We start from the raw sequence: 56856 nt of genomic DNA, 5'->3' as shown, positions 1-56856 counted from the left end.
CTGCAACAAGAATGGCCTGCCGCCCGTGAGCAGCAGGTCGTCAAGGTGATCGACCCGCTGAACTGAGTCGCACCACCGCTTCGAGCCCGGCCCCCTCTTAGGCCGGGCTTTTTCATTCAGGGCCCTATCGCGGGGCAAGCGCGCGCCTACAGGTACAGCGCCGTTCGCGAGAGGGCCCTTACAAACCCAGAACATCCAGCAGCAGTAACGCTCGCTCGCCTAATGCGGGTAATTACTGCGATAACGGCATGTGCGGCCCAGTACCACACTCGAACTTGAAACAACCCGCTCACCGTACTCAAGTGCGCCCCACGCGCTCTGCCATGCAGCATTCGAGCAGGCCCGCAAACGGCGCTGCAACGCCCGCTAGTACCACCGAAATAAGCCCGTGGGCTGTGAAAAGTTCCCGGTTTACTTATAAAAAGTTTGTAGTTTACCCAGTAGCCAGTGATGACTACACTCAGTTCAGCGAACAGCTTCACCCACCCGCGTGGCCGGCGTTTATTGTTCTTGTATGTTCGTCACGTCTTGCCACGGCTGACTTACAGGAGTGATGAAAGTGTCCAGACTTGCAGAGTTTCGTGCTGCCGAAAAAGCACTTCAGGAACAGTTGGCGCAACTGGAGGCAATGAAAAAGGACGCCAGCCTTAAACGCGAGATCGAGTTCGAGCGCAAATTGCTCGACCTGATGAAGCACTACGACAAAGGCCTGCGCGAGATTGTCGCCCTGCTCGACCCGAAGTCCGCCAAGGCAGGCAAGGGCCCTGCCGGCGTGGCGAAGCAACAGCGACGGCCACGGGTGGTGAAGGTCTACGAGAACCCGCACACCGGCGAGTTGATCGAGACCAAGGGCGGCAACCACCGAGGCCTGAAGGGGTGGAAAGAGCAATACGGCGCAGCGACCGTGGAAAGTTGGGTACGCTCATGAAATATGAACACACACTTCACAGTTTTTTCACATCGCCAGGCGCAGTATCGAACCAGCTAAAGGACTAGCGACCCCATCACGCGCCCGCACACGCGGGCCTCTCTTCCAAGCGCCCTGCCTTCGAGCAGGGCGCTTTCATTTGCGCAATCGCTTCACTGCCGTATCATGGCCCACCTGTCTTCACCGTCGGCGCCGTCTGGCCCGGCCTTGTCTCAGGAGTTCCCATGAGCCTGCACGATCTGCAAACCCTTCCCGGTGTCACCGCACAGCCGGAGGCCGCCACGGCCAACTTCGTCTTCAACCACACCATGCTGCGGGTCAAGGACATCGAGAAATCGCTGGACTTCTACACCCGTGTGCTGGGCTTCAGCCTGGTGGAGAAGCGTGATTTCCCGGAAGCCGCCTTCAGCCTGTATTTCCTCGCCCTGGTCGACAAGAACGACATCCCAGCCGATGACGCTGCGCGCAACCAGTGGATGAAGTCGATCCCCGGCGTGCTGGAACTGACCCACAACCACGGCACCGAAACGCAGGAAGGCGCGGTCTACCACGATGGCAACACCGACCCGCGCGGCTTCGGTCATATCTGCATCTCGGTGCCGGACGTGGTGGCCGCCTGCGAGCGTTTCGAGGCGCTGCAGGTACCGTTCCAGAAGCGCCTGTCCGACGGCCGTATGAGGAGCCTGGCGTTCATCAAGGACCCGGATGGCTACTGGGTCGAGATCATCCAGCCGACCGAGCTGCGCGGCTGACCCCTCGCGGGCACGCCTGTCGGGCCGGGAACTCCCGGCCCCTCGCTGTGGTATATGAAGGTAAGTGCTTCCAAGCCACCACAGCGAGGTAAGGACGATGCAAACCCTTCACTGTGAACACCGTCGCCACATCATCACCGCCAGCGTGATGCCCCACCCGGGCTCTCCCCTGCCCTTTGCCGCCGGTTGCCTGATCACCGACCCCGAGGCACACACCAGCCGACGCCTGTCGTTGCCGGTTCGGATGGCGTTCTTCTCTGACCTGGAAAATGCCCAGCATGCCGCATTGGCCCATGGCCGGTGGCTGGTCGACCAGCAGTTGGATGGCGACCGCAAGCTGTTCTGAGGGTGCCTGACTAGCCCTCATCGCGGGGCAAGCCCGCTCCTGCGGGAACGGGTTTGCCACGCAATGACCCCATCACCCCTCGCGGGCGAACGCTACCGCAGCGTCCACCTGCTCGGCCGTTGGGCGTACGCCGGTGTACAGCACGAACTGCTCCAGCGCCTGCAAGGCAATCACCTCCAACCCGGTGATCACCGGCTTGCCCAGCGCCTCGGCACGGCGAATCAGCGGTGTGCGCGCGGGCATGGCGACCACGTCGAACACCCGCTCGGCGGCGGCGATGGCCGTTTCCGAGAAGGCCAACTCATCCGCCTCTGGCCCGCCAGCCATGCCGATTGGCGTCACGTTGACCAACATCGGCGGGCAGATATCCCCCAACTTCGCCTGCCAACGATAACCACACACATCCGCCAATTGCCGCCCGGCCTGCTCATTGCGCGCGACGATAATGCCTTCGGCAAACCCGGCGTCACGCAGCGCGCTGGCCACCGCCTTGGCCATCCCGCCACTGCCACGCAACGCGAACGCGGTGCCGGGGTCGACCCGGTGCTCGGCGAGTAGCTGGCGCACCGCCAGGTAGTCGGTGTTGTAGGCCTTGAGGTGACCGTCGGTGTTGACCAGGGTGTTCACCGAATCGATGGCCGCGGCGGACGCATCGACTTCGTCCACCAGCGCCAAGCAGGCCTCCTTGTACGGCATCGACACGCCACAGCCACGAACCCCCAGCGCACGGATACCGGCCACGGCCGCCGGCAGGTCACGGGTGGTCATGGCCTTGTAGTAGTAGTCCAGGCCCAGCTGTCGGTAGAGGTGGTTGTGAAAGCGCACCCCGAACGTGCCGGGGCGCCCTGCCAGGGAAATGCACAGCACGGTGTCCCGGCTCGGTGCAATGCTCATCGCCTGCTCCTTGATCGTTGACTGAATCGATTTACCCAGCGTACCAGAGACCGTCAGTCGACCCTTACACAACCTTTACCTTGCCCCTGTGCTGACTTGCAGGTTTTCGTGGTCATAGTGGTAAGCCCCAGTGTGGGGTCTTGCCTTGCGAGGATTCTTTCATGAACCGTCTCATCCCCGGAATCGCCCTGCTGGTCGGCGCCCTGGCCGTCAGCGGGCAGGCAGCCGCGCATGGCGGTGGTTGGGGCCCAGGCCCTGTGCTCGGCGCAGCGGTGGTTGGCGCCGTGGTCGGGGCGGCAGTCTCCGGTGGCCATGACCGCACCGTGTACGTCGAACGCCAGCCGGCCTACTACCCGCCACCCCCGGTTTACGTGCAAGCGCCACCGCCACCGGTCTACTACCAGCCCTACGTGGTCGAGCGCTACGTGCCGGCACCGCCCCCGGTGTACCGCCGCTACTATGGGCCGCCCCCGGTGTACTACGGGCCGCCGCGATGGTGACGACAGCTACTGTTGAAAAAACTAATGAGCACTATCGAGCAAGTTGATTTCAAAGTCCGTGAGCGGCTGCGTAAGGTGGGGCCATGTTTCACAGGAGGTCCAACATGGCCACTACCGTTCAGATCATGTCCGTCATCGGCAGCGCCGTCCCTGCTACCTTGCGCGACCAGGGCATCCTGGCCTGTTGGTACCTGATGCGTAATGGCGAAACCGTGAGCGGCCCGTTGCCCTCCCGCGCCACGGCCCAAGCCCTGGCTGAGCGCCTGCAAGGCATGAGCCTGTTGGCCTGACACCCCCGAATCTGTGTTGTGCGTTTGCTCCTAAAGCTCCCCCTTGCGCCCACCTTCCGGTGGGCATTTTTTTGCCTGGACCGACGTGCTCGCAACGCAAGCCCGGCGCTTCAGCTCATGCACCGTGCGGTACGCTCGTCATTCGTCGGGAAAGCGCCAAAGAACCGTTCCAGCATGAAGGTTTTTTCATTTCACCAACCGCTGCCAACGAGCAATCGACAGCACATCGACCATACTCCACAATGCAGCGGTTTTCTGGGGGAAACCCTTGCACAGCCAACGACATACCAACTATTAGTGAGCCTCAACGTGAAAACTCCCCTGTCCATCCTCAGCCTGCTGCTGGCGCTCACAGGAACTGCCATTCTCCCGTCGACCGCTGCTGCACAACCCCCGGCCTCGGCGCAACGCGACCCGTCCAAGCTGCACCTGGCTTCCGGCAGCGCCTTGTTGATCGACCTGAACACCAACCAGGAACTGTATGCCTACCACGCCGACCGCGTGCGCCCGATCGCTTCGGTGACCAAGCTGATGACCGCCATGGTGGTGCTCGACGCCAAGCTGCCGATGGACGAGATGCTCACCATGACCATCGCCAACAACCCGGAGATGAAGGGCGTGTATTCGCGCGTGCGCCTGGGCAGTGAGCTCAACCGCCGCGAGACCCTGCTGATCACCCTGATGTCTTCGGAGAACCGCGCCGCCAACACCCTGGCCAACCACTATCCGGGCGGCTATGGCGCGTTCATCAAGGCGATGAACGCCAAGGCGCGCAGCCTGGGCATGAGCCACACGCGCTACGTCGAGCCCACCGGGCTGTCGACGCAGAACGTCTCCACCGCCCAGGACCTGGCCAAGCTGCTGATGGCTTCGCGCAAGTACCCGCAATTGAGCGAACTGTCGACCACTGCCGAAAAGACCGTGGCCTTCCGCAAGCCCAACTACACCCTGGGTTTTCGTAACACCGACCACCTGGTCAACAAGAGCAACTGGGACATCAAGCTGACCAAGACCGGCTTCACCAATGAGGCTGGCCACTGCCTGGTGCTGCTGACCAAGATGGACAACCGCCCGGTGGCGATGGTGATCCTCGACGCCTTCGGCAAGTACACCCACTTCGCCGATGCCAGCCGCATGCGCCAGTGGCTGGAAACCGGCAGCGCCAAACCGGCGCCCGCGGTGGCCATGCAATACAAGGTCGAACGCCAGAAAGGCGCGCGCGTCGCCTCGGAGTGACGGTGGCGCGCGGGGTGCGCGCAACCGAGTGATGAACCCAGGCCTCAGGCCTGGGTGCTGATCACACCACCGGCGCTGCTGCCGCCGGTCTTGCTCAGGGCCTGGAGCAATTGCGCGGTGGCGGCCTGGATCTGGCCGTTGAGGGTCGCGATGACGGCGTTCTTGGTGCTGATCGCTGCCAGCTTGGCGGACTCGTCCATTTTGCTCGCCGCCAGTTGGGCCAGTTGCTTCTGCTGCTCGGCCAACTGCTCCTGCATCTTCTTGATCATGTCGCGCAGTTGCTTGATGTGCGCAGGCTCGCTACTGCCCTGGTCTTCAGCCTTGTCGCTCTTGTTGGCTTGCAGGCCTGCGAAATCGACCTGGTTGTCCTTGTCTTCGTTCTCGACCTGCTCAGCCTTCGCGGCCTCGTTGGCCTGATCCGCGATCTTCAACGCGGCATTGCGCGAGGCTGATTGCGCGATGTTGACGCCTGTGATTCCTACCATGTTCGTCTACCTGACTGTCCCTGGACCTGTGGTGCCCCTTGTATCGGCCGCAAAGCCCCGATCTTGAGCGCCAACCACAGCCCTCGCCGCCCCTGTGCCAGCGGGCGCACGCAGCCACTGTCGGTAAACTTCCCACCCCCTCGTTCGTACTCCAGATACCCGAGCCCCGCAACGAGATGGCAATGACCAAGACCCGCCCCCGCAAAGCCCTGTACATCGGCCTGCCCCTAGCCCTGGCGCTCGCCGTGGGCGCCGGCGCCGCGGCCTACCTGCACTGGGACAAGGCCCCCGGGTACCCGCCACGGATCGTCGAACAGGCCAACCGCTTGCACGAGCACATGCTGTCGTTCGACAGCCACATCACCGTGCCGCTGACCTTCGGCAACGAGGGCAACGAAGTCGACCGCGACGGCTTCGGCCAGTTCGACCTGGCCAAGGTCGGCCGTGGGCGCCTGTCGGGCGCGGCCCTGACCATCTTCGGCTGGCCGGAAATCTGGAATGGCCCCAACGCCCCGCACCGCCCAACGCCCGGCTTCGTCGACGCCGCCCGGCACGAACAGGAGGCGCGCTACCAGATCATCCAGGGCATGCTGCGCGACTTCCCCAACCAGGTCGGCATCGCCTACACCCCCGATGATTTCCGCCGCCTGCACGCCGAAGGCAAGTTCGCCATCTTCATCAGCATGCTCAACGCCTACCCGCTGGGCCACGATCTGTCGCAGCTCGACCGCTGGACGGCGCGCGGCATGCGCATGTTCGGTTTCAGCTATACCGGCAACAACGACTGGGCCGACTCCTCGCGCCCGCTGCCATTCTTCAACGACACCGCCGACGCCCTCGACGGCCTGTCGCCACTGGGTGAACAGGCCGTAGCGCGGCTCAACGACCTGGGCGTGATCATCGACGTCTCGCAGATGTCCACCCTGGCGCTGGAAGACGTCGCGCGCCTGAGCCGCACGCCGATGGTCGCCTCGCACTCGGCGCCGCGCGCCTTCGTCGACATCCCGCGCAACCTCAGCGACAAGGAAATGAAGCTGATCAAGGACAGCGGCGGCGTCATCCAGGTGGTCGGCTTCGGCCAGTACCTCAAGCCGCTGAGCAAGCCGACCCTGGACAAGCTCGACGCGCTGCGCGCGCAGTTCGGCCTGCAACCGTTGAACGGCAACCTGACCAACGCGCTGATGCCGGGCGATGCGATCATCGCCGCCTGGCCCGAGGCGCGCTTCGGCGAGTACGCCGGGCAGCTGTACGCGATCCTCGAGCAGGAGCCCAAGCCTGGGGTCAAGGACCTGGCCGATGCCATCGACTACACCGTGCGCAAGGTCGGCATCGACCACGTGGGCATCAGCTCGGACTTCAACGACGGCGGCGGGCTGGACGGCTGGAAGGATGTCGGCGAGATCCGCAACGTCACCGCCGAGTTGCTCAGCCGAGGGTACAGCGAGACCGATATCGCCAAACTCTGGGCGGGGAACTTCCTGCGGGTGTGGGAGCAGGTGCAGAAATCGGCCAAGCCGGTGGCCGCCCTCGACCATTGAAGCCATGCGTTCGACGCGGTCCTTGTAGCAGTGGGCTGGCCCCGCGATGGGGCCGCTGCTGATCCACTGCTGCCACAGCAACACCCCATTGCTGCCCCACCACCACCCCGCCCGCCAACCCACCGAAAACCAGGCCCCGCCCCGCTGGCACAGCTCTTGCGATACCCCTCGCACTCTTCGCCGCCCCAAGGCCAACCATGCGTGCCCTGCTCTCCTCCGTACCCTGGCTGATTTCACCCCTGGCCCTGCTGGCCCTGTGGGCGGCGGTCGCCGCCGCCGGCCTGTTTCCCGCCAACCTGCTGGTGCCGCCGGTCGAGGTCTGGCGTAGCTTCACCGACCTGTTGGCCAGCGGCGAACTCCAGGAGCACCTCGCCGGCAGCCTCACCCGCCTGGCCCTGGGCTTCGCCGCCGGCGCCCTGGGCGGCCTGCTGTTCGGCACCGCCATGGCCCTGTCGAAAACCGTCGAGGCCTATTGCGCGCCGCTGTTCCATACCCTGCGGCAGATCCCCAGCATCGCCCTGATCCCGATGTTCGTGCTGCTGTTCGGCATCGACGAGACCTTCAAGATCGTCATCGTCGCCAAGACCGCGTTCTTTCCCGTGGCCCTGGCCACCGGCGAAGGCATCCGCGCAATCCCGCGCAGCCACTTCGAGGTCGCCGCCGTGTACCGCCTCGGCTGGCCGACCGTAGCCGCGCGCATCGCCCTGCCCGCCGCAGTGCCGGCGATCGTCACCGGCGTGCGCGTGGCATTGACCCGCGCCTGGGTGGTGCTGGTGGCCAGCGAGCTGCTGGCCGCCGACAGCGGCCTGGGGCAGATGATCGAAATGGGTCGGCAGATGCTGCGCATCGACGTGGTGATGGTCGGCGTGGTGGTCACCGGGGTGATCGGCTTCGCCCTGGACTTTTCCCTGCGCCGCGTGGAGCGGCGCCTGTCCGCCTGGCAGCGGCGTTGAGGAGGTGGCGATGAACCTGAGCAAAACCCGTGGCCTGCTGCTGCCGCTGCTGCTGGTCGGCGCCTGGGAATACGCCTCGCGCCAGGATGCCGCTGGCGCCTACGCCTTCGTGCCGCTGTCGACCATCGGCGCGACGCTGCTGGAACTGCTGGGCAACGGCGAACTGCTGGTCAACCTGCTGGCGAGCCTGGCGCGCACCAGCACGGGCCTGGCCCTGGGCATCCTCGGCGGCATCTCCCTGGGCGCGGCGATGGCCTTGTCGCCAGTGATCAACCGCTTGGCGGCGCCGCTGTTCCATGCGCTGCGCCAAGTGCCGATGCTCGGCTGGATCCCGCTGATCGCCCTGTGGTTCGGCAATGGCGAACCGGCCAAGCTGCTGATCGTCAGCCTCGCCGCGCTCTACCCGATGGTGCTCAACACCTTCGAGGGCCTGCGCCAGGTCGAGCGGCGCCATCGCGAGGTCGGCCAGGTGCTGATGCTCGGGCGCTGGCAGCGACTGCGCCTGGTGCTGCTGCCTGCGGCACTGCCGAGCATCGCCACCGGCGTGTTGCAGGCGCTGGCCTTCGCCTGGGTCACGGCGGTGGGCAGCGAGCTGTTCCTGGCCTCCGGCGCGGGCCTGGGCAACCTGATGATGAATGCCGAGGCCGGCGCGCGCATGGAGGTGATCGTCATCTGCGTGCTGTGCATCGGCCTGTGCGGCTACCTGATGACCTGGCTGTGCACCCTCTTCTGCCGCCGCCTGCTGCGCTGGCGCACCTCCTCCTGAAAGGCCCGACCATGAATGCCATTGCCCACACCACCCCGTCCGCCGTGCACACCGGCGCCTTGCAGATCCGCGGCCTGAGCAAGGCCTACCGGCTCAAGGGCCAGACCCTGCAAGTGCTGCAAGGCATCGACCTGGATATCCGCCCCGGCGAGTTCGTCAGCATCCTCGGCGCCAGTGGCTGCGGCAAGTCGACCCTGCTGCGCCTGATCGTCGGCCTGGATGCCGACTACCAGGGGCAGATCCTGCTCGATGGCCAGCCGGTGCGCGGCCCTGGCCTGGAGCGTGGCATCGTGTTCCAGGACCATCGCCTATTTCCCTGGATGACCCTGGAGCAGAACATCGCCCTGGCCTTGAAGAACCACCCGTTGCCGGCCGGCGAAAAGCAGCGCCTGGTCGACGAGCACATCGCGCTGGTGGGGTTGCGCGGTTTCGAGCAGGCCTACCCGCACCAGCTCTCTGGCGGCATGGCCCAGCGCGCGGCGATCGCCCGGGCGCTGGTGAACAAACCCAAGGTGTTGCTGCTGGACGAACCGCTGGGAGCGCTCGACGCACTGACCCGCGTGCGCCTGCAACAGGAGTTGCAGCGCATCCGCGCGCGGGAGCGGTGCACGGTGGTGATGGTGACCCATGACATCGAGGAAGCACTGTACCTGGGCGACCGGGTGATCGTGATGGATGCGCACCCAGGGCGGGTGCGCGAGGACCTGGCGATTGGGCTGGCGCACCCGCGGGATCGGGGTAGCCCGGTGTTGCAGCAGTGCAAGCAGCGGCTGCTGGAGCAGTTGGTGGGGCATTGAGCTGGAGGTTGTCAGTGCCTGCCCTATCGCGGGTTTGCCCCGCGATAGGGCAGGCTCAGGCACGCACCACTCAACCAGGCTGACGCAGGTCCACCCCCATCGCCTGGGCGAACACCTTCACCAACGGACTACGCGGTGTGTTATGCCGCAAGATCAGGCAAAACGACGTCTCCAACCCCACCGCATCCGCGCGGATGCCGCGCAGTCGACCTGCCTGCACCAGCGGCGCCGCATACTGGCACGGCAGGAAGCCGATGAAATTACCAGTCAGCAACAGAATCGCCACGGCCTCGACCTGGGTCGCAGACGTGCTGTTGTTTTCCGGGTCGAAGAACTTCCACTTGGCCGTGTGCATGGCATATCGGTGTTGCACGAAGTTGTAGTCGCGCAACCGCTCAAGTTGAATATCCGATTCGGCCACCGCAAACAGTTCATGGCCCGCACCGCAATATAACGCCGAACGTTCCTGGTACAGCTCGAAGTAATCGAACTCTTCCCGACGCTGGTACACCGGCACGATCCCGGCAATGAAACGCCCCTCGACCACACCCCGCTCGACTTCATCCAGTTGAGCCACGCTCAGGCGCACCCGAACCTTTGGATGGTCAGTGGAAATGCGCTGAATTGCGCCGATCAACGGCGAATCCTGATCCCCAATGGTATTGTCGATGGTGCCAATACCCAGCTCCCCGACCAGTTCGTTCTGCGCGCAACTGATGCGGTCGCGGAAGTTGTCCACGGAATTGAACAGTTCAATCGACGCCTGGTAAACCAGTTGCCCTTCCTCGGTCAGGCTGAAGCCTTCCCGCCCTCGGCTGCACAGGCGCATGCCAATACGAATTTCCAAATCGGAAATCTGTTTACTGATCGCGGCCAACCCAACATTCAATTCGTTCTGTGCCGCGCTGAAGCCTCCTGCCTCGACCACTGCCTTGAATACCTTGAGCAATTTGAAGTCCTGGCCACTCAATGCCAGGGGCGCACGAATTCTTGTCTTTTCAGGCAGGTTTCCCGCAGTGGAAAGTGAGGTTTCCATTGTAAGTATTTACCTCGCACTCGGCGTTCGACAGGCTGGAGCCCACAACAAGAAATCAGCCGGCCTTTTCATCATGTGCATATGCAACGGCACTTTGCAAGACACCGCGAAGTCTCCCAATCAGCGACAAATACCTGATTTTATTCATATTTTCTCCTGCCAAAGCGATTAGCGAAGCCCCTTCGCCCACCACGCCTTGCCCTGAGCGGCTGAATACCCGTTATTCGAGGAACCACGACAATGACCCAACCGACCGACCGCCTGTGGGGCGCGCGTTTCGCCTCCGGCCCCAGTGCCGCCCTGGCCGCCCTGTCGCGCTCACCGGAACGCTATTTCCAGATGGCCCCCTACGACCTCGCCGGTTCCCGCGCCCATGCCCGGGAACTGCTGCGCGCCGGGCTGCTGGAAACCAGCGAGGCCGAGCGCATGCTCGCCGCCCTCGACCAGTTGGATGTCGATTTCCGCGCCGGCCGCCTGACCCCGAGCCAGGACGACGAAGACGTGCACACCTTCCTCGAACGCCTGCTCACCGAACGCCTCGGCCCCCTCGGCGGCAAGCTGCGCGCCGGGCGTTCGCGCAACGACCAGGCCGCCAACGACCTGCGCCTGTTCCTGCGTGACCATGCCCGCAAGCTGGCCGAACAGGTGCTGGCCCTGCAAGACGCCCTGGTGACCCAGGCCGAGCAGCACGTCGACACCCTGTGCCCGGGCTTCACCCACCTGCAGCAGGCCCAGCCGATCAGCTTCGCCCACCAGTTGCTGGCCCACGCCCAGGCCATGTTGCGCGATGTCCAGCGCCTGGTCGACTGGGACGCGCGCAGCGCCCTGTCGCCGCTCGGCGCCGCCGCCATGGCAGGCTCGGCCATCGCCCGCCAGCCGCAGCAATCGGCGCTGGAAATGGGCTACGGCGCAGCGTGCGAAAACTCCATCGACGCCGTCGCCAGCCGCGACCATGTGGCTGAGTTCCTGTTCGTCGCCAGCATGCTCGGCATCCACCTGTCACGCTTGTCCGAAGAGTTCTGCCTGTGGTCCTCGCGCCAGTTCCGCTGGGTCGAGCTGGACGACGCCTACGCCACCGGCAGCTCGATCATGCCGCAGAAGAAGAACCCCGACATCGCCGAGCTCACCCGTGGCAAGGCCGGTCGCCTGATCGGCAACCTCACCGGCCTGCTGGCCACCCTCAAGGCCTTGCCGCTGTCGTACAACCGCGACCTGGCCGAGGACAAGAGCGAAGTCTTCGACACCCTCGACACCCTCAACCTGGTGCTGCCGGCCATGGCCGGCATGGTCCGCAGCATGCGCGTGCGCGTCGAGGAGCTGCGCCGCCAGGCACCACTGGGCTTCACCCTGGCCACCGAGGTGGCCGACTGGCTGGCCATGCGCGGCGTGCCGTTCAAGGAGGCCCACGAGATCACCGGCGCCCTGGTGCGCGCCTGCGAGGCGCAAGACATCGAACTGTGGCAGGCCAGCCCGGCGATGCTCGCCGACATCGACCCGCGCCTGAGCCCCGAGGTGCGCGAGACCCTCACCCTGGAGGCGGCCATCGCCGCGCGCAGCGGCCACGGTGGCACCGCGCCGCAACGCGTGCGCGAGCAGATCGTGCGCCTGAAGCTGGCCCTGGAGGCGCAACACGCCTGGGCCACCGACTACAGCGGTCCACGCGCCTGAACCCGGCACCTAGCGGAGCAACCCCATGAGTCAAGTACACGCAAAGCGCCTGGCCGATGAGCGCAGGCAACAGGAAAACCAGTTCGACATCAGCCAGTACGAGCATGTGCCACGCCGTTACTACGGGCGCATGTTCTTCGCCACGCTGATCGTCATCCTCCTGCTGGGGCTGGCCAACGCCTTCGCCAACGGCAAGATCGAGTGGGCCTTCGTCGGCCAGTTCCTGACCTCCGAGGCGATCCTCTGGGGCCTGGGCAACACCATCGTGATGTCGGTGATCGCCATGGCCCTGGGGATCGTCTTCGGGGTGATCACCGCGGTCATGCGCATGTCGCACAACCCGATCCTGCAATACGTGGCGCTGGCCTACACCTGGCTGTTTCGCGGCACGCCGTTGATCCTGCAACTGCTGCTGTGGTTCAACCTGGCGCTGATCTTCCCCACCCTCGGCATTCCGGGGCTGTTCGAGATCGACACCGTGACCCTGATGACCCCCTTCGTCGCCGCCCTGCTGGGCCTGAGCATCAACCAGGGCGCCTACACCGCCGAGGTGGTGCGCGCCGGCCTGCTGTCGGTGGACACCGGCCAGTACGAAGCGGCCAAGGCCATCGGCATGCCGCGCCTGCAAGCGCTGCGCCGGATCATCCTGCCCCAGGCCATGCGCATCATCATCCCGCCGGTGGGCAACGAGTTCATCGGCATGGTCAAGATGACCAGCCTGGCCAGCGTCATCCAGTACTCCGAACTGCTGCACAACGCGCAGAACATCTACTACGCCAACGCGCGGGTGATGGAGCTGCTGATCGTCGCCGGGATCTGGTACCTGGCCGTGGTCACCCTGCTGTCGTTCGGCCAGAGCCGCCTGGAACGCCACTTCGCCAAGGGCGCTGGCAAGCGCTCCTGACCCAGAGAGAACACGCCCATGAGAAGTATCGTCAAGGCCGTCGGCCTGCAGAAGTACTACGGCGACTACCACGCGCTGAACGACATCAACCTGGAGATCGAGCAAGGCGAAGTGCTCTGCGTGATCGGCCCTTCGGGCTCGGGCAAGAGCACCTTCCTGCGCTGCATCAACCAGCTGGAGAAGGTCGACGGCGGCGGCCTGTGGGTCGATGGCGAGCTGGTCGGCTACCGCCTGGCCGGCAAGAAGCTGCACGAGCTCAACGAGACCCAGATCGCCCGCCAGCGCCTGGCCACCGGCATGGTGTTCCAACGCTTCAACCTGTTCCCGCACCTGACGGTGCTGCAGAACGTCATCGAAGGCCCGTGCCAGGTGCTGCGCCGCTCGCCCAAGGAAGCCACCGAGGATGCCCTCGAACTGCTGGCCCGGGTGGGCCTGGCCGACAAGCGCGACCACTACCCGATCCAGCTCTCCGGCGGCCAGCAGCAGCGCGTGGCGATCGCCCGCGCCCTGGCCATGCGCCCCAAGCTGATGCTGTTCGACGAGCCCACCTCGGCGCTCGACCCGGAGCTGGTCGGCGAGGTGCTGTCGGTCATGCGTGACCTGGCCAAGAGCGGCATGACCATGGTCGTCGTCACCCACGAGCTGGGCTTCGCCCGCGAAGTCTCCAACCGTGTGGTGTTCATGGACGCCGGCCAGATCGTAGAAGCAGGAAGCCCCGAAGAGGTGCTCCTGGCCCCCCAGAACCCGCGGACCCAGAACTTCATCTCCGCGGTTCGTACCTGAACCTGACTGCCGCCCACAACCATAAAGAGAACCCAAGGCATGAACAAAACCCTTATCGCGTGCACTGCATTGGCCACCCTGGCCTTCAACGCGCAAGCGGCCGTCGAGCTTCCGGCATCGATCAAGAGCAAAGGCGAGATCGTCGCGGCCATCGTGCCGAACTACCCGCCGATGGACTTCAAGGACCCGGCCACCAACCAGCTCACCGGCGTCGACTTCGACCTGGGCAACGCCCTGGCCGAGCGCCTGGGCGTGAAGATCCGCTGGCAGGAGACCGCCTTCGAGCAGATGATCAGCGCCCTGAGCACCAAGCGCGTGGACATCATCCTCTCGGGCATGACCGACACCGCCGAGCGCCAGCAAGTGGTGACCTTCGTCGACTACTTCACCAGTGGCCCGCAGTTCTACACCCTGCAAAGCCGTGGCGAGCTCAACGCGATGACCGACCTGTGCGGCAAGAAGGTCGGCACCAGCCGCCGCACCACCTGGCCGAACGACATCGCCACCTGGAGCAAGGCCAATTGCGAGGCCAACGGCAAGCCGGCGGTGGTGGTGCTGGGTTCCGAAGGCAGCGCCGACGCCCGCGCGCAACTGCGCCAAGGGCGCCTGGACGCGGCGGTGCAAGGCAGCGAGACGCTGCCGTACATCCAGAACCTCGAGCCCGGGGTGTTCAAGAGCGTTGGCACGCCGATCACCACCCAGTTGACCGGGCTGGGCGTGGCCAAGGACGATGCGGCGCTGTCGGCGGCGATCAAGGCGGCGATGCAGTCGATGGTCGACGATGGCACCTACCTGGCGATCCTGAACAAGTGGGGCGTGCCTGAAGGGGCGTTGCAGACGATCACCGTGAACGGGCAGTAGCCCCTTACCGGGCTTTCTATACCGGCCTTATCGCGGGCCAAGCCCGCGATAAGGCCGGTATAGACACCCACTCCCCGCACAACCGCCCGAGAATGGACTGTGGCCCCCTACTCCCCCGTGATCCGCCGCCTGATGCTGTGCTCGCTGACCCTGGTGATCAGCCGCTCGCTCACCAGCCCGCTGCTGGCGCTGTTCCTCACCACCCAGCTGGGCTTGGCCCAGCACGACGTCGGCCTGCTGATCGGCATCGCCGCGCTGTCGGGCACGCTGCTCGGGCTGTACGGCGGCTACGTGGTGGACCGCTTCGACAAACGCCGCTTGCTGGGTCTGGCGATGGGCTCCACCGCCGTCGGCTTCCTGCTCCTGACCTTCGCCCAGAACGCCGTGCAGGCGGCGCTGATCCTGGTGCTCACCGAATCGGCCTCGGCGCTGTTCGTGATCGGCTCCAAGGCCATGCTCGGCGACTACCTGGCGGTGGAGCACCGCGCCCGCGCCTTCTCCCTGCGCTACACCCTGACCAACATCGGCTATGCCACCGGCCCCATGCTCGGCGTGGTGCTGGTCGGTGTGCACCCGCTGGCGCCGTTCTGGACCTCCAGCGCGGTGGCCCTGCTGAGCCTGTCGTTGATGATCGCCGTACCGCCGGGCACCCGCGCGTCGCCGAGCGGCCAGGCGCCGACACGCTTTCTCGCGGTGCTGGCGGCGGTGCGCAACGACCGCGTGCTGCTGCTGTTCACCGCCGGCAGCCTGCTCAACGCCGTGGTGCACGGGCGCTTCACCATCTACCTGTCGCAGTACCTGCTGGTGAAGTACCCGCCCGAACAGGCGATGACCACGCTCTCGGCGCTGCTGGCGTGCAACGCGCTGACGGTGATCGTGCTGCAGTTCCAGTTCGGCCGCCTGCTGCAACGCGACAACCTGGCGCGCTGGATGGCCGTCGGCGCAGTGCTGTTCATCGGTGGGCTGCTGGGTTTCATCTACGCCGACAACCTGACCAGTTGGTGCCTGGCGATGTTCGTCTTCACCCTCGGCGAGATGATCCTGCTGCCGGCCGAGTTCCTGTTCATCGACACGCTCGCTCCGGAACGGCTCAAGGGCAGTTACTACGGTTTCCAGAACCTCGCCGCCCTGGGCGGGGCGCTGAGCCCGGTGTTGTGTGGCTACCTGCTCGGCCACGGTGCGCCCGGCAGCATGTTCGTGGCGCTGATGGCCACCGCCCTCTGCGGCGGCGGCCTGTGCGCGGCGGCCTGCGCCTGGGCGCGACAGCGGCGGGCCCAGGAGGACACGCGCTGAGGGCTCAGCGCGAGCGCAACGCCTGGTCCAGGTCGCGCTGCAACGAGCCCAGCGCTTCCAGCCCCACATGCAAACGCACCAGTGCCCCGCTCAGGGCTGGCACGAACTGGCGCTCACCCACGTCCGCCAAGGTCGCCAGGCTCTCGTAACCGCCCCACGACGCGCCGATCCCGAACAGGCGCAGGCCATCGACGAAACGCTCCGCTGCCGCCACCCCAGCCTTCAGCTCGAAGCTGAGCAGGCCGTTGCTGCCACGAAAATCCCGCCGCCACAGGTCGTGCCCCGGGTGCGTCGGCAACGCCGGATGAAACACCCGCGCCACCTCCTCGCGCCCTTGCAGCCACTGGGCGATCTCCAACCCCTGGCGCTCATGCACGGCCATGCGGCTGGCCAGGCTGCGCGCGCCGCGCAGCACCAGCCAGGCGTCGTCGGGGCTGACCGTGCAACCGCAGGTGTCGCTCATGCGCGACAAGGCGGCGAAGGCCTCGCGGGTGGTGCAGACACTGCCCATCATCACGTCGCTGTGGCCGCCCAGGTACTTGGTCAGGGCCATCACCGAGATGTCCGCGCCCAGCGCCAGCGGTTGGCACAGGTAGCCCGAGCCCCAGGTGTTGTCGACCGCCAGCAGCACGCCACGGGCCTTGCACAGCGCGGCCATGGCCGGCAGGTCGTTGAGCTCGTACAGCAGCGAGCTGGGGCTTTCGCTGTAGACCATGCGCGTGTGCGGGCGTAGCGCGGCCTCCAGGCCCTGGCCGTCGGCGGCGAAGTACTCCACCTGCACGCCGAACGGCACCAGCAGCTCGCGCGCCAGGCGCCGCACCGGGCCGTACACGCCGTCGCTGACCAGCAGGTGATCGCCCGGGCGCAGGTAGGCGAGGAAGGTCTGGGTGATGGCTTGCAGACCGGTGGCGAACAGCTTGCTGCGGTAACCGCCCTCGAGCTCGCTGACCAGGTCTTCGAGGGCGAAGGCCGTGGGGTTGCCGCGCGCACCGTAGCTCAGCACCCGCTGCTGGTCGCGCAGCGCACGGGCTTCGCGCTGCTCGGCGACACTGTCGAACAGCACCGTGCTCAGGCGGCTGACCGGCGGGTTGACGCCGTGGGCGCCCTGCCCCGGCTGGCCACGACCGCCGTGCAGCAGACGCGTGGCCAGCGGTTCGGCCTGCACCAGCGGGGTGAAGCTGGCGGTTTCCGCCGCGCTCATCTGCGCGATCAGCCCGGTCTCCCAGGCCAGGTACTGGCGCGCGGCGTCCTTGTTGCCGGCGTGGCGGTCGTGGACGAAGAACAGGAAATCAATGCAGGCGGCGTCGGGCAGCGCGGTGTCATCGACGACCTGTGGCCATTCGGCCAGCCGCGCCGCCGGGAACAGCCGCGCGGCGTCGCGTTGCCCAGGAGGCAGTTCGCTGACCGCCAGTTGCGCAAGGCGCGGGTCGTCGGCGATGAACACCAGGCGCTGGGCCTGGCCGCGCACCTGCTCGGCCAGGCGCGGGCGAATCGACCACTGCGCGCCGCGCAGGTGGCGTTTGCGGTAGGCGCTGCTCGGACGCAGGTCGATCAAGTGCGCGCCGTCGAGCTCTTCGGCGCTGGCTTCGGCGAGCGTGATCGCCACGCCGGGCACCGGCGGCAGGGCCAGGCCGCTGCGCAGGCCGCCTTCGAGCACATAGGCCTCGTGCCCCATCTGGCGCAGCCAGCTGGCCACCACCGGAGCGCGCACGCCGTCGTCGTCGAACAGCACCACGCGCGCCTTGCGGACACCCAGGTAGAGGTCGGTGCCCTGGACCAACTGGCCGCCGGGGCAATGCTGGGCGCCGGGCAGGCTGCCGGCGGCGAATTCCTCGGGGGTGCGCACGTCGCAGAGGAACAGGGTACGGCTTGCGGTGTGCGGGGCCGCTTCTGGCCCCATCGCCGCGCCCCACCCCGCCACCTGACCCGCCGTCACCCATTGCACCCCGGCCTTGCGCGCCAACGCCACTGCCCGCGCCCGCTGGCGCTCCAGTGCCTGGCCACTGTGCGCCGGGTAGCCGCGCTGCCCGCCATGCTCCAGCGGCAGGTCCACCAGGTACCAGCCCTGGGTGCCGTTCTCCAGCGCGTACACCGGGTTGTCGATGCCCAGGTTGATCAAGGTCTGCGCGCCGATGATGCTGCGCGTGCGCCCGGCGCAGTTGATCACCACCGGCGTGCGCGGGTCACTCACCAGGTCTTCCAGGCGATACCCCAGCTCGCCGTTGGGGCAGCAGGTGGCGCCGGGGATGTTCATCTTGGCGAATTCGTCCAGCGGACGGCCGTCGAGCAGCACCAACGGCTTGCCCTGGCGCTGCCACTCGGCCAGTTCCAGGGCGCTGATGCGCGGCGTGTCACAGGCGTGTTCGACCAGCTCGCCAAAGGCCTTGGACGGCAGGTGCACACCGGCGAACAGCTCATGGCCCGCCGCCTGCCAGCCCAGGCTGCCACCTTCGAGCCAGTGCACGGCGCGGTAGCCCAGCGCTTGCAGGCGTTGCGCGCCAAGGCGCGCCAGTTCGCCGCCGGTTTCGTCGTACACCACCACACGCACCGCCGGGTTGGGCGCCAGGCGCGGGGCGTCGAGCTCCAGGCGGCTGTAGGGCAGGTTCACGGCGTAGAACAGGTGGGCTTCGCCGTACTGACCGTGCTCGCGCAGGTCGAACAGGGCGATTTCCTGGCCGTCGAACAGCCAGTCGTGCAGGTGCGCGGGGGAGATGCTGGGGGTCATGGGACGCAGTCCGTGGTCGTTGGGTGGGTCTTGGGGTGCTGCGGTGGTCGTGCGGGCCCTATCGCGGGCTCGCCCCGCGATGGGCCCGACACCGATTCAGAGCCCGTAGGCCGGAATCGAAGGCGCCATCTGCGATTTGTTGTAGTTCACCACGCTGCCGTCGTCCTTCACGCCGTAGCGATGCTCGAGCGATTCCAGCGGGCGACCGTATAGGTGGAAATGCAAGGTCGGGCTGTCGCCCTCGACGCGGATGCCATGCAGGTCCTCGCCGAGAAACGCCACCGAAGTGCCGGGCTGCACCACGATTTCCTGCTCCAGCACCAGGTGCGCACGGGCAGGGTCGCTGCCGTCGTCGTCACGGCGGTACACACGGTTGAGTTCCTGGCCCTCGACCGCGACGATGATCGCCCAGGTCTCGTGGTTGTGCGGCAGGGTCGCCTTGCCCGGCAGCAGCGAGTTGACATACAGCGTCGGCGACTCGCCGTCGTCGTTGAGCCGGTAGCGGAACTGGGTCTCGCCCGTGGCGGCATCCGGCGCCGGAAAGCGTGCGAAGTTGAACAGCTCGCGCCGTTCGGCCAGGCCTTCGAGCAGGGCGACGATCGCTTGCAGGGCGGCGCGGTCGACGCCGCGTTCATGAATGGCGCGCACTTGCGCGAGGAACGGCTGGATCACGGACATATCGGTTCTCTCTTTTCCAGGAATCAAACGCTGAGGTTGTAGCGCCCCAGGTTGCTGAAGACATCGGGCGCCGGGCGGCTCGGGCGTTGTCCGCCCTCACCCAGCGCGTGCTGCAGGAAGGCGCGCGTGCGCTCATGCGCGGGGGCGCTGAACACCTGCGCGGCGCTGCCGTGCTCGACGATGCGGCCATGCTCGGTGAAGTACACCTGGTCGCTGATCTCCTCGGCGAAACGCATCTCGTGGGTGACCAGCACGCAGGTCATGCCCTCCTCGGTCAGCTCGCGGATCACCGCCAGCACCTCGCCGACCATCTCCGGGTCGAGCGCCGAGGTCACTTCGTCGAACAGGATCAGCTTAGGCCGCATGGCCAGGGCGCGGGCGATCGCCACGCGCTGCTGCTGACCGCCCGACAGCTCGCCGGGGAAAACGGCGGCCTTGTGCCCCAGGCGCACCTTGTCGAGCAGCGCCAGGGCGTCGTGGCGCGCCTCGTCGCGGCTGCGACCCAATACCTGGATCGGCGCGATCAGCAGGTTGTCGAGCACGCTCAGGTGTGGGAACAGGTTGTATTGCTGGAACACGAAACCGACCTGTTTGCGCAGGGCGATCAGCCCGGCTTCGTCACGCAAGGCGTGCACGGCCGTGTCGCCGATGCGAATAGCGCCGCGCTGCGGGCGCAGCAGGCCGGTCATGCAGCGCAGGAGGGTCGATTTGCCCGAGCCCGACGGGCCGATGATCGACACCGCCTGGCCAGCCTGCACGTCGAGGTCGATGCCGCGCAGCACCGGGGTGTCGCCAAAGGCCAGGTGCACGTCGCGCAGCTGGATCAGGGGTTCAGAAGGCATAGCGGCGCTCCAGGCGTTGGGTCAGGCGGGCGATCGGGTAGCAATAGGCGAAGAACAGCGCCAGCACGCTGAAGTACACCAACACGGTGAAGCCGCTGCGGTTGACGGTGTTGGCCGCGATCTGCGCACTGTCGATCAGGTCGTGCACGCCCACCAGCGAGGCCAGCGCAGTGCCCATGGTCACCACCGCGTAAAGGTTCATCCAGGGCGGCAGCATGCGCCGCAGGCACTGCGGCAGGATGATCGAGCGGAAGATCTGCCCACGATTGAAGGCCAGCGAGCGCGCCGCCTCCCACTGCGTGGCCGGGATCGACGCCACCGCGCCCCGGAAGATCTCCGCCACGTTGGCGCTGGCAGGCAGGGCCAGGCCCACGGTGACCTTGAGCCAGTCGGGAAAGGCCACCCAGGTGCCAGCCACGTTGATGTCGAAGGGAAACACGTAGGAGGTGAAGTAGATCAGCACCAGCCACGGCGCGTTGCGAAACAGCTGCACCCACAGCCGCGCCACGGCGCGCAGCGGCGCCAGCGGCGAGAGCAGCAACACGCCGACCAGCAGCCCGAACAGCGTGCCCAGGCCAATGGCACCGACACTGATCTGGATGTTCTGCAACAACCCCGCGGCCAGGGTCGGCGACCACTGCCAGAGGGTCGCCAGGTTCTCAGTGGCCATAGCCAGGCATCCTCAGGCGCGCTTCCAGGGCGCGGCCGACACAGTTGACGGTAAAGCTCAGCAATCCATAGAAGGCCAGGATCAGGATCATCAGTTCGATGACGTTATCAGCCTGGGTCCAGATCATGATCGAGGCATAGGTGATGTCGTTGACCGCGATGGCCGAGGCCACGGCGGTCATCTTCACCAGGTCGATGAGGTTGTTGACCAGCGCTGGCAAGGCGAAGCGCACGGCCAGCGGCAGTTGCACCCGCAGCAGTTGCTGGCGGCGGCTGAAGGCCAGGGAGCTTGCGGCTTCCAGGGTCACCGCCGGCACCGCTTCGATGCCTGCGCGCAGAGCCTCGGCGTGGAAGGCGCCCTTGTGCAGGGAAATCACCAGCACCACCCAGGCGAAGGGGGTCATCGGGTTGGCGCTGCCCAGGCTCTGGTTGATCAGCATGTTCAGCACCAGGAAGGCGCAATACAGCTGCACCAGGGTCGGGGTGTTGCGGGTCACTTCGATGAACGCCCGCGCCGGCCACGCCAGGGCACGGCGGCCACTGGTCACGGCGCCGGCCAGCAACACGCCGACCAGCAGGCTGCCGACGATGCCCAGCAGGCACAGGCCCAGGGTGGTCAGCGCGCCATCGAGCAGGTTGCCGCGGGCGCGGCCCTCGAGCAGAAAGCTGTAGTCCAGGCCCAGGCGCGCCAGCTGCGCGACCAAGCCGTGCAGGGTGGCATCCATCAGGCGCCGGCGCCCTGCAGCTTGGCGCGCAGCTCCACCAGCGCCGGCGAGGCCGGGGTGATGTGGTTGGCGGTTTCACGCTCGATCAGCCAGCCGCTCTTGTGCCACTGCTTGACGAACGGGTCCAGGCGCTGCTGGGTGTCGGTCTCGCCCAGGCGGGTCCAGATCACCGACGGTGCCGGGTTCAGCTCTGGGGTCAGGGCGCGGTAGCCGCTCCATTCGCCGCCCTTGGCCAGCAGCGGGTTGATCAGCGTGGCGTCGTGCACCGCCGCCACACAGTTGTTGCCGCGCAGGGCCAGCAGCGATTCCGCGGAGGTCTTGAAGGCCTTGAGGTCGGCGCCCAGCTCGACCAGCGCCTGGGTGTAGCTGCTGCCCTGGGAGGTGCACACCGGCTGGCCCTTGAGGTCGGCCCAGGCCTTGATCGGGCTGTCCTTGGCCAGCGCGGCGGTGCCGCCGACCCGGTAGAAGGGGGTTGGCACATGGCCAAGCAGCTTGTCGCGTTCGGCGTTCCACTCCATGTTGGCGATCAGCAGGTCGACCTTGCCTTGCTGCAGGAACTGCACGCGGTTGGCCGGCTGCACGGCCACCAGTTCGAGCTTGACGTTCAACTGGCGGGCCAGGTCGCGGGCCAGGTCGACGCTCAAACCAATCGGTTCGCGGGTGCTGGGGTCGATTGCGCCGAACGGCCCGCCGGAGAGCACAACGCCCACCGAGAGGCTCTTGCGCTGCTCGATCTTGTCCAGGGTGGCATCGGCATGGGCCAGGCCACTGGCGGCCAAGGTAGTGCTGGCAAGCAGCGTGGCGAACAGCCCGCGACGGGCAACGGTGGACAGCGACATGGTGGGGCTCCTCGTCCCGGCAGCCGGAACGCCCGGCCAATGAGGGCGCATGCTAGGAAGTCGAGGGCGGCAGGGGAAATGCAAATATTGCCTATCGTTATAACTTTGATTGTTCAGCAAGTACGAGAAACGGATATAAGCCCGGTAAATACTGGACTTTATTCGTTTAATGAGGCCTGGGTGTCGACCAAAAGATAAAGATTCATTATCTTTTATCGAGTGTGAGTAATGTAAAAGCAGGGGCCGCTGCGCCCTGCCCCACCCCAACCCACGGCCCAGCCCATGACCGCCCTCGACCTCGACCTGCTGCGCACCTTCGTCGCCATCGCCGACCACACAAGCTTCGCCGAGGCCGGCCGCCACCTGGCCCGCACCCAGGCCTCGGTCACCCAGCACATGCAACGCCTGGAACAGCAGGTCGGCGTGCCCCTGCTGCGCAAGCAAGGCCGCCACAAAGCGCTCACCGACGCCGGCCGCCAACTGCTGCGCCACGCCCGGCAGATGCTCGCACTCAACGACGAAGCCCTTGCCGGCCTGCGCCAGGATGGCCCGAGCGGCGTGCTGCGCATCGGCTCGCCGCACGATATCGCCGACACCATCCTGCCGCCGCTGCTCGGCCATATCGCCCGCTCGGCGCCCAACCTGCGCCTGGAGATCGACGTCGGGCGCAGCCCATTCCTGATGGAAGACCTGCAGCGCGGCAAGGTCGACATGGTCATCTCCACCCGCAGCGCACCGGGCCTGGAAGGTTTCGTGCTGCGCACCTCGCCGGTATGGTGGATTTGCGCCGCGCAGTACCAGCACCTGCCCGGCGAGCCGCTGCCACTGGTGCTGGTGGACGAGCCGAGCCTGTACCGCAAACTGGCCCTCGAGGCCCTGGAACAGGCCGGCATCGCCTGGCGCCAGGCCTACCTGGCGTCCAACCTGATCGGCATCAAGGCCGCGGTGCGCGCGGGGCTGGGCATCACCGCGCGCAGCCAGGAGATGGTCGGCCCGGACATGCGCGTGCTCGGGCAGAGCGACGGCCTGCCGCCGCTGCCGGATGTCAGCTACCACCTGTGGGTGCGGGCCAACACGGTCAACCCGCTGGTGCGCCAAGCCTACGCCATGGTGCGCGCCAGCGTCGGCTTGTGAGTCAGGCGACCTCAGCTGGCATGCTGCGTCACGAAGCGCACGAAGGCATCGAGCTTGGCCAGCGCGCCGCGCTGGCGCAGGTACACCAGGCTGACCGGTCGGGTGGCCGGCAGGAAGGCCTCGAGCAACGACACCAGGCGCCCCTCGCGCAGGTCGTCGGCGACCAGGAAGTGCGGCTGCATGAGGATACCGTTGCCGGCGATCGCGGCCAGGCGCAGGGCCTGGCCGTCGTTGCTCTTGAGCACCCAATGCTCGGGCCAGGGGTGCTCCCGACCGTTCTCGCGCAACGGCCAGGTGAAGCGGTTGGTCCAGGTGGAATGGGCCAGCAGTCGGTGCTCGGCGAGGTCCGCCGGCACCTGCGGGCAGCCCTGCTCACGCAGGTAGTCGGGCGCCGCGCAGAGCACCATGCGGTAGGGCCGTAGCGGCTTGGCGATCAGGTCGACATCGCCCAGCTCACCGATGCGAAAGGCCACGTCGAAGCCTTCGGCCATCAGGTCGACCACGCTGTTGCTCAGCACCAGTTCGATACGCACCTGTGGCTGCTCACGCAGGAACCGCGCCACCAGTGGCGCCACCAACGACGCGCCCAAGGTCATCGGCGCGCTGACGCGCAATAGCCCACTGGGTGCCTGCTGCAAGCTCTCGACCCGCTCGTAGGCCCGGCGCACCTGCTCCAGGGCTTGGCGCGCCTCGTCCAGAAACACCCGCCCGGCCTCGCTGACCTGCATGCGCCGGGTGCTGCGCTGGATCAGCTCGACCTTCAAGCTCTGCTCCAGGCCGCGGATGTACTTGCTCACCATCGGCGTGGACACGCCAAGGCGTTCGGACGCCGCGCTGAAGCTGCCCTGCTCGACCACGGTGACGAACACTTCCATTGCGCGCAGACGATCCATTTATTAACCACCCGTTAAAATTCATTCAACTCCGACTGTATTTATTAACCCAGCACTTTCCAATACCGTGAAGCCGTCCACTCGCCCACGTAGGTGTTCCCCATGGCGCCGCTTCACGCCCTGCTCGCCCGCTTCCCCCAAACCACACTGATCGACCAGCACACACCGATCCAGCGCCTCACCGCCCTCGAACACGTGCTGGGGCTGGACTCACGGGGTATCCGCCTGTTCGCCAAGCGCGACGATTTCATGGCCTTGGGCGGGGGAGGCAACAAGCTGCGCAAGCTTGAGTTTCTGCTGGGTGCGGCCCTGCACGACGGGGTCGAACGGGTCATCACCGTAGGCGGCCTGCAATCGAACCATGCGCGCCTCAGCGCCGCAGCCTGCGCTTCGCTGGGCATGCCCTGCGAGCTGGTGCTGTCGCGGGCGGTGGCCAAGGACGGCGAAGAATACGAGCAAAACGGCAACGTCCTGCTCGACAGGTTGTTCGGCGCCAACCTGCACATCGCCCCCGACGGCATCAGCGCGTTGCACTGGGCCGAAGTGCTCGCGGCGCAGCGCGCAGTGGCCGGCGAAAAGGTCAGGGTGATCCCCACGGGGGGCTCGACCGCCCTCGGCTGCCTGGGCTACGCCAAGGCCGCGCTGGAAATCATCGAGCAAGAACACAGCCTGGGCATGCAGTTCACGCGCGTGTTCACCGCCAACGGCAGTTCCGGCACCCACGCCGGGTTGGCCGCAGGCTTCGCCGCCTTGGGGCGCGGCGCCGGGCTGGTGAAGTCGTACGCGGTGCTGGCCAACGCCGACCAGGCGCGACAGCAGACCCTGGCGCTGGCGCACCAAGCCCAGGCCCTGCTCGGCCTGCCGGACGACATCGAGGCAGGCGACATCGACATCGACGCCAGCCAGCTCGGTGACGGCTATGGCCTGCCCACCGACTCGATGCTCGCGGCACTGCGCCTGATGGCCCGCGCCCAGGGGCTGCTGCTCGACCCGGTGTACTCGGGCAAGGCTTTCGCCGGGCTGCTCGCCGACCTGGAGGGCGATCGCTACCAGGCCGGTGACAACCTGCTGTTCGTCATGACCGGCGGCACCCCGGGGTTGTTCGCCTACCGCTGCGCCCTGAGCACGGCGCCGCCCCTGTAGACGGCGGCTTGCACCGCCCAGCGCCCCTCGCCGTGCCGACCGCCGCCATCGCGGGGCAAGCCCGCTTACGGGTACGGCGCTGCGCTCAGGTTCGAGGTGAGCCTGAGCGGGCTCGCCCCAGGATGAGGCGAGCACTGGCAACACAAAGACGATTGCAGGCTTCCAGCTCCCACACCTGACTTCAAGTCACAAATGATATGCCCCCTGCCCCGCTACTCAGCCTCCGCGCAATCCCGCACAGTAGACGCCATCACCCGCTGCACCGGGCAACAAGCACAACCTCCAGCCCGCCCGCCTACCCCGCCCCAACAAGAACCAGAACCCCGGCGAAGGCACCCCGTCTTGCGACTACCGAACCCGGAGAACTGAACATGCGCAACAGCACCCACGCCGGGCTGCACCCCGGCATCCTCACCCTGGCGATCACCGCCTTCGCCATCGGCGTCGCCGAATTCATCATCGTCGGCATCCTGCCGTCGATCTCGGCAGCCTTCGACATCTCCCTGGCCAGCGCCGGCAGCCTGGTCGGCCTGTATGCCCTGGCCCTGGCCATCGGCACGCCGTTCATCGTCATCGGCCTGGGGCGCTTCCCGAAAAAGGCCGTGCTGATGAGCCTGATCGGTGTATTCCTGGTCGGCAACCTGGTCTCGGCGCTAGCGCCGAACTACCCGATGCTGCTGATAGGACGGATCATCACCGCCCTGGCCCACGGCGCCTTCTTCGCCATCGGCGCCACCGTGGCCGCCAGCCTTGCCCGTGAAGGCCAGGCCAGCAAGGCCATCGCGACGATGTTCGCCGGCCTGACCCTGGCCATGGTGATCGGCGTGCCGCTGGGCAGCTACCTGGGCAACGCCATGGGCTGGCGCCTGCCGTTCTACGCCGTGTCGCTACTCGCCCTGCTGGCGCTGCTGGCCACTGCGGCGTGGCTGCCCCGGCAACCGGCGAGCCAGGGTGGCAAGGCCCTCGGTCAGTTGGCCGCACTGGGCAACCCGGCGATCTGGACGATGATGTCGGTGACCATCCTGGGCTTCGGCGCAAGTTTCTCGGCCTTCACCTTCATCACCCCGATCCTCACCGACATCACCGGTTTCTCGGCCACCGGCGCCAGCGCGCTGCTGCTGGTGTTCGGCGTGGCCACGCTGATCGGCAACCTGCTCGGCGGCCGGTTGGCCGACAGCCTCGGCTGGGAGCGCACCCTGCGCCTGCTGTTCGGCGTGTTGGCCCTGACCCTGGTGGCCCTGGCGCTGTCGCTGCAGTACAAGCTGCTGATGGGGGTGACCGTGTTCATCTGGGGGATCGTCGCCTTCGGCATGACCCCGGCGTTCCAGACCGGCATGCTCGCCACCGCGCGCCTGCACACGCCCAAGGCCGTGGACTTCGCCTCGGGCCTGAACATCTCGGCGTTCAACCTGGGCATCACCCTGGGCGAGCGGGCCGGCAGCGTGCTGGTGGAGAACGGGCACCTGGCGCTGACGCCGTGGGCGGGCGTGGCGGCGGCGGTGTTGGTGAACCTGCCGCTGGCGTGGCTGTTGTGGCAACGTCGCCAGGTGAAGGTGGCAGCCTGCTGATCGGCGCTAAAGTCATCGCGGGGCAAGCCCGCGATGGCGCTTCAGAGAATGCTGCGAATCGTCCCGCCTTCCACACGCATGGCCATGCCATTGAGCGCTGGCGAGGCCGCCAGGTGCAGCACACTGCGCGCCACCTCCTGCGGCTCGATCATGCGCCGGATCAACGAGGTCGGCTCGGTCTGGTCGAAGTAGTCGGCCACCACCTGCTGCGGGCTGATGCCCTTCTCCTCGGCGATCTCGGCATGGTAGCGGCGCACCGCCTCGGTGCTGGTCGGCCCCGGCAGGATGCTGTTGACCCGCACCGCCGTGCCCTTGGTCAGCTCGGCCAGGGCGCGCGACACGCCCAGCAGGCAAGCCTTCATCGCCCCGTAGTGGACCATCCACGGCTGCGGCTTGACCCCCGACTCGCTGCTGATGAACACCACCGAGCCTTCGCCTGCGGCAAGCATGTCGGCCAGCACCAGCCGCGTCATGCGCACGGCGGTCATGACGTTGACGTCGAAGTAGTGAAACCACTGCTCGTCATCCGTCTCGAAGAAGTCGCGCACCTCGAAGATGCCGACGCAGTTGATCAGGTAGTCGATGCGCCCATTGGCGCGGGCATGCTCGGCCAGGCGCTCGGCCACGCCCGGGCGGGTCAGGTCACCGGCCAGGCCCGTGCAACGCGGGCCCAGGGCCGCGCAGGCCTCGGCGACCATCTCCTGGGTCAGGCCGCTGACCACCACCCGCGCCCCTTCATCGAGGAAGCACTGGGCGATGGCCCGGCCAATGCCGGTCGCGCCCCCGGTGATCAACACGTTCTTGTCGGCCAGTTGGTAATCCATGGTGTTGCGCCTCTGTTGTAGTTGTTCTTGGCGCGAATCTATTACGGATCGACAGGGCCACCCTATTCACTTCCCGTGCAAACACTTTTCAGCAGAAGTTGATACGAATCGACCTCACAAGAGTTGTGCCCCCCTACCGGCTGGTGGTGCCTTCGGCAAGTTCTTACCGTAGGCCTGCAACCCCTGTTTTCCTTCCACTCATCAATAAGAAAGGTCCACGATGAAAATCTTCGTAACCGGCGCCTCCGGCTATATCGGCGGCTCCGTGGCCAAGTACCTGGTTGACGCCGGGCACCAGGTCACCGGCCTGATCCGCGACCCTGGCAAACGCGACGCCCTGCAAGCCCTGGGCATCACCCCGGTGCTCGGCACCCTGGACGACGCCTACATCCTCACCGAGCAGGCCCAGGCCGCGGACGCGGTGGTGCACACCGCCGACTCAGACCACCTGGCCAGCGTGCAGACCTTCATCAAGGCCCTGCACGGCAGCGGCAAGGCGTTCATCCACACCTCCGGCTCCAGCGTGGTCGGTGACGATGCGCGCGGCGCCTACGCGCGCGAGGCGATCTTCACCGACGAGACCCCGTTCGAGCCGATGGACATCCGCCGCGACCGCGTGGCGATCAACCAGCGCGTGCGCAATGCCGGCGTCGAGTGCGGCATCCGTGCCATCGTGTTCTGCCCGACCATGATCTACGGCGACGCCCTGGGCCTGCCGACCGCCAGCGACCAGTTGCCCAAGCTGCTGGCCAAGTCGCGTCAGTTCGGTGCCGGCGCCTACCTGGGCGCGGGGGTGCACCGCTGGTCCAACGTGCACATCGAGGACCTGGCCGAGTTGTACCGCCTGGCGCTGGAGAAGGCGCCGTCGGCGTCGTTGTTCTTCGCCGAGAATGGCGAGGCGTCGTTCGTCGAGATCGCCACCTCGATCAGCCATGCGCTGGGCTACGAAGGCCGTATCGAAAGCTGGCCGGCGGAGGAGGCGATTGCCGAGCTGGGGGATTGGGCGCGGTTCGCCATTGGCTCGAACAGCCGGGTGCGGGCGGTGAATGCGCGGCAGTTGCTGGGCTGGCAGCCCCAGCGCGAATCGATTCACGAGTGGCTGCGCAGCACGGACGTGCGCTGGTAATTCGCGTCGCGTTCATCGCGGGGCAAGCCCGCTCCTGTAGGACCGGGCTTGCCCCGCGATAGGGCCGGTGCAGGTCACCCCGCACCCGCCCCGCTAGCGCCTCACTTCCACCAATACTCCAGCTGCACCCCGAAGTTGCTGCCATGCAGCGCATTGCCGAACGCCCCGCTGTCCGACAACGCCGACCCCGCCGCCATCGCGCTGGCCGCGCGCTGCGCCGCGTCGTTCCAGCGCGCATAGGTGTAGTACAGGCGAACCTCTGGCCGCTGCCAGAACCCCGGCCCGGCCGGCGACCAGGTCGGCGCCACGGTGAACTTGGTCAGCTTGCGCGTGCCGCCAGGGGCGTCGATCTGGTCGCGGCCCAGCTCGGTGATCAGCTTGAATTGGTCACTGAACGCATACACCGGCCGCACCCCGACCGACAGCCAGTCCTGGTCGTTGCCATCGGGGCGCTGGTCCTTCTGGTAGACCACCTGGAACTGCCCACTGAAGCGCGGCGTCAGCTGCCAGTCGAAGTACTCCACCGCGCGCCAGCTCTGGTTGGTGTTGTCCAGGGTCGGGTCGCCGGTATAGCCCAGCGCGGTGCCCGGCCCACGGCCGTATTGCAGGGCCACCGTGTTCAGCCCGCCGAGAAAGCCCTTCTGCTTGTGCTGCGCCGCCACGGCCCAACCGCTGTGCGCATCGCGGCTGTCCGGCCGTTGCAGGTAGCTCACGCCGAATTCCAGCTCGCCGCCGGGGTTGCTCTTGAAGCCGCCGACGTTGAAGTCATGGCGGTTGATGTAGGGCTCCTGGAACAGGTTGTCCTTGCGCGAGAACACGTAGCTGTATTTCAGGTCGCCGATGGCCACCTCGTCGAAACCAAAGCCGGTGGCGCTCTGGTTCCAGTAGAAGTAATCGGAGATGTGGATGTCGTTGCGTCGATAGTAACGCCGCCCGGCCCAGAAGGCGCCGCCGTTGAGCGCCGGCATGTCGCGCCATTGGGCGTACATCTGCACCATCCGCGAGTAGCCGTGCTCGCCGGTGAACTGCGGGCTGTGGCCGTAGCCGGCGAACAGCTGGGCCATGCCGACCAGGCTCAAGGTCGAGCCGTCGCCGGGCTTGATGAGGTCCTGGGCCAGTTGCAGCTCGGCGAGTTGCTCGCATTCGTTGCCCAGGCGGTACTTGGAGGGCGCGCCGGGCAGTTGGAAGCAGCTCTGGCTGCCGCCGCCGGAGGCGCCGCCGACGCCGGTGCGCAAATAGCCCGTGAACTCCAGGGCATCGGCCGGCAGTACGAGGGTCGCCAAGGACGCCCCGGCGAGCGTGGTGAAGGTCTTCAGTTTCATGGTGGTGCTCCGCGTTGTTGTTTTTGTGTGCGGGCGATCGCTTTGCAGCGGGCAACAGCCGTCCGTGGCGAAGGCGTGGGGCACGCGCTCACCCGCCGCGTGATCGCAGCGTCAGGGGTTTGCTGGGGGCTGTGGGGGTGGTCTAGTCGGTGGGCTGGGTCATGGCTTGCACGCTTTATTGTTTTTTTGGGGCAAGGTTTTTGGGGTGTCTGGGCGGGCCCTATCGCGGGGCGAGCCCGCTCCCACAGGGACGATGTAGGAGCGGGCTTGCCCCGCGATGGGGGCGACGCGGTCTCAGATCAGTCGAGCAACTCGCGCGCCACGCTCTCGATGCCCTCGGCATCCAGCTTGTAGTGGCGGTAGAGGTGAGTGGGCGGCGCGATCAGGCTGTACTCGTCGTAGATGCCATGGCGGCGGATGCGCGTGCCGATGCCGGCCTCGGCGATCACCTCGCACACCGCGCCGCCCAGGCCGCCGAGGATGTTGTGCTCCTCGACGGTGAGGAGCGCCCGGCTCTGGCGCGCCACGCGCAGCACCGCGTCGACGTCCAGCGGCTTCACCGTGGTCATGTCCAGCACGCCCACCGAGCGGCCTTGCGCATTCAGCGCGCGCGCCGCCTGCAGGGCCGGGTGCACGGTGGAGCCGGTGGCGATAATGGTCAGCTCCTCACCGCTCAGCAAGGTGGTGGCCTTGCCGAACTCGAACACCGGCTCCTGCTCGTACACCACCGGGTCGCGGCCGCGCTGGATACGGAAGTAGATCGGCTGCGGGTGGTTGGCCGAGGCCTTGATCGCGGCCTTGAGCTGGTTGGCATCGGCCGGGGCGACGATGGTGATGTCGGCGATCGCGCGCATGATCGCCAAGTCTTCGGTGGCGTGGTGCGAGGTGCCGTAGAAGCCCAGCGAGATACCGGCGTGGTGGCCGATCAGACGCACCGGCAGCGCCGAGTAGGCGACGTCCATGCGGATCTGTTCGCAGCACAGCAGCGGCAGGAACGAGGCGAAGGTGGCGATGAACGGCTTCATGCCCACCGCGGCCATGCCGGCGGCGCACGACACCATGTTCTGCTCGGAAATGCCGAATTGCACGAAGCGCTCCGGGCAGTGCTCGGCGAACTTGGCCAGGCCGTTGGAGTACTGGAGGTCCGCGGTGCCCGCCACCACCGGCTCGCCTTGCGCGACCAGGGCGAGCAAGGCGTCGGACAGCGCGTCCAGCCCCGGCGTCTGGGTGTTCAGCTCACGGTACTGCCAGGAGTTGGCGGACAGGGGTGCAGTGTTCATGGTCAGATCACCTTGCTCTTGATTTCGTCGATGGCGCGCTGCGCGTCTTCAGGGTCCAGGTAGCCCAGGTGCCAGCCTGGCTCGGTCTCCATGTAGGAGACGCCTTTGCCCTTGAGGGTCTGGGCGATGATGCACACCGGTTTCTCGCGGCCCTTCTCGGCCTTGATGCGGCGCAGCAGCGGGGTCAGCGCGGCGAGGTCGTGGCCGTCGACGTCGTAGACCTCCCAGCCGAACGCGCGCCATTTGTCGGCCAGCGGCTCGACGCCGATCACGTCGTCGACGCTGCCGTCGAGCTGGAAGCCGTTGCGGTCGACGATCGCCACCAGGCTGCCGACCTTGTGGTGCGAGGCGGCCATGGCCGCTTCCCACACCTGGCCTTCCTGCATTTCACCGTCGCCGAGCATGACGAAGGTGGTGAAGTCCTGCCCGAGCATGCGCCCGGCCATGGCCATGCCCAGCCCGCCCGACAAGGCGTGGCCGATGGAGCCTGAGGAAAAGTCCACGCCCGGCACCTTGCGCATGTCCGGGTGGTCGCCCAGCGGGTTGCCCAGGCGGGTGTAGCCATCGAGGATCTCTTTTTCGAAGAAGCCCCACTCCACCAGCACCGGGAACAGGCCCACGGCGGCGTGGCCCTTGCCCATCATGAAGCGGTCGCGCAGCGGCCACTTCGGCTCGCCGTGACGCAGCGCCATCACGTCGTAGTACAGCGCCGCGAACAGCTCGGCGGCGGAGAACACCGAGGTGTAGTGGCCGACCTTGGCGATCTCGATCAGGCGGATGGTTTCCAGGCGGATGAATTGCGCCTTGTCCCGCAGCCGGGCAAGCTCGGCGGGGGTCAGGGCGAAGTCATCGGGGTGTTTTGCATCGACTGCTAGGGTCATGTTGCACCTTGGATCAGTAGGCTTTCCGGGTAAACGCGGCTCAGGCGAGGGCCGCCCGCGCGGCGTCCAGGCGTGGCTGCATGTACAGGTTCAGTTGCGGGATCACCTGGCGGGCGGTGAGCTCCATCGAGCGGCGCCACAGGGCTTCGTCGTCCCACTCGTGGAAGGTCGTCATCAGCGTGCCGAACGGGCCGGTCTGCTCGCTGAAGGCCACCAGTTGGTCGACCACGTTGTCGACGTCGCCGTAGATCACCATCTCGCGGATGCAGTGATCGACCGTGACTTCGGCGTCGGTCATGTCCGGCCGGGTCTTGAAGATCTGCATGTAGTTGTTGCTGGCGAGGTTGTCGATCATGTACTCGAAGTAGCGGCGCAGGGTGCAGTTCGGGTCGGCCAGGTAGTCCTCGGCCTGGGCCTGGGAATCGGCGACGAACACCGAGCGCGCCACCCGCCAGTTGCTCGGGTCGGCCGGGTGGCCGGCTTCCTGGGCGCCCTTGAGGTAGGCCTGCCAGTGCGAGGCGACGGTGGCGGTCGGGTTGAAGTTGGCCGACATCAGGTCCCAGTTCTTGCTGCCCGCCAGTTTCGCGGTGCTGGAGAACGGGCTCATGGCGGTGGTGGCCGGGCGTGGGAACGGCTTCTGGAACGGCTTGGGCATGTAGCCGATTTCCAGTGCATGGTTGACCGTGTCGACCAGGGAGACATCGAAGAACTCACCGGCGAACTGGTACGGCGCATCGCTGCCCCAGATCTTCTGGATCATCTCGAAACACTCGACCATCATCCGCCCACGGTCCTTGCCGTTGCTGCCGTACACCTCGAAGTCCGAGGCCAGGCCGCCCGGGCCGATGCCCATGATGAAGCGGCCACGGCTCATGTGGTCGAACATCGCGGCGTCGCCAGCGACGCGCGCCGGGTGGTGGTGCGGCAGGTTGAGCACGCCGGTGCACAGCTTGATGCGCTGGGTCAGCGGAATCAGCGCCGACATGAACTGCAGGGCGTTGGTGATCGGCTCGGTGCGCTGGGAGGTATGCTCGCCGATCCAGATTTCGTCGAAGCCGACCTTGTCGGCGTGCACCACACAGGCGATGTCCTGGTCGTACATCTCGTGGTAGTCCCAGCCCTTGTGGTGCAGGGGCTGCATGAACATTGCGAGTTTCATGGTGGTTCTCCTTGCAAATGGCTATCAGGCGATAGCGGTCCCGGGCGCCCACGCGGGCACCCGGGCAAAAGGTCGCGGGGTCAGCTGCCGTGCAGCAGCCAGCCGCCGTCGACCGTGATGTCGGTGCCCGTCAGGTAGGCGGCCATGGGCGAGGCCAGGAACAGCGCCACGTTGGCGATTTCCTCGGGCTCGCCGGGGCGCCCCAGCGGGATGTTTTCCAGCACCCGGTTGTGCTGGTGCTGGCGGAACAACTCAGGCTCCAGGTTGCCGGGCGTCGCCGTGAGCCCTGGCGAGATGGCGTTGACGCGGATGCCATGCCGGCTCAGGTCCTTGGCCAGGCTGCGGGTCATCGCCAGGAGCGCGCCCTTGCTGGTGTCGTAGGTCACGTGGTTGGCCATCGGCCGGTGCCCGCACACCGAGGCCAGGTTGATGATGCTGCCGCCCTCGCCGTGCTTGCGCATCTGCGCCTGGGCGCACTGGGCGCCGAAGAACGCCGCGCGGCAGTTGATCGCCTGCAGGCGGTCCCAGAACGCCTCGTCCACCTCGTCGATGGGCTTGAGCGGGTAGATGCCAGCGTTGTTCACCCAGATGCGCAGCCGGCCCTGCCCGCCCGCCTCCGCCGCCAGCCGCTCGATGTGCTCGCGGCGGCTGACGTCGGTGGCGACGAAGCGCGCCGCCAGGCCCTCCTCCAATAATGCGTCGGTGTGCTCGCGGGCCAGGCTGCCGATCACCACCCGGGCGCCGGCCTGGGCCAGGCGTCGGCTGATCGCCAGGCCGATGCCGGCGCTGCCGCCGGTGACCACCGCCACCTGGTCGCGCAGGTCGAGCAAAGCGTCGAAGGGCGTGGCCGGCAGGTGCTGGTAGTGGATCGCGTCCATCGGCATCTCCTCAGGCGGTGGCCAGGGCCATGATCTGTTGCGGCGCGACCTGCTCGCCGTCGAGGATGCCCTGGCAGGTGCCACGGGCCATGACCATCACCCGGTGCGACAGGCCGATCACCTCGTCCAGGTCCGAGCTCACCACCACCACCGACGCGCCGCTGGCGGCGAGGTCGGCGATCAGCTGGTAGATGGCCGCGCGGGCGCCCATGTCGATGCCGCGGGTTGGCTCGTCGAGGATGATCACCTTGGGGTTGCGGGCGATCCACTTGGCGATCACCACCTTCTGTTGGTTGCCGCCGGAGAGTTTGTCCAGCGGCTTGCCGGGCTCGCCCTTGACGCCCAGGGTGGCGATGCGTTCGCTGGCGAAGGCATCGATGCGCTTGCGCGTCAGCAGCCCCCGCGCGCCGAGGCGGTCGAGGTTGCAGTAGGCCAGGTTCTCGGCGATCGAGTGGTCCAGCACCACGCCCTCGGCCTTGCGGTCTTCGGGCACCAGCACCACCCCGGCGTCGATCGAGGCGCGCACGCCATCCAGGCGCAGGGGCTGGCCCTCGACGCGCACCTCACCACTGGCCACCGGGTCGACCCCGGCGATGGCGCGGATCACCTCGCTGCGCCCGGCGCCGACCATGCCGGCGATGCCAAACACTTCACCGGCACGGACCGAGAACGAAATGTCCTTGAAACGCTGGCTGCGGCAGGTCAGCTTGCGCACCTGCAACACCTCGCGCGGGCTCGGCGCGGGGATGGCCGGGAACAACCGCTCGATCGAGCGTCCGACCATCTGCGCCACCAGCACGTCGACCTCGACGTCGGCACGCTCATGGCGGGCCACCAGGTGGCCGTCGCGCATCACCACGATACGGTCGGCGATGCGCGCGATCTCTTCCATGCGGTGGCTGATGTAGATGAACGACACGCCCTCGCGCTTGAGCGCTTCGATCTGCCGGAACAGCAGCTCGGTCTCCTCCACGCCGAGCGCCGCGGTGGGCTCGTCGAGGATCAACAGGCGCGAATCCAGGGTCAGCGCCTTGGCGATCTCCACCAGTTGCTGCGCGGCGATGCGCAGCTCGCGCACCAGGGTGTCGGGCGAGATGTCCAGGCCCAGGCGTTCGAGCTGCACCTTGGCCTCGCGGCGCATGCGTTCACGGTCGACCATGCCGTGGCGGGTCGGCAGGTGGCCGAGGAAGATGTTCTCGGCCACGCTCAGCTCAGGCAGCAGTTGGATCTCCTGGTGGATCATGTTCACGCCCAGGGCGATGGCATCCTTCGGGCAGGTCGGCGCATAGGGCCGGCCGTCGATGCTCATGCTGCCGCGGGTCGGGCACAGGGCGCCGGCGATGATCGACGACAGGGTCGACTTGCCGGCGCCGTTCTCGCCCAGCAGCGCCACCACCTCGCCGCGGCCGATCTCCAAGCTGATGCTCTCCAGCACGCTGATGCTGTTGAACGACATGCCCAGATGCTCGGCGCGGAAGAACGGCGCGGGATTGCTTGCCATGCTCATGGTCAGCGTCCTTCGCTCAAGGGTGACGGGCGAGGAACGTGGCGACGTTCTCGCGAGTGGTGACGAACGCCGGCAGCGCCTGGTGCTTGTCGACCGGCTGGCCCGCCTTCAGCGCCAGCGCAGTGCGCAGGGCGGTGCGGCCCATCTCCACGGCTTGCTGGGTGATGGTCAGGTCCATCTTGCCGTCACGCACCGCTTCGAGCGCCGGGCGCAGGCCGTCGTAGCCGAAGATCCACACCTTGTGTTGCACGTTGGCCACCCGCACCGCTTGGGCGGCGCCCAGGGCCGGGGCGTCGGAGCGGCCGACGAACACGTCGATCTGCGGGTGCTTTTGCAGCATGTCCTGGGCGACCTTGAAGCCGTTGTCCTGCAGCCAGTCGGTGGGCTTGCGGTCGACGATGACCATCTCCGGGGTCTTGGCCAGTTCGACGTCGAAGCCATCGGCGCGGGTCTTCTCGGTGGTATCGCCGAGGGTGCCCTGGAGCAGGCCGATCTGCGCCTTGCCACCGGTCAGCTTGACCACCTGGCGCGCCAGCTCGGCAGCGGCGGCGGTGTTGTCGGTGGAGACGTAGGCGTCGCACTCGACGTTCTTCGGGAAGTTGTCGACGCACACCACCGGCACGCCCTGTTGCTTGGCCAGGCGCACCGGCACGGCGGACGCGGCGGAACCGGTGGCGGTGTACAGCAGCACGTCGATGCCCTTGCTCAAAAGGTCCTGGATCTGGCTGACCTGGCGCGCGGCATCGGCCTGCGCGTCGACCACCAGCACCTCGCCAATGCCGTCCTTGCCGGCCTGCTCGAGCACGCCGTCACGCACCATCAGGTAGAACTCCCATTGCAGGCTGGGGATCGACATGCCGACCTTCAGCGGCTTGTTCTCGGCGTTGGCCCAGGCGGGCAACAGCATCAGCAGGGCAAAACACACGCGCACGGGCACAGAGAAAACGTTCATGGACACGCCTCCAGAATTGTTCTGATTGTCAAAGGCTGAGTTGCGGGAGGGTTATGCGTTCTTGCGTTTCATGGCATCGAGCATCACGGCGGCGGCGATCACCGCGCCGATGATCACCTGCTGGACGAAGGGCGAGATGCCGGCCAGGTTCAGGCCGTTGCGCAGCACACCGATGATCAGCACGCCAACCAGGGTGCCGACCACGCTGCCGGCGCCGCCCTTGAGGCTGCCGCCACCGATCACCACGGCGGCGATCACGTCCAGCTCGTAGCCGACCCCGGCACCGGCGCCGGCGGTGTCCAGGCGCGAGGTGAGGATCACCCCGCCGAGCGCGGCGGTGACGCCGCAGATCACATAGACGATCGCGGTGTGGGTCTTGACCCGGATGCCCGAGAGCTTGGCCACCTTGGCGCTGCCGCCGATGGCATAGAGGCTGCGCCCGGCCACGGTGAAGCGCAGGACGAACCAGAACAGCAGCGCCAGCACCACGAAGCAGGCCACGGTCAGCGACACCACCCCGGCGTAGCGGATGATCGAGAGGTTGCCGAACCATTCGGGGAAGCCGCTGATCTGGGTGCCGTCGGTGACCATGTAGGCCAGGCCGCGGGCCACCGACATCATCGCCAGGGTGGCGATGAACGACGGCAGGCCGGCGCGCACCACCAGGGCCGCGGTGACACCGCCGCAGGCCGCGCCAGTGAGCAGCGCCGCGGCGATCGCCAGGCCCATCGGCAGGCCCATGACATGCTCGGCCCAGCTCATGACCATGATCGACACGGCCAGCACCGCGCCCACCGAAAGGTCGATGCCGCCGATCAGGATCACCAGGGTCATGCCCAGGGCCATGATGCCCAGCACGGTCACCTGGTCGAGGATATTGAGGAGGTTGCTCAAGGTGAGGAAGGCGTCGGTGGTGAGGCTGAGCACCACGCACAGCAGGACCAGGCCGAGCAGCGGGCCGGTGATGCCCGACGCTTGCGCGTTGAGCTTGAGGGCAGGCGGAATCAGGCGCGCCTTGGAACTGAAGCCATACATACGAACACCACTTCTTGTATTTATTGGAGGGTACGAACTTGTGTTGCGATCAGGCCGCCAGCCCCCTGAAGCGCCCGCCCATGTAGACGAGCGGCGACTCCAGCGACTGGGTGATGACATTGACGACGTTGCCGATGAAGATCGTGTGCGAGCCGTACTCCACTTCCTGGGCGACTTCGCAGAAGATCGAGGCTTGCGCATCGGCCAGGTAGCGCAGGCCATGCACGCCTACCGCCCAGTCGCCGTCGACGAAACGCCGGTCGCGCAGCTCGGGCTTGCTGAAGATGGCGCACAAGGCTTCGTGCTCCTGCTGCAGCATGTTCACGCAGAAAAGACCGGAGCGTTTGATGATCGGTGACGCACTGGAGCTGCGGTTGACGCAGACCAGCGCGGAGGCTGGGTCCATCGACACCGAGGAGAACGCGGTGGCGGCCAGGCCGTGCGGGGCGCACTGCTCGTCGAGCGTGGTGACCAGCGTCACCGAGGCGGCGAAGCGGCCCATGGCGCTGCGGAACAGGTCGGTGACTTGCGGATTGCCGATGGTGGCTTGACTCGATATGACAGACATTCTTGCAACTCCTCTTACCGTTGAGCCTGCCTCCATGGTAAGTAGCGCCGCCCCCGCCAGGTATTCGATTTTTCCGAGATGACTTTTCAGCGGACGTGAAAACCCGACCCTTCGTTTGCGTGGTTTATTGGTAAATGAATTGCCAAGCTTTCAGCTGACCTGAAGAATGGCCCCATCACCCACAACCACGGGAGGGCCGTGCGATGGCCGACAGACTCCAGGATCTGCGCCTGTTCAGGCTGGTGGTGCAAAGCGGTTCGTTGTCGATGGCCGGGCGCCAGCTGGGCCTGTCGCCGGCGGCCATGAGCGGCCGACTCAAGGCGATGGAGGAGTTCTATGGGCTGCGCCTGGTCAAGCGCAACACGCGCGGGCTGAGCCCCACCGCCGAGGGCCTGTACCTGTTCGAGGCGGCGCAGAAGATCCTTGAAGACGTCGAGGCGCTGGACAGCGTGATCCGTGGCGGCAGCGCGCAGTTGCGCGGCACCATCGGCGTCACCTGCCCCACCGACCTGGGCCGCCAGTGGGTGAGCCAGTTGGTGGACGCCTTTGTCGAGGAGCACCCGCATGTCACGGTGCGGCTGTTCTTCACCGACCGCTTGCTGGATTTCGTCGAATCCGGCTCGGACATCGCCATTCGCTACGGCAACCTGCCCGACAGCACCCTGGTGGCGCGCTCATTGGGCGGCGACCGGCGCATCGTCTGCTGCTCGCCACAGTACCTGGCGCGCCATGGCGCGCCGCAGAGCCCGGAGCAATTGCTGGAGCACAACTGCCTGATCCACTTGCAGGCGGATTTTCCCCAGGACAAGTGGCGGTTCTGCCGCGAGGGCGAGACGTTCTCGGTGCAGGTGCGGGGCAACCGTCTGGTGAACGATGGGTTCACCTTGCGCCAGTGGGCGTTGCAGGGGCTGGGGATTGCCTGGAAGTCGGTGTGGGAAGTGGCCGAGGACCTGCACGAGCAGCGCTTGGTGCCGTTGCTGGAGGACTTCAGTTGCCCGGCGACGGGGTTTCACCTGCTGACCGAGGGGGGCAAGAAGCTGCCGCAGCGGGTGCGCGCGTTCGTGGATTTCGCGGTGCGCTATTTCAATGAGCTGGAGACGCCGGCGCGGCATTTGTTGAGGCCGGTGGGCCTGTGAACCCATCGCTCCAGAGTGGCACCGTAGCGCTGGGAGCGACTGCCTTTGCTGTGTCAGTGCCGGCCCCGCGATAGGGCCAGGAAAGCCAGCCAATCACCTGAAATTGCCGCTGCCAACGAAAACACCGCCCCGAAGGGCGGTGCTTGTCTGCGCCAGCCGAATCAGCTCGCCGTGGCCAACCGCGACACCGGCACCACCCGCGCCTGCTCCCGCGCCCGGCCATGCTCGTACAGCGAGGCGGCGATCTCGTCGGCCCGAATCGGCAGCACCGACAGCAACGTATCGCTCAAGCCATGGCTGGCCTGGCTGAACCCCTGCATGTACAGCCCCGCCTTGCAGCGCTCGTCGGTCAGCAAGCGGTACGCACGGTCCACCTCGTAGTCGCGCAGGTACTCCTGCACCGGTGCCAGCAGCTCACGGTGCAGTTGCCGCTCGTACCCAGTGGCCAGCACCACCGCGTCATACCCCAGCACCCGCGCCTCGCCCGTGGCGTTGCTACGCAGCCCCAGCTCCACGCCCTGGGCCGTGCCACGGGCGTGCTCGACGTTAGTCAGGGTATGGAACGCATGCCGCGCCACCCCGGAAACCTTCTGCCGGTAGAAGATCCCGTAGATGCGCTCGATCAGGTCCAGGTCCACCACCGAATAGTTGGTGTTGTGGTACTCGTTGATCAACCGCTCGCGCTCACCCGCCGGCTGCTGGAACACCAGGTCGGTGAACTCCGGCGAGAACACCTCGTTGACGAACGGGCTGTCGTCGGCGGGTTTCAGCGCCGAGCCACGGATGATCCAGTCGACCTGCACCGACGGATAGCTGTCGTTGAGGTCGATGAACGCCTCCGCCGCGCTCTGCCCACCGCCAATGATGGCGATGCGCATCGGCTTGCCGTCCACACAGGCCTGCTGGGCCATGCGCGCCAGGTACTGCGAATGGTGGAACACCCGCGCATCGTCCTTGAGCCCGGCGAAGGTCGCCGGAATGCGCGGCGTGCCGCCCGGGCTGACCACCACCGAACGGGTGGTGCGGGCGAACTCCACGCCCTGGGCATCCCGCGAGATCACCCGCAACGCCTCGACCTGCTGACCCACCAGCACCGGCTCCACGCGCAGCACCTGCTCGCCGTAGCGGCTCTGGCTGTCGAAGTGCGAGGCCACCCAGCGCAGGTAGTCGTTGAACTCCATGCGGCAGGGGTAGAAGGTGCCCAGGTTGATGAAGTCCACCAGGCGCCCGTGCTGCTTGAGGTAGTTGACGAACGAATACGGGCTGGTGGGGTTGCGCAGGGTCACCAGGTCCTTCAGGAAGGAAATCTGCAATTCGCTCTGGGTCACCAGGGTGTTGCCGTGCCAGCGGTAGTCGGCCTGCTTGTCGAGGAACAGCACGTCCAGCGGGCCATGGGCCTGGCCGCGTTCCTCCAGGGCGATGGCCAAAGCCAGGTTCGACGGGCCGAAGCCTATGCCGATCAGGTCGTGTACGACCGCCGATGCCAGTGCCTGCGTCATATCCAGTGTCCTCTAGATAAGCCCCGGTGACGGGGAGGAAAAGTGACCCTGTCGGCCATTGGCGAGGCAGCAGGTCGTCTGTTGACTTGAACGAGGGCTCTGCACGGAAATTTAACCCCCACTGCCCCGCTCCCCTGCCCCACATACGCCACAGCCCGCAGCCTTGGGCCTTGCCTTGGCCACGCTAAATTTCCGCGCGCGCGGCTCGTCCATCCCACACGGCAGGACCGCCCCTGCGTCGATGGCGACCCCAGAGAAGGCTATGATTCGACCCCGTTGGAAATCCGCCCTGCGCCTCGGCCTGCCGGTGCTGCTGGCGCTCGGCGCAGGCGCCGGCGCGCTCACCGCCTGGCAGCAGTTCTACCGCGACAACCCCGGCTACAGCCTGTCGGTGATCCGCCAGGCCAACGACCTGCAACGCCACCTGCTGACCTTCGACGGCCATATCAGCATCCCACCGACCCTGGGCAGCGCCGGCAACCCGTTCGCCGGCGACAGCCACGGCCAGTTCGACCTGCCCAAGCTCGAACGCGGCGGCCTGAGCGGCGCGGCCCTGACGGTGTTCGGCTGGCCGCCGATCTGGGAAGGCGAAGGCGCGCCGCACCGCCCCAGCGCCGACTTCGTCGCCCAGGCCCGCCAGCAGCAGGAAACCCGCTACCGGATCATCACCGACATCGTCCGCGAGCACCCCGACCGCGCCGCCATCGCCTACAGCCCCGAGGACCTGCGGCGCCTGCAAGGCGAAGGCAAGTTCGCGGTGTTCATCAGCCTGCTCAACGCCTACCCGCTGGGCACCGACCTCGGCCAGCTCGACCTGTGGGCCGCGCGCGGCATGCGCATGTTCGCCTTCAACTACGTGGGCAACAACGCCTGGGCCGACTCGTCGCGGCCGATGCCGTTCTTCGGCGACCGCGCCGACGCCCTCGGCGGGCTGTCGGAGCTTGGCCGCGATGCGGTGCGCCGGCTCAACACGCTGGGCGTGATCATCGACGTGTCGCAGCTGTCCGACCGCGCCCTGGCCCAGGTCGCCGAACTCAGCCGCGCGCCGCTGGTGGCCTCGCACTCAGGGCCTCGGGCGCTGGTGGACATCCCGCGCAACCTCAGCGACGACGGCATGCGCCTGGTGGCGCGCAGCGGCGGCGTGGTGATGATCCCCACCTACGGCGACTACCTGCGCCCGATCAGCCAGGCCACCCGCGAGCGCCTGGAGCAGTTGCGCCAGCGCTTCGATCTGCCGCCGCTGCCGAACCAGGCCTGGGCGCTGATGCCGGGCGACCCGCAGATCGCCGACTGGCCCGAACAACGCTTCGGCGAATACGCCAAGGCGCTCTACGCGATTCTCGCCGACGAACCACAGGCCACCCTGCAGGACTTCGGCAACGCCATCGACCACGCCGTCAGGACGATTGGCATCGACCACGTCGGGATCAGCTCCGACTTCAACGACGGAGGCGGCCTCAAGGGATTCGAGGATGTCAGCCAGGTGCGCAACGTCAGCGCCGAACTGCTGGCCCGCGGCTACTCGGAAGCGGACATCGCCAAGCTCTGGGGCGGCAACTTCCTCAGGGCCTGGGCGCAGGTCCGGCACACCTCACAAACCCTTGGCGCGCGCTGATGCCGCCTCTTGTCGAAGCCTGAACATGACCGACCGCAGAACCTTTCTGAAACAGGCGGGCCTGCTCGCCGCCGCGCTGCCCCTGGGCGGCACCCTGGCCGCCGATGCCCTGGCCGCGGTCCCCGCCAGCGGCGGGAGCAAATGGCAGCAGCTGCGCCAACTGTTCGGCCAGGACCCCAGCTACCTCCACTTCGCCAATTTCCTGGTCACCTCGCACCCGCGCCCGGTGCGCGAGGCCATCGCCCGCCACCGCGCCCACCTGGACCGCAACCCCGGCCTGGCGATGGATTGGGACCGCGAGGAAACCTGGCAGAACGAGGCGCGCGTGCGTGAATGGGCCGGGCGCTACCTCAACGCCCGCCCGGCGCAGATCGCCCTGACCGGCAGCACCACCGAGGGCCTGGCGATGATCTTCGGCGGCATCCATGTGCGCCCCGACCAGGAAATCCTCATCACCCGCCACGAGCACTATTCCACCCAGCTGACCCTGAACTTCCGCGCCGAGCGCGAGGGCACGCAGGTGCGCCGCATCGAGTTGTTCAAGGCGCCGCACACGGTGTCCAAGGACGAGATCCTCGGCAACATCGCCGCCAGCCTGCGCGACAACACCCGCGTGCTGGGCATGACCTGGGTGCACTCGGGCAGCGGCGTGAAGCTGCCGATCGGCGAGATCGGCCAACTGGTCGCCGAGCGCAACCGCAACCGCGACGAGAAGGACCGCATCCTCTACGTGGTCGACGGCGTGCACGGCTTCGGCGTGGAGAACCTGGCCTTCCCCGACATGCACTGCGACTACTTCATCGCCGGCACCCACAAGTGGCTGTTCGGCCCGCGCGGCACCGGGATCATCTGTGCCCGCTCCGAGCAGCTCAGCGACGTCACCCCGCTGGTGCCGACCTTTTCCCAGGACAAGGACTTCGCCACCCGCATGACCCCCGGCGGCTACCACGCCTTCGAGCACCGCTGGGCGCTGGACGAAGCCTTCAAGCTGCACCTGGAACTGGGCAAGGCCGATGTGCAAGCGCGCATCCACCAGCTCAATGCCGTGCTGCGCCAGCGCCTGCAAGCATTGCCGGGGGTCGAGCTGGTGACGCCGAGCAGCCCCGAACTGTCCTCGGGCTTCAGTTTCTTCCGGGTCGCGGGGCGCGATGGCGACCAGCTCGCCGCCCAACTGATGCGCCAGCGCGTGGTGCTCGACGCGGTCAACCGCGACGTCGGCCCGGTGGTGCGCACCGCGCCCGGCCTGCTCAACGACGAAGCCGAGATCGACCGCTTCATGGCCCTGCTGGCCAAGGCCGTGTAGCGCTCCCCTTTTCACCTTCCGCAACCGAGAGACCCATGACAGCGATCAGCAAACCCATCACCGGCCTCGCCCTCGCCGCCCTGCTCGCCCCCGCCCTGGCCAGTGCCGCCAGCGTGCCCAAGGCCGGCGAGGTGTTCACCGACTGCAAGCCCGGCTGCCCGGAAATGGTGGTGCTGCCGGCCGGCAGCTTCATCATGGGCACCCCCGAGGACGAACAGGGCCGCGAGGAAGACGAAGGCCCGCAGCACCCGGTGACCTTCGCCAAGCCGTTCGCCGTCAGCCGCTTCCAGGTGCTCAATGGCGAATGGCAGGCGTACCTGAAGGCCACGGGCTACCAGATGCCCAGCGGCGACGACCGCCCGGGCCGCGAATGCATCGCCGGCGTGCCACGCTACAGCGAGACCAAGGAATACAAGAGCCACGACGCCGCGCGCTATCCGGCGGTGTGCCTGAACTACCACGAGGCCGAGGCCTATGCGGCGTGGCTGTCGAAGAAGACCGGCCAGCACTACCGCCTGCTCAGCGAGGCCGAGCGCGAGTACGCCGCACGCGGCGGCAGCACCGGCCCGCAGCCGTTCCCACGGGACGAGGGCAAGGCCTACAGCATCGCCCAGCATGCCAACACCTATGGCCCGGAAGACGGTTTCAGCTACATCGCCCCGGCGGGCAGCTACACGCCGAACGCGTTCGGCATCTACGATGCGCACGGCAACGTGTACGAGTGGACGGCCGACTGCCAGAACGACAGCTACGTCGGCGCGCCGGCCGATGGCAGTGCGTGGAAGAGCGGCGATTGCGTGGTGCGGATGATCCGCGGCAACGACTGGACCGAGGCGCCGATCTTCTCGCGCTCGGGGAACCGCAATTACCGGCACACCGAGCGGCGCGGCGACTGGCTGGGGTTCCGTGTGGCCCGAGAGCTGTGATCGCCTGAACCAGCCCTATCGCGGGACAAGCCCGCGCCCACAGGTGCCGCACCGCGCTCAAGGCCGGCGCAGTAACTGTGGGAGCGGCTTGCCCCACGATAGGGCCGCCATTGACACCCCCACCGCTAAATCCCTCCCCCGCCAGCTCGTCTTCCATCACACGCCAGCCAACAAAGGCCGGCCCCCGCCTCACAACCCGTTGCGAACGAGGTAGTTTCATGACCGCAGCACCGCGTAGCGCCACCCGCGATCTCTTGAGCCTGCTCAAGCCGTATCGCCTGCTGGTGGTTTCCTCCATCGTGCTGGGCATCCTCGGCGGCCTGGCCGTCACCGCCCTGCTCGCCACCGTCAACCAGGGCCTGCACAACGCCGACGGCCTGGGCCGTGGCGTGGTCATGGCGTTCGTCGGCCTGTGCGTGCTGGCCCTGGTCAGCAGCATCGTCGCCGACATCGGCACCAACTACGTCGGCCAGCACGTGATCGCGCGCCTGCGCAAGGACCTCGGCGCCAAGGTGCTGTCGGCGCCGATCGAGCAGATCGAACGCTACCGCACCCACCGCCTGATCCCCGTGCTGACCCACGACGTCGACACCATCAGCGACTTCGCCTTCGCCTTCGCCCCGCTGGCCATCTCGCTGACCGTGGTGCTCGGCTGCCTGGGCTACCTGGCCAGCCTGTCGCTGCCGATCTTCGCCCTGACCCTGGCCGCCATCGGCATCGGCTCGGTGGTGCAGTACATCGCCCAGCGCAAGGGCGTGCAGGGCTTTCTCGCCGCCCGTGAAAGCGAGGACGAGCTGCAAAAGCACTACCAGGCCATCTCCGAAGGCGCCAAGGAGCTGCGCATCCATCGCCCGCGCCGCCACGCCATGCTGACCCGCAACATCCATGGCACCGCCAACCGCATCCGCGACACCAATGTGCGCGCGATCAGCATCTACGTGGTCGCCAAGAGCCTCGGCTCGATGCTGTTCTTCGTGGTCATCGGCCTGGCGCTGACGATGCAATCGCTGTGGCCGAGCAACGACCCGGCGGTGATCAGCGGCTTCGTGCTGGTGCTGCTGTACATGAAAGGCCCGCTGGAAAGCCTGATCGGCAACCTGCCGATCATCAGCCGCGCGCAGATCGCCTTCCGCCGCATCGCCGACCTGGCCGAGCGTTTCTCCTCGCCCGAGCCGCACCTGCTGCTGAGCGCCGACGAAAAACCGCAAGCCCCCCTGCAACGCCTGGAACTGCGCAACGTGCAGTACAGCTTCCCGACCGTCGAGGGCAGCCAGCCGTTCACCCTGGGCCCGGTCAACCTCAGCGTCGCCCCTGGCGAAATCCTGTTCATCGCCGGCGAGAACGGCTCGGGCAAGACCACCCTGATCAAGCTCCTGCTGGGCCTGTATACCCCGCACCAGGGGCAGATCCTGGTCAACGGCAAGGCGATCGACGCGCAGACCCTGGACGACTACCGCCAGCACTTCACGACGATCTTCGCCGACTACTTCCTGTTCGAAGACCTGATCCAGGACGGCCGCACCCTGCCCGCCGACGCCGGGCAGTACCTGGAGCGCCTGGAAATCGCCCACAAGGTCAGCGTGCGCGACGGCGCCTTCACCACCACCGACCTGTCCACCGGCCAGCGCAAGCGCCTGGCGCTGGTCAATGCCTGGCTCGACGAGCGCCCGGTGCTGGTGTTCGACGAATGGGCCGCCGACCAGGACCCGGCTTTCCGCCGGGTGTTCTACACCGAGCTGCTGCCGGACCTCAAACGCCTGGGCAAGACCATCATCGTCATCTCCCACGACGACCGTTACTTCGACATCGCCGACCACCTGGTGCGCATGCACGCCGGCAAGGTCGTCGAAGCGCCCGCCCTGGCCTGAGCCACAGGCGGCGAACGCCCGTCGTTCGCCGCCTGCACCTGTAAATCCGCCCCCCCGTCCTTCGTCTTCCTTCGGTAAGCACCATTCCTCTGCCGACGGCGACGAAACCGATGACGATTCCTCAGCTCCCCCTTTCCGACGACGACCTGCTGGCCCTGCTGATGGCCGACCAGGCAGGCGCCCCGGAAGCCATCGCAGCCAAGGCCGGCCAGGCGCCGCAGCCTTTGTCCTTCGCCCAGCAGCGCCTGTGGTTCCTGCAACAGTTCGCCCCGCACAGCTCGGCCTACAACCTGCCGCGCGCGCTGCTGCTCGAAGGCGCGCTGTCGGCCGATGCACTGGAAACCGCACTGCAACGGGTCATCGAACGCCACGACATCCTGCGCACCCGTTTCGAGGAAATCGACGGCCAGCCACGCCAGGTCATCGACCCCGACGCGCGCCTGGCCCTGCAGCGCCACGACCTGTCCTCACTGGATGACGCCGCCCGCGAACAACGCCTGCAACAACTGATGATCACCGAGGCCGGCACGCCCTTCGACCTGGGCCAGGCGCCGCTGATCCGCGCCAGCCTGATCGCCCTCGGCGGCCAGCGCCAGGTGCTGCTGCTGAACATGCACCACATCGTTTCCGACGCCTGGTCCAACCCGATCCTGATGCAGGACCTGGCCCACGCCTACCAAGGCCAGGCACTGCCACGCCCGGCGATCCAGTACGCCGACTACGCCCGCTGGCAGCGCGAGGACTACCCGCAAACGCCGCGCCACGACGAGGCCGCCCGCTACTGGCGCGACTACCTGGGCGACGCCATCACCCCGCTGCTGCTGCCCACCGACCACCCGCGCGACGACGAGCGCGTGCCGCGGGCCGCCACCTTCGAGCTGCGCCTGCCCGGCGCGCTGGTCGAGCGCCTGAACGCCTTCTGCCAGGCCCAGGGGCTGACCCCGTTCGGCGTGCTGCTCGGTGCCTGGCAACTGCTGCTGGGGCGCCATGCCGGCCAGGACGACTTCACCGTCGGCGTGCCCAACGCCAGCCGCAACCAGGCGCAGACCCAGGAACTGGTCGGCTACTTCGTCAGCAGCCAGATCTACCGCGCACGCCTGGACCCTACCCAATCGGCGCTGACCTTCCTGCACGGCCTGCGCGAGCACGCGCTGGCCGCGCTGGAGCACGCCGACCACCCGGTGGAGCTGGTCCTCGAAGCCCTGCAACTGCAACGTAGCACCCAGGCCAACCCGCTGTTCCAGACCCTGTTCAACTGGCGCGTGGCCGGCCCCGAGCAAGGCCCGCTGCGCTTCGCCGACCTGGCGCTGGACTTCCTGGCGCTGGGCCAGCAACAGGCCAAGTTCGACCTGTCCCTGGATGTCGCCTACAGCCCGCGCAGCCTCGAGGCGCGCTTCGAGTACGACGCCACGCTGTTCGAAGCCACGCGCATCGCCCAGTTGGCCAGCCACTGGCAGCAACTGCTGGAAGCCCTGCTGAGCCACCCGCAGCAAGCCCTGGGCGAGCTGGCGATGTTCAACGCCGACGAACAGCACGCCCTGCTGGCCGCCGCCCGCCACCCCGGCATCGCCCGCCCCGACCTGCCCGCCGTGCACCAGCAGGTCGCCGCGCAAGCCGCCCGCACCCCCGAGCGCCTGGCCGTCAGTTGCGCCGGCGAACCACTGAGCTACGCCGAGCTCGACCAGCAGGCCAACCAACTGGCCCACCGCCTGATCGAACTGGGCGTCGGCCCCGACGTATTCGTCGGCGTGGCGTTGGAGCGCAGCGTCGAGCTGGTGGTCGGCCTGCTGGCGATCCTCAAGGCCGGCGGCGCCTACCTGCCGTTGGACCCGAGCTACCCGCGCGAGCGCCTGGACTACATGATGCGCGACAGCGGCATCGCCCTGGTGCTGCTGCAACCGGCCCAGGCCGCCCGCTTCAACGTGCCGCAGGGCGTACAGGCCGTGGCCGTCGAACACCTCGAACGCTACAGCGCGCTGCCGCCGCAGGTCGCCGTCGAGCCCGAGCACCTGGCCTACATGATCTACACCTCCGGCTCCACCGGGCAGCCGAAAGGCGTGCAGGTGCGCCATGGCGCGCTGGCCAACCACATGGCCTGGATGCAGGACGAACTGCGGCTGGGCTGCGACGACCGCGTCCTGCAAAAGACCGCCTTCAGCTTCGACGCCTCGGTGTGGGAGTTCTGGCTGCCGCTGCAAACCGGCGCCCAACTGGTGCTGGCCAGCCCCGCCCTGAGCCAGGACCTGTCGCTGCTGTGGCAGGAGGTGCAAGCCGAGCGCATCAGCGTGCTGCAGATGGCCCCGTCGCTGCTGCAAGCCCTGCTGGCCCAGGCCGACTCCGCGCAACTGGCCAGCCTGCGCCTGTTGCTGCTGGGTGGCGAAGCCCTCGGCGCGGCGCTGGTGGGCCAGCTCCAGGCGCTGTTCGACGGCCGTATCGTCAACCTCTACGGCCCCACCGAAGCGACCATCGACACCTGCCACTTCACCGTCGCCGACGCCCTCGACAACGCCATCGCGCCGATCGGCCAGCCCATCGACAACGTGCGCGCGCTGGTGCTCGACAGCCAGTTGCAACCGTGCCCCACCGGCACCCCCGGCGAGCTGTACATCGGCGGCGCGGGCCTGGCCCGTGGCTACCACCAACGCCCGGCACTGACCGCCGAACGCTTCGTGCCCGACCCGTTCGCCGCCGACGGTTCGCGCCTGTACCGCAGCGGCGACCTCACCCGGCGACGCGCCGACGCGGGCCTGGACTACCTCAGCCGCATCGATCACCAGGTGAAGATCCGCGGCCTGCGCATCGAGCTGGGCGAGATCGAAAGCCAACTGCTGCAACAGCCGGGCATCGCCGAAGCCGCCGTATTGGCCCAGGACACCCCGCACGGCCGCCAACTGGTGGCCTACCTCGCCCCGCGTGACGCACAGACCGCCGCTCCCTTGCGCGAGGCCCTGCAACAGGTGCTGCCGGACTACATGGTCCCGGCCCACTACCTGTTCCTCGACACCCTGCCGCTGACCCCCAACGGCAAGCTCGACCGCCGCGCCCTGCCCGCCGCCGACAGCCAGCACGCCCAGCGCGACTACCAAGCCCCGCGCGATGCGCTGGAGCAAGGCATCGCCGGCATCTGGCAGGACGTGCTCAAGCTCGAGCGCATCGGCATCGACGACAACTTCTTCGAACTGGGCGGCGACTCGATCCTGTCGATCCAGGTGGTCAGCCGCGCGCGCCAGGCCGGTATCCTGTTCACCCCGAAAGACCTGTTCAAGCACCAGACCATCCAGGCCCTGGCCCAGGTCGCGGCGTTCGGCCACAGCGCGCCCCAGGCCGACCAGGGCCCGGTCAGCGGTGAGGCGCCGTTGTTGCCGATCCAGCAGGCGTTCTTCGCCAGCGCCATCGACAACCGCGCGCACTGGAACCAATCGGTGATGCTCAAGCCCAACGTCGCCCTCGACGCCGAGCTGCTGGCCCGCGCCCTGGCCGCGCTGGTCACTCACCATGACGCCCTGCGCCTGCGTTTCAACGAGCACGCTGACGGCTGGCACGCCGAGCACGCCGCCATAGGCGATGACGCAAGCCTGCTGTGGCAGCGCGAAGTGGCCGACGCCCAGGCTCAGCAAGCCTTGGCCAACGAAGCGCAGCGCAGCCTGGACCTGGCCGACGGCCCGCTGCTGCGCGCGGTGCTGATGCACCTGGCCGATGGCAGCCAGCGCCTGCTGCTGGTGATCCACCACCTGGCGGTCGACGGTGTGTCGTGGCGCATCCTGTTCGACGACCTGCAGCGCGTCTACCGCCAGTTGCAAGCCGGCGAAACGCCCAAGCCGCACCCCAAGACCAGCGCGTTCAAGGCCTGGGGCGAGCGCCTGGGCGAACACGCACGCAGCGACGCCGCCCGCGCCGAGCTGGACTATTGGCAAACGCAACTGGCCGGCATCGACGCCGACCTGCCCGGCGCCGACCCCGGGGCCAGCCTGCTCGGTCGCCACGCCCGCAGCGTCGGCGTGCAACTGAGCCCGGCACACACCCGCCAACTGTTGCAAAGCGCGCCCGCCGCCTACCGCACGCGCATCAACGACCTGCTGCTGACCGCCCTGGCGCGCGCGGTGCGGCACTGGAGCGGCCTGCCCGAGGTGCTGGTGCAGCTCGAAGGCCATGGCCGCGAGGCGCTGTTCGACGACCTCGACCTGACCCGCACGGTCGGCTGGTTCACCAGCCTGTTCCCGGTGCGCCTGTCGCCCCAGGCGGACCTTGCCGCCTCGATCAAGACCATCAAGGAACAACTGCGCGCCGTGCCGGACAACGGCCTCGGCCATGGCGCCCTGCGCTACCTGGGCGCGCCCGAGGTGCGCGAGCAGTTGCGCGCGCTGCCGACCCCGCGCATCACCTTCAACTACCTGGGCCAGTTCGACGGCAGCTTCGATGCCGACGCTGGCGCCTTGTTCGCCCCCTGCGGCGAGCCCGTGGGCGAAGAGAAGAGCGCCGACACGCCGCTGGGCAACTGGCTGACGGTCAACAGCCAGGTCTACAACGGCCAACTGAACATGGCCTGGAACTTCAGCGAGGCGATGTTCGACCCGGCGCACATCGAGCGCTTGGCCCAGCGCTGCCAGGCCGAGCTGGAACAGTTGATCGAGCACTGCAGCAGCGGCGAGCACCTGGGCGTGACACCGTCGGACTTCCCCCTCGCCCGCCTCACCCAGCAGCAGCTCGACGCCCTGCCGATGCCGGCGCGCACGATCGACGACATCTTCCCGCTCTCGCCCATGCAGGAAGGCCTGCTGGTGCACACCCTGCTGGAAAAGCACTCGGGCATCTACTTCATGCAAGAGTGCTACACCATTCGCGAGCCGCTCGACTACGCGCTGTTCGACGCCGCCTGGCAGCAGGTGGTGCAGCGCTACGAAGCGGTGCGCGCGTCATTCCTGTGGAACACCGGCGGCGAGCTGTTGCAGGTGATCCACCGCGACACGCAAGTGAAGGTCGAGTTGCTCGACCTGAGCGACCTGACCTTGGAGCAGGCCGAGCCGCGCATCCTCGACCTGCTGCGCGAGGAGCGCGAAGCGGGCTTCGACCTCGGCAAGGAACCGCCGATCCGCTTCAAGCTGATCAAGCTGTGCGACGACAGCCACCGCTTCGTCATGAGCAACCACCATATCCTCATCGACGCCTGGTGCCGTTCGCTGCTGATGTCGGACTTCTTCGAGCTGTACCACGCCGCCCGCGAAAACCGCGCCAGCCAGCTGCGCACGCCGTACCGCTTCCGCAACTTCATCGAGTGGCTGCAACAGCAAGACCCGCAAGCCGCCGAAGCCTTCTGGCGCGAGCAACTGGCGGGCCTTGAGCAGGCCACCCCGCTGCCCACCGACCGTCCGCAGGTGGCCGGCCAGTCGCATTCGGCGATCGACGACAACTACACCTGGCTGAGCAGCGAGCAAAGCGCGCAGTTGCTGGAGTCGGCCAACCAGCACCGCCTGACCGTCAACACCTTCGTGCAGGCGGCCTGGGCGCTGACCCTGCACCACCACAGCCGCTCGCGCGACATCGTCTTCGGCGTGACCGTGTCCGGGCGCCCGGCGCACATCCCCGAGATGCAGGACACCGTCGGCCTGTTCATCAACAGCGTGCCGCTGCGCATCCAGCTGCCCACCCCGGACCAGCGCGCCAGCACCCTGGATTGGCTGCACGGCATCCTCGACACCAACGTCTCGCTGCGTGAGTACGACTACCTGCCGCTGGTGCGCATCCAGGCGTGCAGCGCGCTGCAAAAGGGCCAGCAGCTGTTCGACAGCCTGTTCGTGTTCGAGAACGCGCCGATGGACGCCTCGGTCGGCAGCGACGCCCGCGACATGGGCGTGGTCTCGGAGTCGTCGCGCACCCACACCAACTACCCGATCACCGTGGTGGTGTACCCCGGCGAGCAACTGGGCCTGCACCTGTCCTACGACACCCGCTACTTCGACCGCGCGACCATGGACACCCTGCTGGCGCAGTTCCAGCAATTCCTGGTGAGCCTGCCCGGCCAGCTGCGCGCGCCGTTGGAGCAGGTGGCGCAACTGGAGGCCGGCGACAGCCGCGAGTGGGTCCTGCAACACAACCAGACCGAAGTGGCGCATGCCCTGGACCGCGCCTTCGTCGAGCTGTTCGAGGCCCAGGTCGAGCGCCGCGCCGAGGCCATCGCCGCCACCTGCGAGGGCGAGCGCTGGACCTACGCCGAACTCGACCGCCAGGCCAACCGCGTCGGCCATGCCCTGCTCGCCCACGGCGTGGCCCAGGACCAGCCGGTGGCGCTGCTCGCCGACCGTGGCCTGGACCTGCTGGCGAGCATCGTCGGCGCGTTCAAGGCCGGCGCCGGCTACCTGCCGCTGGACCCCAGCCACCCCGACGAGCGCATCGGCAACATCCTCGCGCTGAGCCGCACCCCGGCGCTGCTCTGCACCGCGCGCTACCAGGCGCGTGCCCAGGCGCTGCTGGCGGGCCTGGCGCACCCGGTGCAACTGCTGGTGTGGGAAGACCTGCTCGCTGGCGCCTACAGCGACACCCGCCCCGGCATCCACAGCGCGCCGAACAGCCTGGCCTACGTGATCTTCACCTCCGGCTCCACCGGCCTGCCCAAGGGCGTGATGGTCGAGCAGGCCGGCATGCTCAACAACCAGTTGAGCAAGCTGCCGTACCTGGGCCTCAGCGAGCACGACATCATTGCCCAGACCGCCTCGCAGTCGTTCGACATCTCGGTGTGGCAGTTCCTCACCGCGCTGCTGTGCGGCGCCCAGGTGCGGATCTTCCCGGACGCGGTGTCCAAGCACCCGACCCACCTGCTGCGCGAGGTGCGCGAGCAGCGCGTCAGCGTGCTGGAGATCGTCCCGGCGCTGATCCAGGCCCTGCTCGAAGAGCAGCACGCCGAGCTGCCCGACCTGCGCTGGCTGCTGCCCACTGGCGAAGCGTTGCCGGCCGAGACCGCCGCCGCCTGGCTGCAACGCTACCCGCGCATTCCCCTGGTCAACGCCTACGGCCCGGCCGAATGCTCGGACGACGTGGCCTTCTATCAAATCGACGAAGCCGCGACCCAGCGCACCCACATCCCCATCGGCTACCCCACCGACAACAACCGCTTGTACCTGCTCGACGACTACCTGAGCCCGGTGCCGGACGGCGCGGTGGGTGAGATCTGCATCGCCGGCACCGGGGTGGGCCGTGGCTACTGCGGCGACCCGGGCAAGACCGTCGCGGTGTTCGTGCCCAACCCCTTCGCCCTGCTGCCGGGCGAGCGCCTGTACAAGACCGGCGACCTGGCGCGCCGGCGCAAGGAAGACGGCGCCCTGGAGTACCTGGGCCGGGTCGACCAGCAGGTGAAGGTCAACGGCTTCCGTATCGAGCTGGGCGAGATCGAGGCGCAGATCAGCCAGTTCGACGGCATCCGCGAAGTCGCCGTGCTGGTGGCCGAGCATGCCCTGGGCAAGCAGCTGGTGGCCTTCCTCACCCTGGAAGGCGACGCCCCCGCCGACGGCATGGGCCTGGATGCGCTGCGCGAGTTCCTCAAGGCGCGCCTGCCGGCCTACATGACCCCGGCCCTGTACCAGGTGCTGGAGCAGATGCCGCGCAACCCCAACGGCAAGCTCGACCGCAAGGCCCTGGCGCGCCTCGACATCGGCGGCCCGGAGCAGGTGTTCCGCGCCCCCGAGAGCGAACTGCAGCAGGCGCTGGCGGCGATCTGGCAGGCGGTGCTCAAGACCGAGCGGGTGGGCCTGGACGACAACTTCTTCGCTCTGGGCGGCAACTCGTTGCTGGCTACCCAGGTGACCTCGCGCATCCACCTGCAACTGGCCATCGAGGCGCCGCTGGCGGCGTTGTTCGAAAGCGCAAGCCTGGAGGACTTCGCCCGGCGTCTGCCGGCTGCGGCCGCGCCCACTTCTGAAACCGAATTGACCGACCTGTTCGATCTGCTCGACGCGCTGGAGACTCAATGATGCAAAGCAAAGCCCTGTCCGACTTGATCGAGCGTTTCATCAAGTTGCCAACAGCCCAGCGCAAAACGCTGTACCCGCAGCTGCTCGGCAAGGGCATCAACGTCGCGCGCCTGCCGATCCCGGTGACCCGCGAGGCCTTCGCGCGCCTTCCGTTGTCGTTCGCCCAGGAGCGCCAGTGGTTCCTGTGGGAGCTGGACCCGACCAGCACCGCCTACAACCTGCCCACCGCCCTGCGCCTGCGCGGCGCGCTGGACCGCCAGGCCCTGCAAGCGGCCTTCGATGCGCTGGTGGCGCGGCATGAAAGCCTGCGCACGCGCTTCGTCGAGAGCGACGGGCAGCGTCACCAGGTGGTCGACGCTGCGGCCACCCTGCACCTTGAGCCGGTGGCCTTGCCCGCGGGCGACGACAGCCTCGAGGCGCGCCTGCAAGCCTACGTCAACGCGCAGGTGGCGCGGCCCTTCGACCTGCTGGGCGAGCCGCTGCTGCGGGTTCAACTGGTGGCCCTGGGCGCGCACGACCATGCGCTGCTGCTGGTGCAGCACCATATCGTCTCCGATGCCTGGTCGATGCAGGTGATGGTCGAGGAGCTGGTGCACCTGTACCACGCCGCCAGCCTCGGGCAGCCGGCCAGCTTGCCGGCGTTGCCGATCCAGTACGCCGACTACGCGGTGTGGCAGCGCCACTGGATGGAAGCGGGCGAGCGCGAACGCCAGTTGGAATACTGGACCCAGCAGCTGGGCAGCGGCCAGAGCGTGCTGGAGCTGCCCACCGACCACCCGCGCCCGCCCACCCAGAGCGGCCGTGGCGCGCGCCTGGACCTGGCGCTGGACGCCGAACTGGCCGAGCGCCTCAAGCAACTGGCCAAGGCGCAGAACGTCACCTTGTTCATGCTGTTGCTGGCCTCGTTCCAGACCCTGCTGCACCGCTACAGCGGCCAGGACGATATCCGCGTCGGCGTGCCCATCGCCAACCGCAACCGGGTGGAAACCGAACGGCTGATCGGCTTCTTCGTCAACACCCAGGTGCTCAAGGCCGGGTTCAGCGCGCGGCAGTCGTTCGTGGCGCTGCTGGAGCAGGTCAAGGCCGCCTCGCTGGGCGCGCAGGAGCACCAGGAACTGCCGTTCGAGCAACTAGTCGAGGCGCTGCAACCGGAGCGCAGCTTGAGCATCCACCCGTTGTTCCAGGTGATGTTCAACCACCTGGGCGCGCAGCCTTCGCAAGGGGGCGCGGCGCCTGGGGCGGCGTTGCAGGTTGAAGGGTTGACGTGGGAAACGCAGAGCGCGCAGTTCGACCTGACGCTGAACACCAGCGAGACGCAGACCGGGTTGGTCGCGACGCTGACCTATGCGCGGGATCTGTTCGAACATGCCAGCATCGAGCGCATGGGACGGCACTGGATCAACCTGCTGCACGGCATCGTCGCCAATCCTGAAGCGAACGTGGCGGAGCTGCCGTTGCTGGACGCCGAGGAACAGGCGCTGATCGTCGAGCAGTGGAACGACACGGCGGTGACCGATTACCCGCTCGATACCCCGGTGCATCACCTGATCGAACAGCAAGTGCTGGCCACCCCGAATGCCCCGGCCTTGCGCTTTGGCGCGCAGGAACTGAGCTACGTCGAACTCAACCAGCGCGCCAACCAACTGGCGCACCAGTTGATCGCGCTGGGCGTTGGTCCCGAGGTGCTGGTCGGTATCGCCGTCGAGCGCAGCCTGGAAATGGTCGTCGGCCTGCTGGCGATCCTCAAGGCCGGGGGCGCCTATGTGCCGC

48 protein-coding genes and 2 pseudogenes (1 of these 50 only partly in view) are annotated in these 56856 nt (G+C 67.2%); 29 read left to right on the top strand and 21 right to left on the bottom strand.

Annotated elements, in window-relative coordinates; all coding sequences use genetic code 11:
* From P0Y43_RS01885 to P0Y43_RS01870, 4 genes are all read left to right on the top strand, one after another.
* Positions 1-66, top strand: partial view of a hypothetical protein gene (locus tag P0Y43_RS01885; protein WP_275635601.1) — the 3' portion only. The gene continues 267 nt to the left of window position 1, outside the view; the window shows 66 of its 333 coding nt (coding positions 268-333); its start codon lies off the left edge, out of view; it ends in the stop codon at positions 64-66.
* Between the two features lie 493 nt (positions 67-559).
* Complete coding sequence (locus P0Y43_RS01880; protein WP_275635600.1) at positions 560-928, top strand: histone-like nucleoid-structuring protein, MvaT/MvaU family; 369 nt, start codon at positions 560-562, stop codon at positions 926-928.
* Positions 929-1152: 224 nt separating this feature from the next.
* Complete coding sequence (gloA, locus tag P0Y43_RS01875; protein WP_275635599.1) at positions 1153-1680, top strand: lactoylglutathione lyase; 528 nt, start codon at positions 1153-1155, stop codon at positions 1678-1680.
* Between the two features lie 97 nt (positions 1681-1777).
* Entirely contained in the window at positions 1778-2026 is a 249-nt protein-coding gene (locus P0Y43_RS01870) for a hypothetical protein (protein ID WP_275635598.1), read from the top strand.
* A 72-nt stretch (positions 2027-2098) separates the two neighbouring features.
* On the opposite strand, the gene P0Y43_RS01865 is transcribed toward P0Y43_RS01870, so the two are convergent.
* Complete coding sequence (locus P0Y43_RS01865) at positions 2099-2920, bottom strand: shikimate 5-dehydrogenase (protein WP_275635597.1); 822 nt, start codon at positions 2918-2920, stop codon at positions 2099-2101.
* Positions 2921-3081: 161 nt separating this feature from the next.
* Here P0Y43_RS01865 and P0Y43_RS01860 point away from each other — a divergent pair, with 161 nt between their 5' ends.
* The 3 genes from P0Y43_RS01860 (at position 3082) to pbpG (ending at position 4946) form a co-directional block, all read left to right on the top strand.
* The gene (locus tag P0Y43_RS01860; protein ID WP_054891267.1) at positions 3082-3420 is read left to right on the top strand and encodes a hypothetical protein; all 339 of its coding nucleotides are present in this window, start codon (positions 3082-3084) and stop codon (positions 3418-3420) included.
* Positions 3421-3524: 104 nt separating this feature from the next.
* On the top strand, positions 3525-3710 hold the full coding sequence (locus P0Y43_RS01855) for a hypothetical protein (protein ID WP_275635596.1): 186 nt from the start codon (positions 3525-3527) through the stop codon (positions 3708-3710).
* Between the two features lie 309 nt (positions 3711-4019).
* Positions 4020-4946, top strand: a complete 927-nt coding sequence (gene pbpG / locus P0Y43_RS01850; protein WP_275635595.1) for a D-alanyl-D-alanine endopeptidase — start codon at positions 4020-4022, stop codon at positions 4944-4946.
* A gap of 44 nt (positions 4947-4990) precedes the next feature.
* Here the strand turns inward: pbpG and P0Y43_RS01845 are convergent, their stop codons facing one another.
* Positions 4991-5431, bottom strand: a complete 441-nt coding sequence (locus P0Y43_RS01845; RefSeq protein ID WP_275635594.1) for a hypothetical protein — start codon at positions 5429-5431, stop codon at positions 4991-4993.
* Positions 5432-5613: 182 nt separating this feature from the next.
* Here P0Y43_RS01845 and pvdM point away from each other — a divergent pair, with 182 nt between their 5' ends.
* The 4 genes from pvdM to P0Y43_RS01825 all read left to right on the top strand — a co-directional run bounded on the left by pvdM (position 5614) and on the right by P0Y43_RS01825 (position 9485).
* Positions 5614-6969, top strand: a complete 1356-nt coding sequence (pvdM, locus tag P0Y43_RS01840) for a pyoverdine-tailoring dipeptidase-like protein PvdM (protein ID WP_275635593.1) — start codon at positions 5614-5616, stop codon at positions 6967-6969.
* A gap of 197 nt (positions 6970-7166) precedes the next feature.
* Positions 7167-7922, top strand: coding sequence for an ABC transporter permease (locus P0Y43_RS01835; protein WP_275635592.1), 756 nt, complete (start codon positions 7167-7169; stop codon positions 7920-7922).
* 10 nt (positions 7923-7932) lie between these two features.
* Positions 7933-8688: an ABC transporter permease gene (locus P0Y43_RS01830; protein ID WP_275635591.1), complete on the top strand. Its 756-nt coding sequence runs from the start codon at positions 7933-7935 to the stop codon at positions 8686-8688.
* A gap of 11 nt (positions 8689-8699) precedes the next feature.
* Positions 8700-9485 carry an ABC transporter ATP-binding protein gene (locus P0Y43_RS01825; protein ID WP_275635590.1) on the top strand — a complete coding sequence of 262 codons (786 nt, stop codon included), beginning with the start codon at positions 8700-8702 and terminating at the stop codon, positions 9483-9485.
* A 70-nt stretch (positions 9486-9555) separates the two neighbouring features.
* Here the strand turns inward: P0Y43_RS01825 and P0Y43_RS01820 are convergent, their stop codons facing one another.
* Entirely contained in the window at positions 9556-10521 is a 966-nt protein-coding gene (locus tag P0Y43_RS01820; protein ID WP_275635589.1) for a LysR family transcriptional regulator, read from the bottom strand.
* Positions 10522-10761: 240 nt separating this feature from the next.
* On the opposite strand from P0Y43_RS01820, the gene argH reads away from it, so the two are divergent.
* From argH to P0Y43_RS01795, 5 genes are all read left to right on the top strand, one after another.
* Positions 10762-12189, top strand: coding sequence for an argininosuccinate lyase (gene argH, locus P0Y43_RS01815; protein ID WP_275635588.1), 1428 nt, complete (start codon positions 10762-10764; stop codon positions 12187-12189).
* A gap of 25 nt (positions 12190-12214) precedes the next feature.
* Positions 12215-13093, top strand: a complete 879-nt coding sequence (locus P0Y43_RS01810) for an amino acid ABC transporter permease (RefSeq protein ID WP_275635587.1) — start codon at positions 12215-12217, stop codon at positions 13091-13093.
* A gap of 18 nt (positions 13094-13111) precedes the next feature.
* Entirely contained in the window at positions 13112-13876 is a 765-nt protein-coding gene (locus P0Y43_RS01805; RefSeq protein ID WP_275635586.1) for an amino acid ABC transporter ATP-binding protein, read from the top strand.
* A gap of 39 nt (positions 13877-13915) precedes the next feature.
* Complete coding sequence (locus P0Y43_RS01800; protein ID WP_345774553.1) at positions 13916-14737, top strand: ABC transporter substrate-binding protein; 822 nt, start codon at positions 13916-13918, stop codon at positions 14735-14737.
* A gap of 99 nt (positions 14738-14836) precedes the next feature.
* Entirely contained in the window at positions 14837-16030 is a 1194-nt protein-coding gene (locus P0Y43_RS01795; RefSeq protein ID WP_275635585.1) for an MDR family MFS transporter, read from the top strand.
* A 4-nt stretch (positions 16031-16034) separates the two neighbouring features.
* On the opposite strand, the gene metC is transcribed toward P0Y43_RS01795, so the two are convergent.
* The 6 genes from metC to P0Y43_RS01765 form a co-directional block, all read right to left on the bottom strand.
* A complete protein-coding gene (metC, locus tag P0Y43_RS01790) occupies positions 16035-18755 on the bottom strand; it encodes a cystathionine beta-lyase (RefSeq protein WP_275635584.1) in 2721 nt (906 codons plus the stop codon).
* Between the two features lie 96 nt (positions 18756-18851).
* Positions 18852-19433, bottom strand: a complete 582-nt coding sequence (locus P0Y43_RS01785; protein WP_275635583.1) for a cysteine dioxygenase family protein — start codon at positions 19431-19433, stop codon at positions 18852-18854.
* 23 nt (positions 19434-19456) lie between these two features.
* Positions 19457-20275 carry an amino acid ABC transporter ATP-binding protein gene (locus tag P0Y43_RS01780; RefSeq protein WP_275635582.1) on the bottom strand — a complete coding sequence of 273 codons (819 nt, stop codon included), beginning with the start codon at positions 20273-20275 and terminating at the stop codon, positions 19457-19459.
* A complete protein-coding gene (locus P0Y43_RS01775) occupies positions 20265-20945 on the bottom strand; it encodes an amino acid ABC transporter permease (protein WP_275635581.1) in 681 nt (226 codons plus the stop codon). Before P0Y43_RS01775 ends, P0Y43_RS01780 begins: the two co-directional genes overlap by 11 nt.
* Positions 20935-21669, bottom strand: a complete 735-nt coding sequence (locus P0Y43_RS01770; protein WP_275635580.1) for an amino acid ABC transporter permease — start codon at positions 21667-21669, stop codon at positions 20935-20937. Before P0Y43_RS01770 ends, P0Y43_RS01775 begins: the two co-directional genes overlap by 11 nt.
* Positions 21669-22508: a transporter substrate-binding domain-containing protein gene (locus P0Y43_RS01765; RefSeq protein ID WP_275635579.1), complete on the bottom strand. Its 840-nt coding sequence runs from the start codon at positions 22506-22508 to the stop codon at positions 21669-21671. The genes P0Y43_RS01770 and P0Y43_RS01765 overlap by 1 nt, the downstream gene beginning before the upstream one ends.
* 282 nt (positions 22509-22790) lie before the next feature.
* Between P0Y43_RS01765 and P0Y43_RS01760 the strand changes: the two genes are divergently transcribed.
* Complete coding sequence (locus P0Y43_RS01760) at positions 22791-23642, top strand: LysR substrate-binding domain-containing protein (RefSeq protein ID WP_275635578.1); 852 nt, start codon at positions 22791-22793, stop codon at positions 23640-23642.
* An 11-nt stretch (positions 23643-23653) separates the two neighbouring features.
* Here the strand turns inward: P0Y43_RS01760 and P0Y43_RS01755 are convergent, their stop codons facing one another.
* The gene (locus tag P0Y43_RS01755) at positions 23654-24535 is read right to left on the bottom strand and encodes a LysR family transcriptional regulator (RefSeq protein WP_275635577.1); all 882 of its coding nucleotides are present in this window, start codon (positions 24533-24535) and stop codon (positions 23654-23656) included.
* Positions 24536-24637: 102 nt separating this feature from the next.
* Between P0Y43_RS01755 and P0Y43_RS01750 the strand changes: the two genes are divergently transcribed.
* The gene (locus tag P0Y43_RS01750) at positions 24638-25678 is read left to right on the top strand and encodes a D-cysteine desulfhydrase family protein (RefSeq protein WP_275635576.1); all 1041 of its coding nucleotides are present in this window, start codon (positions 24638-24640) and stop codon (positions 25676-25678) included.
* Between the two features lie 371 nt (positions 25679-26049).
* Complete coding sequence (locus P0Y43_RS01745; RefSeq protein ID WP_275635575.1) at positions 26050-27246, top strand: MFS transporter; 1197 nt, start codon at positions 26050-26052, stop codon at positions 27244-27246.
* 41 nt (positions 27247-27287) lie between these two features.
* Here P0Y43_RS01745 and P0Y43_RS01740 read toward each other — a convergent pair whose 3' ends face one another.
* The gene (locus P0Y43_RS01740; RefSeq protein WP_275635574.1) at positions 27288-28070 is read right to left on the bottom strand and encodes an SDR family NAD(P)-dependent oxidoreductase; all 783 of its coding nucleotides are present in this window, start codon (positions 28068-28070) and stop codon (positions 27288-27290) included.
* A 220-nt stretch (positions 28071-28290) separates the two neighbouring features.
* Here P0Y43_RS01740 and P0Y43_RS01735 point away from each other — a divergent pair, with 220 nt between their 5' ends.
* Entirely contained in the window at positions 28291-29196 is a 906-nt protein-coding gene (locus P0Y43_RS01735) for an NAD-dependent epimerase/dehydratase family protein (protein ID WP_275635573.1), read from the top strand.
* A gap of 101 nt (positions 29197-29297) precedes the next feature.
* On the opposite strand, the gene P0Y43_RS01730 is transcribed toward P0Y43_RS01735, so the two are convergent.
* From P0Y43_RS01730 to P0Y43_RS01690, 9 genes are all read right to left on the bottom strand, one after another.
* Entirely contained in the window at positions 29298-30518 is a 1221-nt protein-coding gene (locus P0Y43_RS01730; protein ID WP_275635572.1) for a maltoporin, read from the bottom strand.
* A 299-nt stretch (positions 30519-30817) separates the two neighbouring features.
* Positions 30818-31798, bottom strand: a complete 981-nt coding sequence (locus tag P0Y43_RS01725; RefSeq protein ID WP_275635571.1) for a transketolase family protein — start codon at positions 31796-31798, stop codon at positions 30818-30820.
* A 2-nt stretch (positions 31799-31800) separates the two neighbouring features.
* Positions 31801-32679: a transketolase gene (locus P0Y43_RS01720; RefSeq protein WP_275635570.1), complete on the bottom strand. Its 879-nt coding sequence runs from the start codon at positions 32677-32679 to the stop codon at positions 31801-31803.
* 40 nt (positions 32680-32719) lie between these two features.
* Complete coding sequence (locus tag P0Y43_RS01715) at positions 32720-33838, bottom strand: LLM class flavin-dependent oxidoreductase (protein WP_275635569.1); 1119 nt, start codon at positions 33836-33838, stop codon at positions 32720-32722.
* Positions 33839-33918: 80 nt separating this feature from the next.
* Positions 33919-34716: an SDR family NAD(P)-dependent oxidoreductase gene (locus tag P0Y43_RS01710; protein WP_275635568.1), complete on the bottom strand. Its 798-nt coding sequence runs from the start codon at positions 34714-34716 to the stop codon at positions 33919-33921.
* A gap of 10 nt (positions 34717-34726) precedes the next feature.
* The gene (locus tag P0Y43_RS01705; protein ID WP_275635567.1) at positions 34727-36223 is read right to left on the bottom strand and encodes a sugar ABC transporter ATP-binding protein; all 1497 of its coding nucleotides are present in this window, start codon (positions 36221-36223) and stop codon (positions 34727-34729) included.
* A gap of 16 nt (positions 36224-36239) precedes the next feature.
* On the bottom strand, positions 36240-37175 hold the full coding sequence (locus P0Y43_RS01700) for a substrate-binding domain-containing protein (protein WP_275635566.1): 936 nt from the start codon (positions 37173-37175) through the stop codon (positions 36240-36242).
* Between the two features lie 51 nt (positions 37176-37226).
* Positions 37227-38210: an ABC transporter permease gene (locus tag P0Y43_RS01695; RefSeq protein WP_275635565.1), complete on the bottom strand. Its 984-nt coding sequence runs from the start codon at positions 38208-38210 to the stop codon at positions 37227-37229.
* A gap of 49 nt (positions 38211-38259) precedes the next feature.
* The gene (locus tag P0Y43_RS01690; protein ID WP_275635564.1) at positions 38260-38778 is read right to left on the bottom strand and encodes a flavin reductase family protein; all 519 of its coding nucleotides are present in this window, start codon (positions 38776-38778) and stop codon (positions 38260-38262) included.
* A gap of 203 nt (positions 38779-38981) precedes the next feature.
* On the opposite strand from P0Y43_RS01690, the gene P0Y43_RS01685 reads away from it, so the two are divergent.
* Positions 38982-39914, top strand: a complete 933-nt coding sequence (locus P0Y43_RS01685; protein WP_275635563.1) for a LysR family transcriptional regulator — start codon at positions 38982-38984, stop codon at positions 39912-39914.
* Positions 39915-40075: 161 nt separating this feature from the next.
* Here P0Y43_RS01685 and P0Y43_RS01680 read toward each other — a convergent pair whose 3' ends face one another.
* Positions 40076-41413: a lysine N(6)-hydroxylase/L-ornithine N(5)-oxygenase family protein gene (locus tag P0Y43_RS01680; protein ID WP_275635562.1), complete on the bottom strand. Its 1338-nt coding sequence runs from the start codon at positions 41411-41413 to the stop codon at positions 40076-40078.
* A gap of 262 nt (positions 41414-41675) precedes the next feature.
* Here P0Y43_RS01680 and P0Y43_RS01675 point away from each other — a divergent pair, with 262 nt between their 5' ends.
* The 8 genes and pseudogenes from P0Y43_RS01675 to P0Y43_RS01650 all read left to right on the top strand — a co-directional run.
* Positions 41676-43028, top strand: a complete 1353-nt coding sequence (locus P0Y43_RS01675) for a dipeptidase (protein ID WP_275635561.1) — start codon at positions 41676-41678, stop codon at positions 43026-43028.
* A gap of 25 nt (positions 43029-43053) precedes the next feature.
* On the top strand, positions 43054-44331 hold the full coding sequence (locus P0Y43_RS01670) for an aminotransferase class V-fold PLP-dependent enzyme (protein WP_275635560.1): 1278 nt from the start codon (positions 43054-43056) through the stop codon (positions 44329-44331).
* Between the two features lie 35 nt (positions 44332-44366).
* Positions 44367-45257 carry a formylglycine-generating enzyme family protein gene (locus P0Y43_RS01665; protein WP_275635559.1) on the top strand — a complete coding sequence of 297 codons (891 nt, stop codon included), beginning with the start codon at positions 44367-44369 and terminating at the stop codon, positions 45255-45257.
* Positions 45258-45475: 218 nt separating this feature from the next.
* Positions 45476-47125, top strand: a complete 1650-nt coding sequence (locus tag P0Y43_RS01660; RefSeq protein WP_275635558.1) for a cyclic peptide export ABC transporter — start codon at positions 45476-45478, stop codon at positions 47123-47125.
* Positions 47126-47235: 110 nt separating this feature from the next.
* A pseudogene (locus tag P0Y43_RS26980) lies at positions 47236-51828 on the top strand (amino acid adenylation domain-containing protein); the annotation flags it as partial.
* Positions 51829-51843: 15 nt separating this feature from the next.
* Positions 51844-54744 (top strand): annotated as a pseudogene (locus tag P0Y43_RS26975) (amino acid adenylation domain-containing protein); the annotation flags it as partial.
* 39 nt (positions 54745-54783) lie between these two features.
* On the top strand, positions 54784-55086 hold the full coding sequence (locus tag P0Y43_RS26970) for a phosphopantetheine-binding protein (RefSeq protein ID WP_430540212.1): 303 nt from the start codon (positions 54784-54786) through the stop codon (positions 55084-55086).
* Positions 55083-56856 (top strand): condensation domain-containing protein (locus P0Y43_RS01650; RefSeq protein WP_430540211.1); only part of this gene is annotated, 1774 nt, incomplete at its 3' end. The genes P0Y43_RS26970 and P0Y43_RS01650, both read left to right, overlap by 4 nt.

It is taken from the genome of Pseudomonas entomophila (genome assembly GCF_029193575.1).
Lineage (GTDB): Bacteria > Pseudomonadota > Gammaproteobacteria > Pseudomonadales > Pseudomonadaceae > Aquipseudomonas > Aquipseudomonas entomophila_G.
The sequence above is the reverse complement of the archived record's forward strand: the minus strand, read 5'-3'. Positions and strand labels throughout refer to the sequence as shown.

Excerpts from the sequence above, each read along its gene's own strand:
- gloA (WP_275635599.1), top strand. The coding sequence starts at position 1,153 with ATGAGCCTGCACGATCTGCAAACCCTTCCCGGTGTCACCGCACAGCCG.
- P0Y43_RS01870 (WP_275635598.1), top strand. The coding sequence starts at position 1,778 with ATGCAAACCCTTCACTGTGAACACCGTCGCCACATCATCACCGCCAGC.
- P0Y43_RS01865 (WP_275635597.1), bottom strand. The coding sequence starts at position 2,920 with ATGAGCATTGCACCGAGCCGGGACACCGTGCTGTGCATTTCCCTGGCA.
- P0Y43_RS01860 (WP_054891267.1), top strand. The coding sequence starts at position 3,082 with ATGAACCGTCTCATCCCCGGAATCGCCCTGCTGGTCGGCGCCCTGGCC.
- P0Y43_RS01855 (WP_275635596.1), top strand. The coding sequence starts at position 3,525 with ATGGCCACTACCGTTCAGATCATGTCCGTCATCGGCAGCGCCGTCCCT.
- P0Y43_RS01845 (WP_275635594.1), bottom strand. The coding sequence starts at position 5,431 with ATGGTAGGAATCACAGGCGTCAACATCGCGCAATCAGCCTCGCGCAAT.
- pvdM (WP_275635593.1), top strand. The coding sequence starts at position 5,614 with ATGACCAAGACCCGCCCCCGCAAAGCCCTGTACATCGGCCTGCCCCTA.
- P0Y43_RS01835 (WP_275635592.1), top strand. The coding sequence starts at position 7,167 with ATGCGTGCCCTGCTCTCCTCCGTACCCTGGCTGATTTCACCCCTGGCC.
- P0Y43_RS01830 (WP_275635591.1), top strand. The coding sequence starts at position 7,933 with ATGAACCTGAGCAAAACCCGTGGCCTGCTGCTGCCGCTGCTGCTGGTC.
- P0Y43_RS01825 (WP_275635590.1), top strand. The coding sequence starts at position 8,700 with ATGAATGCCATTGCCCACACCACCCCGTCCGCCGTGCACACCGGCGCC.
- P0Y43_RS01820 (WP_275635589.1), bottom strand. The coding sequence starts at position 10,521 with ATGGAAACCTCACTTTCCACTGCGGGAAACCTGCCTGAAAAGACAAGA.
- argH (WP_275635588.1), top strand. The coding sequence starts at position 10,762 with ATGACCCAACCGACCGACCGCCTGTGGGGCGCGCGTTTCGCCTCCGGC.
- P0Y43_RS01810 (WP_275635587.1), top strand. The coding sequence starts at position 12,215 with ATGAGTCAAGTACACGCAAAGCGCCTGGCCGATGAGCGCAGGCAACAG.
- P0Y43_RS01805 (WP_275635586.1), top strand. The coding sequence starts at position 13,112 with ATGAGAAGTATCGTCAAGGCCGTCGGCCTGCAGAAGTACTACGGCGAC.
- P0Y43_RS01800 (WP_345774553.1), top strand. The coding sequence starts at position 13,916 with ATGAACAAAACCCTTATCGCGTGCACTGCATTGGCCACCCTGGCCTTC.
- metC (WP_275635584.1), bottom strand. The coding sequence starts at position 18,755 with ATGACCCCCAGCATCTCCCCCGCGCACCTGCACGACTGGCTGTTCGAC.
- P0Y43_RS01785 (WP_275635583.1), bottom strand. The coding sequence starts at position 19,433 with ATGTCCGTGATCCAGCCGTTCCTCGCGCAAGTGCGCGCCATTCATGAA.
- P0Y43_RS01780 (WP_275635582.1), bottom strand. The coding sequence starts at position 20,275 with ATGCCTTCTGAACCCCTGATCCAGCTGCGCGACGTGCACCTGGCCTTT.
- P0Y43_RS01775 (WP_275635581.1), bottom strand. The coding sequence starts at position 20,945 with ATGGCCACTGAGAACCTGGCGACCCTCTGGCAGTGGTCGCCGACCCTG.
- P0Y43_RS01770 (WP_275635580.1), bottom strand. The coding sequence starts at position 21,669 with ATGGATGCCACCCTGCACGGCTTGGTCGCGCAGCTGGCGCGCCTGGGC.
- P0Y43_RS01765 (WP_275635579.1), bottom strand. The coding sequence starts at position 22,508 with ATGTCGCTGTCCACCGTTGCCCGTCGCGGGCTGTTCGCCACGCTGCTT.
- P0Y43_RS01760 (WP_275635578.1), top strand. The coding sequence starts at position 22,791 with ATGACCGCCCTCGACCTCGACCTGCTGCGCACCTTCGTCGCCATCGCC.
- P0Y43_RS01755 (WP_275635577.1), bottom strand. The coding sequence starts at position 24,535 with ATGGATCGTCTGCGCGCAATGGAAGTGTTCGTCACCGTGGTCGAGCAG.
- P0Y43_RS01750 (WP_275635576.1), top strand. The coding sequence starts at position 24,638 with ATGGCGCCGCTTCACGCCCTGCTCGCCCGCTTCCCCCAAACCACACTG.
- P0Y43_RS01745 (WP_275635575.1), top strand. The coding sequence starts at position 26,050 with ATGCGCAACAGCACCCACGCCGGGCTGCACCCCGGCATCCTCACCCTG.
- P0Y43_RS01740 (WP_275635574.1), bottom strand. The coding sequence starts at position 28,070 with ATGGATTACCAACTGGCCGACAAGAACGTGTTGATCACCGGGGGCGCG.
- P0Y43_RS01735 (WP_275635573.1), top strand. The coding sequence starts at position 28,291 with ATGAAAATCTTCGTAACCGGCGCCTCCGGCTATATCGGCGGCTCCGTG.
- P0Y43_RS01730 (WP_275635572.1), bottom strand. The coding sequence starts at position 30,518 with ATGAAACTGAAGACCTTCACCACGCTCGCCGGGGCGTCCTTGGCGACC.
- P0Y43_RS01725 (WP_275635571.1), bottom strand. The coding sequence starts at position 31,798 with ATGAACACTGCACCCCTGTCCGCCAACTCCTGGCAGTACCGTGAGCTG.
- P0Y43_RS01720 (WP_275635570.1), bottom strand. The coding sequence starts at position 32,679 with ATGACCCTAGCAGTCGATGCAAAACACCCCGATGACTTCGCCCTGACC.
- P0Y43_RS01715 (WP_275635569.1), bottom strand. The coding sequence starts at position 33,838 with ATGAAACTCGCAATGTTCATGCAGCCCCTGCACCACAAGGGCTGGGAC.
- P0Y43_RS01710 (WP_275635568.1), bottom strand. The coding sequence starts at position 34,716 with ATGGACGCGATCCACTACCAGCACCTGCCGGCCACGCCCTTCGACGCT.
- P0Y43_RS01705 (WP_275635567.1), bottom strand. The coding sequence starts at position 36,223 with ATGAGCATGGCAAGCAATCCCGCGCCGTTCTTCCGCGCCGAGCATCTG.
- P0Y43_RS01700 (WP_275635566.1), bottom strand. The coding sequence starts at position 37,175 with ATGAACGTTTTCTCTGTGCCCGTGCGCGTGTGTTTTGCCCTGCTGATG.
- P0Y43_RS01695 (WP_275635565.1), bottom strand. The coding sequence starts at position 38,210 with ATGTATGGCTTCAGTTCCAAGGCGCGCCTGATTCCGCCTGCCCTCAAG.
- P0Y43_RS01690 (WP_275635564.1), bottom strand. The coding sequence starts at position 38,778 with ATGTCTGTCATATCGAGTCAAGCCACCATCGGCAATCCGCAAGTCACC.
- P0Y43_RS01685 (WP_275635563.1), top strand. The coding sequence starts at position 38,982 with ATGGCCGACAGACTCCAGGATCTGCGCCTGTTCAGGCTGGTGGTGCAA.
- P0Y43_RS01680 (WP_275635562.1), bottom strand. The coding sequence starts at position 41,413 with ATGACGCAGGCACTGGCATCGGCGGTCGTACACGACCTGATCGGCATA.
- P0Y43_RS01675 (WP_275635561.1), top strand. The coding sequence starts at position 41,676 with ATGATTCGACCCCGTTGGAAATCCGCCCTGCGCCTCGGCCTGCCGGTG.
- P0Y43_RS01670 (WP_275635560.1), top strand. The coding sequence starts at position 43,054 with ATGACCGACCGCAGAACCTTTCTGAAACAGGCGGGCCTGCTCGCCGCC.
- P0Y43_RS01665 (WP_275635559.1), top strand. The coding sequence starts at position 44,367 with ATGACAGCGATCAGCAAACCCATCACCGGCCTCGCCCTCGCCGCCCTG.
- P0Y43_RS01660 (WP_275635558.1), top strand. The coding sequence starts at position 45,476 with ATGACCGCAGCACCGCGTAGCGCCACCCGCGATCTCTTGAGCCTGCTC.